General features: G+C 38.2%; 57 protein-coding genes and 4 pseudogenes (2 of these 61 running past the window's edge). 14 read left to right on the top strand and 47 right to left on the bottom strand.

What is annotated here, in order from left to right:
- The 6 genes from ACLIBH_RS00825 to ACLIBH_RS00800 form a co-directional block, all read left to right on the top strand.
- Nucleotides 1-928, top strand: partial view of a glucose-6-phosphate isomerase gene (locus ACLIBH_RS00825; RefSeq protein WP_439314841.1) — the 3' portion only. The gene continues 416 nt to the left of window position 1, outside the view; 928 of the gene's 1,344 nt are visible here — the last part of the coding sequence; its start codon lies off the left edge, out of view; the stop codon is at nt 926-928.
- Nucleotides 929-1,252: 324 nt separating this feature from the next.
- Complete coding sequence (gene mmgD, locus ACLIBH_RS00820; protein WP_439314772.1) at nt 1,253-2,359, top strand: citrate synthase; 1,107 nt, start codon at nt 1,253-1,255, stop codon at nt 2,357-2,359.
- 93 nt (nt 2,360-2,452) lie between these two features.
- Nucleotides 2,453-3,886 carry a bifunctional 2-methylcitrate dehydratase/aconitate hydratase gene (locus ACLIBH_RS00815; RefSeq protein ID WP_439314771.1) on the top strand — a complete coding sequence of 478 codons (1,434 nt, stop codon included), beginning with the start codon at nt 2,453-2,455 and terminating at the stop codon, nt 3,884-3,886.
- 87 nt (nt 3,887-3,973) lie between these two features.
- The gene (gene prpB / locus ACLIBH_RS00810) at nt 3,974-4,891 is read left to right on the top strand and encodes a methylisocitrate lyase (protein ID WP_439314770.1); all 918 of its coding nucleotides are present in this window, start codon (nt 3,974-3,976) and stop codon (nt 4,889-4,891) included.
- A 312-nt stretch (nt 4,892-5,203) separates the two neighbouring features.
- Entirely contained in the window at nt 5,204-5,896 is a 693-nt protein-coding gene (locus tag ACLIBH_RS00805; RefSeq protein WP_439314769.1) for a CoA transferase subunit A, read from the top strand.
- A 49-nt stretch (nt 5,897-5,945) separates the two neighbouring features.
- Nucleotides 5,946-6,614 carry a 3-oxoacid CoA-transferase subunit B gene (locus ACLIBH_RS00800; RefSeq protein WP_439314768.1) on the top strand — a complete coding sequence of 223 codons (669 nt, stop codon included), beginning with the start codon at nt 5,946-5,948 and terminating at the stop codon, nt 6,612-6,614.
- A 310-nt stretch (nt 6,615-6,924) separates the two neighbouring features.
- Here ACLIBH_RS00800 and ACLIBH_RS00795 read toward each other — a convergent pair.
- The 22 genes and pseudogenes from ACLIBH_RS00795 to ACLIBH_RS00690 form a co-directional block, all read right to left on the bottom strand.
- Nucleotides 6,925-7,335 (bottom strand): annotated as a pseudogene (locus ACLIBH_RS00795) (transposase); the annotation flags it as partial.
- A gap of 344 nt (nt 7,336-7,679) precedes the next feature.
- Nucleotides 7,680-8,261, bottom strand: a complete 582-nt coding sequence (locus ACLIBH_RS00790) for a hypothetical protein (RefSeq protein ID WP_439314767.1) — start codon at nt 8,259-8,261, stop codon at nt 7,680-7,682.
- Between the two features lie 978 nt (nt 8,262-9,239).
- Nucleotides 9,240-9,887 carry a deoxyribose-phosphate aldolase gene (gene deoC / locus ACLIBH_RS00785; protein WP_439314840.1) on the bottom strand — a complete coding sequence of 216 codons (648 nt, stop codon included), beginning with the start codon at nt 9,885-9,887 and terminating at the stop codon, nt 9,240-9,242.
- Between the two features lie 199 nt (nt 9,888-10,086).
- Nucleotides 10,087-10,356: a EutN/CcmL family microcompartment protein gene (locus tag ACLIBH_RS00780; RefSeq protein WP_439314766.1), complete on the bottom strand. Its 270-nt coding sequence runs from the start codon at nt 10,354-10,356 to the stop codon at nt 10,087-10,089.
- Complete coding sequence (locus ACLIBH_RS00775; RefSeq protein WP_439311811.1) at nt 10,356-10,628, bottom strand: BMC domain-containing protein; 273 nt, start codon at nt 10,626-10,628, stop codon at nt 10,356-10,358. The genes ACLIBH_RS00780 and ACLIBH_RS00775 overlap by 1 nt, the downstream gene beginning before the upstream one ends.
- A 13-nt stretch (nt 10,629-10,641) precedes the next feature.
- On the bottom strand, nt 10,642-10,920 hold the full coding sequence (locus ACLIBH_RS00770) for a EutN/CcmL family microcompartment protein (RefSeq protein ID WP_439314765.1): 279 nt from the start codon (nt 10,918-10,920) through the stop codon (nt 10,642-10,644).
- A gap of 9 nt (nt 10,921-10,929) precedes the next feature.
- Nucleotides 10,930-11,391: a ribose 5-phosphate isomerase B gene (rpiB, locus tag ACLIBH_RS00765; RefSeq protein WP_439314764.1), complete on the bottom strand. Its 462-nt coding sequence runs from the start codon at nt 11,389-11,391 to the stop codon at nt 10,930-10,932.
- Nucleotides 11,391-12,227, bottom strand: coding sequence for a triose-phosphate isomerase (gene tpiA, locus ACLIBH_RS00760; protein ID WP_439314763.1), 837 nt, complete (start codon nt 12,225-12,227; stop codon nt 11,391-11,393). Before tpiA ends, rpiB begins: the two co-directional genes overlap by 1 nt.
- Nucleotides 12,228-12,237: 10 nt before the next feature.
- The gene (locus tag ACLIBH_RS00755; protein WP_439314839.1) at nt 12,238-12,516 is read right to left on the bottom strand and encodes a BMC domain-containing protein; all 279 of its coding nucleotides are present in this window, start codon (nt 12,514-12,516) and stop codon (nt 12,238-12,240) included.
- 111 nt (nt 12,517-12,627) lie between these two features.
- A complete protein-coding gene (locus ACLIBH_RS00750; RefSeq protein WP_439314762.1) occupies nt 12,628-14,052 on the bottom strand; it encodes an aldehyde dehydrogenase family protein in 1,425 nt (474 codons plus the stop codon).
- Between the two features lie 10 nt (nt 14,053-14,062).
- Complete coding sequence (locus ACLIBH_RS00745; protein WP_439314761.1) at nt 14,063-14,365, bottom strand: EutN/CcmL family microcompartment protein; 303 nt, start codon at nt 14,363-14,365, stop codon at nt 14,063-14,065.
- Between the two features lie 10 nt (nt 14,366-14,375).
- A complete protein-coding gene (locus ACLIBH_RS00740; RefSeq protein WP_439314760.1) occupies nt 14,376-15,083 on the bottom strand; it encodes a hypothetical protein in 708 nt (235 codons plus the stop codon).
- A gap of 1 nt (nt 15,084) precedes the next feature.
- Complete coding sequence (gene pduL, locus ACLIBH_RS00735; protein WP_439314759.1) at nt 15,085-15,741, bottom strand: phosphate propanoyltransferase; 657 nt, start codon at nt 15,739-15,741, stop codon at nt 15,085-15,087.
- A 20-nt stretch (nt 15,742-15,761) separates the two neighbouring features.
- Entirely contained in the window at nt 15,762-16,694 is a 933-nt protein-coding gene (locus ACLIBH_RS00730; RefSeq protein ID WP_439314758.1) for a sugar-binding transcriptional regulator, read from the bottom strand.
- A 244-nt stretch (nt 16,695-16,938) separates the two neighbouring features.
- Nucleotides 16,939-17,862 (bottom strand): ribokinase, encoded by a 924-nt coding sequence (rbsK, locus tag ACLIBH_RS00725; RefSeq protein ID WP_439314757.1) that lies wholly within the window; start codon nt 17,860-17,862, stop codon nt 16,939-16,941.
- A gap of 13 nt (nt 17,863-17,875) precedes the next feature.
- Nucleotides 17,876-18,835: a substrate-binding domain-containing protein gene (locus tag ACLIBH_RS00720; RefSeq protein ID WP_439314756.1), complete on the bottom strand. Its 960-nt coding sequence runs from the start codon at nt 18,833-18,835 to the stop codon at nt 17,876-17,878.
- 20 nt (nt 18,836-18,855) lie between these two features.
- Complete coding sequence (locus ACLIBH_RS00715; RefSeq protein WP_439314755.1) at nt 18,856-19,830, bottom strand: ABC transporter permease; 975 nt, start codon at nt 19,828-19,830, stop codon at nt 18,856-18,858.
- Nucleotides 19,823-21,316 carry a sugar ABC transporter ATP-binding protein gene (locus ACLIBH_RS00710; RefSeq protein ID WP_439314754.1) on the bottom strand — a complete coding sequence of 498 codons (1,494 nt, stop codon included), beginning with the start codon at nt 21,314-21,316 and terminating at the stop codon, nt 19,823-19,825. Before ACLIBH_RS00710 ends, ACLIBH_RS00715 begins: the two co-directional genes overlap by 8 nt.
- A 39-nt stretch (nt 21,317-21,355) precedes the next feature.
- Entirely contained in the window at nt 21,356-21,754 is a 399-nt protein-coding gene (gene rbsD, locus ACLIBH_RS00705) for a D-ribose pyranase (protein ID WP_439314753.1), read from the bottom strand.
- Nucleotides 21,755-21,841: 87 nt separating this feature from the next.
- Nucleotides 21,842-22,873, bottom strand: a complete 1,032-nt coding sequence (locus tag ACLIBH_RS00700) for a LacI family DNA-binding transcriptional regulator (RefSeq protein ID WP_439314752.1) — start codon at nt 22,871-22,873, stop codon at nt 21,842-21,844.
- A gap of 376 nt (nt 22,874-23,249) precedes the next feature.
- A complete protein-coding gene (locus tag ACLIBH_RS00695) occupies nt 23,250-24,836 on the bottom strand; it encodes a BCCT family transporter (protein WP_439314751.1) in 1,587 nt (528 codons plus the stop codon).
- A gap of 241 nt (nt 24,837-25,077) precedes the next feature.
- A complete protein-coding gene (locus tag ACLIBH_RS00690; RefSeq protein ID WP_439314750.1) occupies nt 25,078-26,262 on the bottom strand; it encodes a GNAT family N-acetyltransferase in 1,185 nt (394 codons plus the stop codon).
- 375 nt (nt 26,263-26,637) lie between these two features.
- On the opposite strand from ACLIBH_RS00690, the gene ACLIBH_RS00685 reads away from it, so the two are divergent.
- A complete protein-coding gene (locus ACLIBH_RS00685; protein ID WP_439314749.1) occupies nt 26,638-27,120 on the top strand; it encodes a hypothetical protein in 483 nt (160 codons plus the stop codon).
- A gap of 234 nt (nt 27,121-27,354) precedes the next feature.
- Here the strand turns inward: ACLIBH_RS00685 and ACLIBH_RS00680 are convergent, their stop codons facing one another.
- From ACLIBH_RS00680 to ACLIBH_RS00625, 12 genes are all read right to left on the bottom strand, one after another.
- Entirely contained in the window at nt 27,355-27,570 is a 216-nt protein-coding gene (locus ACLIBH_RS00680) for a KGG domain-containing protein (protein WP_439314748.1), read from the bottom strand.
- 278 nt (nt 27,571-27,848) lie between these two features.
- Nucleotides 27,849-27,995: a hypothetical protein gene (locus ACLIBH_RS00675; protein ID WP_439314747.1), complete on the bottom strand. Its 147-nt coding sequence runs from the start codon at nt 27,993-27,995 to the stop codon at nt 27,849-27,851.
- A 241-nt stretch (nt 27,996-28,236) separates the two neighbouring features.
- The gene (locus ACLIBH_RS00670) at nt 28,237-29,481 is read right to left on the bottom strand and encodes a hypothetical protein (protein WP_439314746.1); all 1,245 of its coding nucleotides are present in this window, start codon (nt 29,479-29,481) and stop codon (nt 28,237-28,239) included.
- A 423-nt stretch (nt 29,482-29,904) separates the two neighbouring features.
- Nucleotides 29,905-30,111: a hypothetical protein gene (locus ACLIBH_RS00665; RefSeq protein ID WP_439314745.1), complete on the bottom strand. Its 207-nt coding sequence runs from the start codon at nt 30,109-30,111 to the stop codon at nt 29,905-29,907.
- A 110-nt stretch (nt 30,112-30,221) separates the two neighbouring features.
- A complete protein-coding gene (locus ACLIBH_RS00660; protein WP_439314744.1) occupies nt 30,222-30,470 on the bottom strand; it encodes a hypothetical protein in 249 nt (82 codons plus the stop codon).
- 197 nt (nt 30,471-30,667) lie between these two features.
- Complete coding sequence (locus tag ACLIBH_RS00655; protein WP_439314743.1) at nt 30,668-30,856, bottom strand: DUF4177 domain-containing protein; 189 nt, start codon at nt 30,854-30,856, stop codon at nt 30,668-30,670.
- A 133-nt stretch (nt 30,857-30,989) separates the two neighbouring features.
- Complete coding sequence (locus tag ACLIBH_RS00650; RefSeq protein WP_439314742.1) at nt 30,990-31,136, bottom strand: hypothetical protein; 147 nt, start codon at nt 31,134-31,136, stop codon at nt 30,990-30,992.
- Nucleotides 31,137-31,363: 227 nt separating this feature from the next.
- Nucleotides 31,364-31,714 (bottom strand): acyl-CoA thioester hydrolase/BAAT C-terminal domain-containing protein, encoded by a 351-nt coding sequence (locus ACLIBH_RS00645; protein ID WP_439314741.1) that lies wholly within the window; start codon nt 31,712-31,714, stop codon nt 31,364-31,366.
- Nucleotides 31,711-32,601 carry an acyl-CoA thioesterase/BAAT N-terminal domain-containing protein gene (locus ACLIBH_RS00640; RefSeq protein ID WP_439314838.1) on the bottom strand — a complete coding sequence of 297 codons (891 nt, stop codon included), beginning with the start codon at nt 32,599-32,601 and terminating at the stop codon, nt 31,711-31,713. Before ACLIBH_RS00640 ends, ACLIBH_RS00645 begins: the two co-directional genes overlap by 4 nt.
- Entirely contained in the window at nt 32,514-32,717 is a 204-nt protein-coding gene (locus tag ACLIBH_RS00635) for a hypothetical protein (RefSeq protein WP_439314740.1), read from the bottom strand. Before ACLIBH_RS00635 ends, ACLIBH_RS00640 begins: the two co-directional genes overlap by 88 nt.
- A 114-nt stretch (nt 32,718-32,831) precedes the next feature.
- Entirely contained in the window at nt 32,832-33,050 is a 219-nt protein-coding gene (locus tag ACLIBH_RS00630) for a TIGR04104 family putative zinc finger protein (protein ID WP_439314739.1), read from the bottom strand.
- Nucleotides 33,051-33,481: 431 nt separating this feature from the next.
- The gene (locus ACLIBH_RS00625) at nt 33,482-34,363 is read right to left on the bottom strand and encodes a LysR family transcriptional regulator (protein WP_439314738.1); all 882 of its coding nucleotides are present in this window, start codon (nt 34,361-34,363) and stop codon (nt 33,482-33,484) included.
- Between the two features lie 113 nt (nt 34,364-34,476).
- Between ACLIBH_RS00625 and ACLIBH_RS00620 the strand changes: the two genes are divergently transcribed.
- Complete coding sequence (locus tag ACLIBH_RS00620) at nt 34,477-35,484, top strand: YeiH family protein (protein WP_439314737.1); 1,008 nt, start codon at nt 34,477-34,479, stop codon at nt 35,482-35,484.
- Between the two features lie 105 nt (nt 35,485-35,589).
- Here ACLIBH_RS00620 and ACLIBH_RS00615 read toward each other — a convergent pair whose 3' ends face one another.
- From ACLIBH_RS00615 to ACLIBH_RS00605, 3 genes are all read right to left on the bottom strand, one after another.
- The gene (locus ACLIBH_RS00615) at nt 35,590-36,549 is read right to left on the bottom strand and encodes a hydroxymethylglutaryl-CoA lyase (protein WP_439314736.1); all 960 of its coding nucleotides are present in this window, start codon (nt 36,547-36,549) and stop codon (nt 35,590-35,592) included.
- On the bottom strand, nt 36,550-37,758 hold the full coding sequence (locus ACLIBH_RS00610; RefSeq protein ID WP_439314735.1) for a CaiB/BaiF CoA transferase family protein: 1,209 nt from the start codon (nt 37,756-37,758) through the stop codon (nt 36,550-36,552).
- A gap of 214 nt (nt 37,759-37,972) precedes the next feature.
- Complete coding sequence (locus tag ACLIBH_RS00605) at nt 37,973-38,737, bottom strand: IclR family transcriptional regulator (protein WP_439314734.1); 765 nt, start codon at nt 38,735-38,737, stop codon at nt 37,973-37,975.
- A gap of 410 nt (nt 38,738-39,147) precedes the next feature.
- On the opposite strand from ACLIBH_RS00605, the gene ACLIBH_RS00600 reads away from it, so the two are divergent.
- The 3 genes from ACLIBH_RS00600 (at nt 39,148) to ACLIBH_RS00590 (ending at nt 42,385) form a co-directional block, all read left to right on the top strand.
- Nucleotides 39,148-40,227 (top strand): tripartite tricarboxylate transporter substrate binding protein, encoded by a 1,080-nt coding sequence (locus ACLIBH_RS00600; protein WP_439314733.1) that lies wholly within the window; start codon nt 39,148-39,150, stop codon nt 40,225-40,227.
- Between the two features lie 170 nt (nt 40,228-40,397).
- Nucleotides 40,398-40,874: a tripartite tricarboxylate transporter TctB family protein gene (locus ACLIBH_RS00595; protein ID WP_439314732.1), complete on the top strand. Its 477-nt coding sequence runs from the start codon at nt 40,398-40,400 to the stop codon at nt 40,872-40,874.
- A gap of 11 nt (nt 40,875-40,885) precedes the next feature.
- The gene (locus tag ACLIBH_RS00590) at nt 40,886-42,385 is read left to right on the top strand and encodes a tripartite tricarboxylate transporter permease (RefSeq protein ID WP_439314731.1); all 1,500 of its coding nucleotides are present in this window, start codon (nt 40,886-40,888) and stop codon (nt 42,383-42,385) included.
- Nucleotides 42,386-42,582: 197 nt separating this feature from the next.
- Here the strand turns inward: ACLIBH_RS00590 and ACLIBH_RS00585 are convergent.
- Together ACLIBH_RS00585 and istB are read right to left on the bottom strand one after the other, a co-directional pair.
- A pseudogene (locus ACLIBH_RS00585) lies at nt 42,583-43,804 on the bottom strand (ISL3 family transposase).
- Nucleotides 43,805-43,946: 142 nt separating this feature from the next.
- A pseudogene (gene istB / locus ACLIBH_RS00580) lies at nt 43,947-44,618 on the bottom strand (IS21-like element helper ATPase IstB); the annotation flags it as partial.
- Nucleotides 44,619-44,742: 124 nt separating this feature from the next.
- Between istB and ACLIBH_RS00575 the strand changes: the two are divergent.
- Nucleotides 44,743-45,969 carry an ISL3 family transposase gene (locus tag ACLIBH_RS00575; protein ID WP_439314730.1) on the top strand — a complete coding sequence of 409 codons (1,227 nt, stop codon included), beginning with the start codon at nt 44,743-44,745 and terminating at the stop codon, nt 45,967-45,969.
- 251 nt (nt 45,970-46,220) lie between these two features.
- Nucleotides 46,221-46,676: pseudogene (locus ACLIBH_RS00570) on the top strand (ATP-binding protein); the annotation flags it as partial.
- Nucleotides 46,677-47,237: 561 nt separating this feature from the next.
- Here ACLIBH_RS00570 and ACLIBH_RS00565 read toward each other — a convergent pair.
- From ACLIBH_RS00565 to ACLIBH_RS00530, 8 genes are all read right to left on the bottom strand, one after another.
- Nucleotides 47,238-48,125, bottom strand: coding sequence for a fumarylacetoacetate hydrolase family protein (locus ACLIBH_RS00565; RefSeq protein ID WP_439314729.1), 888 nt, complete (start codon nt 48,123-48,125; stop codon nt 47,238-47,240).
- A 416-nt stretch (nt 48,126-48,541) separates the two neighbouring features.
- Nucleotides 48,542-49,822, bottom strand: a complete 1,281-nt coding sequence (locus ACLIBH_RS00560; protein ID WP_439314728.1) for a TRAP transporter large permease — start codon at nt 49,820-49,822, stop codon at nt 48,542-48,544.
- A complete protein-coding gene (locus ACLIBH_RS00555; RefSeq protein ID WP_439314727.1) occupies nt 49,819-50,277 on the bottom strand; it encodes a TRAP transporter small permease in 459 nt (152 codons plus the stop codon). The genes ACLIBH_RS00560 and ACLIBH_RS00555 overlap by 4 nt, the downstream gene beginning before the upstream one ends.
- Before the next feature lie 58 nt (nt 50,278-50,335).
- On the bottom strand, nt 50,336-51,409 hold the full coding sequence (dctP, locus tag ACLIBH_RS00550; protein ID WP_439314726.1) for a TRAP transporter substrate-binding protein DctP: 1,074 nt from the start codon (nt 51,407-51,409) through the stop codon (nt 50,336-50,338).
- Between the two features lie 173 nt (nt 51,410-51,582).
- Nucleotides 51,583-52,062: a RidA family protein gene (locus ACLIBH_RS00545; protein ID WP_439314725.1), complete on the bottom strand. Its 480-nt coding sequence runs from the start codon at nt 52,060-52,062 to the stop codon at nt 51,583-51,585.
- 197 nt (nt 52,063-52,259) lie between these two features.
- Complete coding sequence (locus ACLIBH_RS00540) at nt 52,260-52,973, bottom strand: GntR family transcriptional regulator (RefSeq protein ID WP_439314724.1); 714 nt, start codon at nt 52,971-52,973, stop codon at nt 52,260-52,262.
- An 842-nt stretch (nt 52,974-53,815) separates the two neighbouring features.
- The gene (locus tag ACLIBH_RS00535) at nt 53,816-55,564 is read right to left on the bottom strand and encodes a thiamine pyrophosphate-binding protein (protein WP_439314723.1); all 1,749 of its coding nucleotides are present in this window, start codon (nt 55,562-55,564) and stop codon (nt 53,816-53,818) included.
- 39 nt (nt 55,565-55,603) lie between these two features.
- On the bottom strand, nt 55,604-57,028 hold the full coding sequence (locus ACLIBH_RS00530; RefSeq protein ID WP_439314722.1) for an aldehyde dehydrogenase family protein: 1,425 nt from the start codon (nt 57,026-57,028) through the stop codon (nt 55,604-55,606).
- A 222-nt stretch (nt 57,029-57,250) separates the two neighbouring features.
- Between ACLIBH_RS00530 and ACLIBH_RS00525 the strand changes: the two genes are divergently transcribed.
- On the top strand, nt 57,251-57,671 hold the 5' portion of the coding sequence (locus ACLIBH_RS00525; protein ID WP_439314721.1) for a hypothetical protein. 941 nt of this gene lie beyond the right edge of the window; 421 of the gene's 1,362 nt are visible here — the first part of the coding sequence; its start codon is at nt 57,251-57,253; the stop codon falls past the right edge of the window.

Raw genomic sequence — 57,671 nt, 5'->3', positions numbered from 1 at the left:
TAATGTCATCTCTAAAAGCGGTACGACAATAGAGCCAGCAATTGCTTTTCGTATTTTCAAAGAGCTTATTGAAAAGAAATATGGAAAGGAAGAAGCCGCTAAGCGAATCTATGTTACAACAGACAGGGAAAAAGGCGCATTAAAATCAATCGCCAATCAAGAAGGCTATAAAACTTTTATTATTCCAAATGATATTGGTGGTCGTTACTCCGTCTTAAGTGCTGTCGGATGCTTACCTATCGCAGTATCTGGCATTTGTATTGATACGATAATGCGCGGTGCAGAGCGTGCTATGGTGGAATTGGCAGAGCCGACGTTAGAAAACAATCCAGCATATCAATATGCAGCAATTCGTAATCTATTGTATGAGCATGGAAAGCATATTGAGATTTTGGTCAATTATGAGCCACAAATGCACTTTTTTGGGGAATGGTGGAAGCAGCTGTTCGGGGAAAGTGAAGGGAAAGATGGAAAAGGGATTTTCCCTGCTTCTGTAACTAATACAACCGATCTTCACTCGTTAGGGCAATATATCCAAGATGGACAGCGTAATTTATTTCAAACCATTCTTTCTGTGCTAAAACCTAATAGAGAGATTACTATACAACACTCAAGTACGAATGTAGATGGTTTAAATTACGTATCTGGAAAAACAATTCACGAAGTTAATCAAACAGCGCTTGAAGGGACATTGTTAGCACATAAGAAAGGTAACGTGCCAAACATAGTCATTGAGTTGCCACAATTAGATGCCTATACTTTTGGCTATCTCGTATTCTTTTTCAAAAAGGCATGTGCAATTAGCGGATACCTACTTGGTGTAAATCCTTTTGATCAACCAGGTGTTGAATCGTATAAAGAAAACATGCTCGCCTTATTAGGAAAGCCGGAATTCAAAGAAAAAAGAGCACAATTAGAGAAAAGCTAAATACGTACAGCCAATTATTAATAAATAAGCACACAATTTGCATTGCCCCACTTAACAATCCTACGACCTGTTGGACGTGGGGTTTTTTAGCATTCAAACATATAGTTAGTTGAAAATACAAACGATTCAATTCTTTCTAATTAATTGAAAGATTTGGAAATAAGTGATATTATTTTCTATAAGAAACACTTTAAAATAGACCCTGTCAAGCTTCGTTTCCCTATGAAGGAAACACGTATGAAAAACGCTCCATTACTAATAAAAATCGTTTTTCTTATCCTTTGCTTATGGACAAATAAAGGGGAATTAAAGAGGAGGATTTAAATGAAGGCGGAAACAACCTTTGTACCTGGCCTAGAAGGAGTGATTGCCTCAGAGACAGCGATATCACTACTCGATACCGAGCTTGAAAAAATTGTTATAAAAGGACATGACTTAATTGAGTTATCTAAGAATAACGATTATCTAGACATCGTCCACCTTTTATTTGAAGGCTCTATACCAACAGAAAAGGAAAAAAAGCAGCTGGAAGAACGACTAAAGAAAAGTTACGATGTCCCAGCAACCATAAACGACATTTTACAAATGCTTCCGAAAAAAACCCACCCTATGGATGGTCAGCGAACGAGTATTTCTGCATTAGCGGGATTTGATGACCATATTGACGATCGCTCCCAAAAAGCAAACAACGACCGAGCATACGACGTTTTAGCAAAAATCCCCAACATCACCGTAAACAGCTACCGTATTCTTAATAAAAAGAAACCGATACAACCGCGTCACGACCTTTCATACAGCGCTAACTTCTTATATATGATTACCGAAAAGATCCCGACTGAACAAGAAATCCATATTTTTGACCGTTCCCTTTTACTATATAGCGAGCACGAAATGCCCAATTCAACCTTTGCAGCAAGAGTTATTGCTTCAACTCACTCGGATATGTATGGCGCTCTAGCAGGGGCAGTTGCATCCTTAAAGGGAAATCTTCATGGAGGCGCAAATGAAGCTGTAATGTACATGCTCCTTGATGCAAATACTGTTGCGGAATTTGAAGCATTGATAATGAAAAAACTTCATCATAAAGAAAAAATTATGGGTTTTGGTCACCGTGTATATATGAGGAAGATGGATCCACGTGCTTTAATTATGAAAGAATCGCTACGCGAGCTTTGCAAGCAAGATGGGGACTTTAAACTGTTAGAAATGTGCCAAGCTGGAGAAGACATTATGAAGCGAGAGAAAAATCTTTATCCAAACTTAGATTACTATGCTGCTCCAGTTTATTGGAAGCTTGGTATTCCGATTGAATTGTATACTCCAATTTTCTTCAGTGCAAGAACGGTAGGCCTATGCGCACATATTACGGAGCAACACTTGAACAATCGACTTTTTCGTCCACGTGTGAAATATATCGGCGAGCAGTATTAGTAGATCAACTGGGGAGTTGAATTCCGCCCGCCAACTAAAAATTTTACCATGTATTGGTCGAACAAACAATACTATTTAGAGAGGGAGAGACGATTGCACGTAGAAACAAATACGACAGATCAGCTTTTAGAAGAAATAGCAGACTACGTATTAAATAAAGAAATTTCGAGTTCGGAAGCCTATACGACTGCACATTATGTGCTTAAAGATTCCTTAGGCTGCGGAATTTTAGCACTTCGTTACCCAGAATGCACGAAAGTACTAGGACCAATCGTACCAGGGACAACAGTACCAAACGGGGCTCGCGTACCTGGTACGACATATGTACTTGATCCAGTAAAAGCAGCGTTTGACATTGGTACGGTTATACGGTGGCTTGATTATAACGACACCTGGTTGGCTGCTGAATGGGGCCACCCATCCGACAATTTAGGCTGTATTTTGGCAATCGCCGACTATGTGAGTCAGCAACGCTTAGCCCAAGGAAAAGACCCTTTAACTGTTCACTATGTACTGGAAATGATGATCAAAGCACATGAAATCCAAGGAATTCTTGCTCTAGATAATAGCTTCAACCGAGTCGGTTTAGACCACGTACTCCTTGTAAAAATCGCTTCTACAGCTGTAGCAACCAAAATGCTCGGCGGTGGACGTGAAGAAATCATTAACGCGCTTTCCAATGCTTGGATTGATAATGCTAGCTTACGAACGTATCGTCATGCACCAAATACAGGCTCAAGAAAATCGTGGGCTGCAGGAGATGCAACGAGTAGAGCAGTTTTTTTCAGCTTAATGGCCGTCAAAGGGGAAATGGGATATCCAAGTGCACTTACAGCCGCTAACTGGGGCTTTCAAGATGTGCTGTTTAACGGAAAAACTGTAACCCTAGCAAGACCGCTGGATTCGTATGTAATGGAAAATGTGTTGTTTAAAGTATCCTATCCTGCTGAGTTTCACGCACAAACAGCAGCTGAAGCAGCTATTCAATTGCACCCACTCGTAAACGGACGATTAAAAGAAATCGACAAAATCATCATCTCTACACACGAGTCTGCGATACGAATTATCGATAAAACCGGTCCACTAAATAACCCGGCAGACAGAGATCACTGTTTGCAATACATTACTGCGATTGCATTAATGGAAGGGCATATTGTAGCAGAGCATTATGAGCATGAGTTTGCAGCTAATCCATTAATTGACGAGCTGCGAAGCAAAATGGTCGTTACAGAAAACGAGCAATATACAAAGGACTATTTAAATCCGGATAAACGTTCGATTGCTAATGCTGTTCAAGTACAATTTACAGACGGTACAGCAACAGAAATGATCGAAAGCGAATACCCTCTTGGTCATCGATTTAGAAGGGATGAAGCATACCCAAAAATTAATGAGAAATTCACAGAAAATGTATCCGTCCATTACACAGTAAAACAACGTGAAAAGATTGAAGCTGCTTTTGCAGACTACGATAATCTAACTTCAATGAACGTAAATGAATTTATTGATTTATTTGTTCAACGGTAATGTTTCCGACTTTTATTTTACAGGGAATGACTAAACAGAGAAGCTTTTAGTCCAATACCTACAGCCTAGATTAGAGGAGGTTTATCCATGGCTTGGATCGTTGATCAACCATCTTCGCAGGAAATTTTAGCAGATCGTTTTAAGCAGCTTATAAATGAAGAATCAGTCTTACAAATACCCGGCGCTCATGATGCTATGGCAGCCCTTATTGCCAAAAGCACAGGATTTTCAGCACTTTATTTATCTGGAGGAGCTTATACAGCTAGCAAAGGACTCCCTGACTTAGGGATTGTAACATCGACAGAGATAGCCGATCGTGCAAAAGACTTAGTTCGTGCAACCGATTTACCTGTACTCGTTGATATTGATACCGGATTTGGTGGTGTATTGCACGTTGCCCGAACAGCACGAGAAATGGTAGAAGCGAACGTAGCTGCTGTTCAAATTGAAGATCAAAAACTCCCTAAAAAATGCGGCCACCTTAATGGTAAACAACTTGTTCCAAAAGAAGAAATGGCTCAAAAAATTAAAGCAATTAAAGAGGTAGCCCCTTCGCTTGTTGTAATAGCTCGTACCGATGCCCGTGCGGTAGAAGGGATAGACGCAGCCTTCCAACGTATTGAAGCTTATATTGAAGCAGGTGCAGACGGCATCTTTCCTGAAGCCCTTCATACAGAAGATGAATTTCGTCTATTTGCCAATAAAGTTAACGTTCCACTCTTAGCGAATATGACTGAATTCGGTAAAACACCGTTCATTAAAGCAAGCACATTTGAAGCGTTGGGCTATGCGATGGTTATTTATCCTGTTACTTCATTACGGGTCGCCGCAAAAGCATACGAACGGATATTTAACCTAATTATAAAGGAAGGCTCTCAGGAAAATGGCGTTTCGAACATGCAAACAAGGAAAGAACTGTACGCTACGATTGGTTTAGAGGATTTTGAAGCGTTGGACGAAGCAATTGCCAAGACAATATTGCCAGAGGGACCGTCCCATCGTTAATTGTTGTACATTCAGCTGGCTACGATGATTCTCTTAAAAAATATGGAGAGTCATCGTTTTTTCTCGAGCGATTACGCAGTCGTATGTTTTATATAATTTCTCGCTCGTACATTTTCAGCGATAGAAATATGTATTGCTGGAACATGGACACGATTCGTAACGTACGAATACAAAAGTTTGCTTTTTTCATTCATTTATACATATACATCTCGTTATGCTTCTAACAGGAAGTTTACTCTCATGCTATACTCATATATACAATTTAAATGTATTTTTATTTTACTTTGGTTTGTAACTAGGAGGCTACAATTGATGAAACACGTATATTCATCGTTCAAGGAAGCTGTTGCTGATATTAAAGATGGCGCTACAATTATGGTTGGGGGATTTGGTCTTTGTGGAATTCCTGAAAACGCGATACTTGCACTCGTAGAAAAAGGGGTAAAAGATTTAACAATTATTTCCAACAACTGCGGAGTAGACGATTGGGGCCTAGGACTATTACTTAAGAACAAACAAATTAAAAAAATGGTTGGCTCCTACGTTGGCGAGAACAAGGAATTTGAACGTCAAGTACTTGACGGCATTATTGATGTAGAACTCACGCCACAAGGTACACTTGCGGAAAAAATTCGTGCTGGCGGAGCAGGCATTCCTGCTTTTTACACTCCTGCCGGTGTTGGAACCCCAATTGCTGAAGGGAAAGAAATTCGAACGTTTCATGGAAAGGAATATATATTAGAAGAAGCGTTAACCGCGGATTTCAGTATTGTAAGAGCGTGGAAAGCAGATCAGATGGGCAACTTAATTTATAATAAAACAGCACAAAATTTCAATCCAATTATAGCCGCTGCCGGTAAAGTAACAATTGCTGAAGTGGAAGAACTTTATGAAGCAGGTACACTTGATCCGAACATCATTCATACACCTAGTATATACGTTCAACGTATCGTACAAGGAAAACAAGAAAAACGAATCGAAAGAAGAACGGTAACAGCTTCATAAAAATAAATACGACGATTTAGTACGTTTTTTTAAGAAGGGAGCGATAGCTATGACGATGAGTAAAGTAAACGTTCGTGAAAAGATTGCGAAACGGGCAGAAAAAGAAATACATGATGGTTTCTATGTAAATTTAGGTATTGGCATGCCTACGTTAGTAGCTAACTATATATCTAATAACAAACAAGTAGTGCTACAATCCGAAAATGGATTGCTTGGTATAGGGCCATACCCATCAGAATCTGAAATTGACCCAGACCTAATCAATGCAGGAAAAGAAACCGTTACAACGATACCAGGTGCCGCATTTTTTGATAACGCCGAATCGTTCGCCATGATCCGGGGTGGCCATATTGATGTAGCTATTCTTGGCGGAATGGAAGTATCCGAAACAGGCGATCTCGCCAACTGGATGATTCCTGGAAAAATGATTAAAGGCATGGGGGGCGCGATGGATCTCGTGCATGGTGCCAAAAAAGTAATTATCATTATGGATCACACTACGAGAGCTGGTAAACCAAAAATTCTAAAAGCATGCACACTCCCACTTACAGGAAAAGGCGTTGTAAATAAAATTATTACAGAAAGAGCTGTTATGAAAGTAACAAAAAAAGGCCTTCATTTAGAAGAAGTTGCTAAAGGGTATACGGTTGAAGATATAATCGATACGACAGAAGCCTCGGTAATCGTTGATGAAAATGTAAAGCTTGATGCGTATTAAACATCGACAATACTACAGACATGTTCAATTTCTATCTACTGAAATAAATCATATATTTGAGTCAATTTCATAATTGCCATTTTTAAAAAATCACAAAACAACAGAATTCTAAAGCCCACTTAAAAATTTAAAGCTAGATTGGTGTCTGCTGTGTTCCATCCGGATCGACTCCGCTTTCCGCAGGCAACGCCTCAACTAATTTTAAACGTTTTTACCGAAACTTTTAAAGTGGATTTTCGGCTGTTGCTTTACCTGCAGGAGTCTGCGTGGATCCGAATTCCACACAGACGAGTTGGTGTTGCTATGCAACCTCTGTTTCTTGGTTATAGATAGGCAAGTTAACTTCTCTTTCAGCCTTTTCTTTTACCCATTGTTCACGCTCTTCCTTTGATTGACGCCCACGTTTCTTAGGTTCAGATTTGTTTTTTTCTTCTTTGGCGGAGCCTGATCGCGAGCCTCACAATGGGTTGCAGCAATCGCGACAGTATCTCATTGATATAGCCTGCTTTGATTGCTTGAAGAACAAGACTTTCTTGGACTTTCTCTAAAGTACTCGATTCACTCAATTTCGATAAGCGTCGAGAAAAGAAGCCTCAGATGGTATTTCGTCAGATTCTAAAAAAACACAGTTGATTTTAAAAGCTATGTCATGGTTAAGGCGTCTAATTAAATCTTTTATTGTCGGAATTCGTTTAACATAGCGTATAAATACAGATATTATGGGCTTGGAATTATAAAATTCACTCATTTATTTAACACACTGCCACACTGCGAAAAAGCGTATGAAGAAATGGAGTACACTACCATTCTTCATCCGCTTTCTTCCATTCACTATGCTATTATGGGTATCCATAAAATATTGTAGAAGGATAAATTTTCTAACATTACCGCTCATCGAATATACGTGCTTTCCGCGGTCGAATGGTGAGCCTCCGCTTGCTACGCATTGTAGGGTCTCACCTTTCTCTATCTTTCCGCTGGAACTTTCTCTGAAGAAGTCTCGCATATCCATTCGCTCATGTTGGAGAGCCTTCCTCATTTTCTATACATAAATCCGAAAATCCACTATTTTTCAATAACTGAATGTGTAATACTTACATTTACTCCCCCTAAATCGGGACTATTTTGAACGGACACTACATAGGATTCATTTGCTTTTTGCCCCATAAATACTTCCATTTCTATGCCGGCATCCGTCATAGCAGCTGTCATTTGATCAACACCTTCATGTGAATCTCCATCTGCAATATTTTCAAAGTCACCACTTGCAAAATAATCGGAGTATAACTTTACTATATCATCATAATTGCCATCAGATAAAAAATTGACCGATGAACCTCTTTCTGTATCGTTATCAATAGAAGCACTAGATACGATCGTTATATCATCTGGAATAGGTATATCTGAAGGAAACCCTTCTGGAATTTCAGAATTGACCCCAATATTTAAATCGCCATCCTCTCCACTGATTGTCATCGACCCTTCATCTTTATCAATATTTATGGCCGCCTCTTTACCTTCATCATTCGTTATCGTTGCGCCATCTTTTGATATTTCAACGGACTCGCCATCTTCGCCTATTGGAATATTACATCCTGTCAACAAACTAATAAGTACGAAAAGTACACCTATGCTAAAATGCTTCATCGCACATAACTCCTTCTATAAAGATTTATTAAATCATTGTTTATTTTAAAGCATGAAGGTTAAGACGAGGTTAAGTCATAGAAATTTTATGCATATTTGGCGAGCATTTCAGTTGAACGGAAATAGAGAACTTATTAAAAAGCCAATTTTAAAATTGCAAAAGAAAGTGTGAACGCGATAGTACTTCCAATCAGTCTGTTACAAAATTTAAAATAAATTGTACGAAAAGCAGAAAAGGAATATTACATACGATCCTGCTAAAAATCCTCTCACAATTTTCGTCAATCCAAATTTGTAAATAATGGTATAAAAAAAGGTTCTTGTCAAATGACGTTAGTGAATTGATTGAGTCACGTATTTGTGGGTGTTATTTTAAGAAGTTAAAAAACCTCTCTTTGTATTCGTTAATTTAATATTGATTCCTACCGACCGCAGTAGATATACACTACGCTTTCCGTGCCCGCGGAAAGCATCCACCTGCAGTGAAAATCAACGGTGTTATTCATGTGTATATCGTTCGAAGTAAAATTGATCACATATTATCGAGTTAGATTCGTGCATCTGTTCCCCCACAAATATTTTACTCATACTGGTGAATTTCCCTCACATTTCCCTGCCAAAAAGTAATGTGTTTTTCTTAACCAATGTCATATATTGGTAAGTTTAGCTGGAATAAACTTGGTCATGATTCCTTGATGTTTCTTAATTTGAATAGAATCTTCTACAATCGTAATGTTTTTATCTTGTATATTGAGTAAAACTTTTCTATTTTTATACTGAAAAATAGTGTTAGTGAATTTTCTTCACCAACACTATTTATTGTAGAGTCAAAAAAGAGCGGTGTCTCATGATAAATGACTTCATGATGACACTACTCTTTTTTCGTTTAGTTATTCTTAAGACAGCCTTTAATAAGAGCATGAAAGACATCATGCCTGTGCGATCTTTGTATTTATTAGTAGTAAGCTAACAAACCTTTTAATAACCGCTTCCTTTGCCACCTTTGACAATCTCTTTACCAGAGCTTGCGCCAATTCGAGTAGCTCCTGCTGCAATCATACTTCTTGCCGTGTCTAAATCTCTTACACATGCGGAAGCCTTCACGCCAATATCTGGTCCTACAGTTTCTCGCATTAATGCAATATCTTCTGGCGTTGCACAACCTGGTCCAAATCCTGTTGATGTTTTTACGAAGTCAGCACCAGCCATTTTAGAAAGCATACAAGCCTTCTTCTTTTCTTCATCGGTTAAAAAGCCGGTTTCAATAATAACTTTAACTACGGCCTGGCCACCAGCAGCTAGAACGACACCTTCAATGTCTTTTTTAACCGTATCGTGGTCGCCTGATTTCAAGGCACCGATGTTAATAACCATATCAATTTCTGTAGCCCCAGATGCAATTGCATCTCGCGTTTCTGCAATTTTTGTAAAGGTGCTTGTTGCACCTAGTGGAAAGCCGATTACAGTTGTTATTCCAACGTTTGTTCCAGCAAGTTGTTTCGCTGCTGTTGGAACCCAGCCAGGGTTTACACAAACTGTCGCAAATTGAAACTCCGCTGCTTCCTCACATAATGTAATAATTTGTTCTTTTGTAGCTTCAGGTTTTAATAATGTATGGTCAATCATCCGGGCGATTTGCGCACCAGTGATTAGTTGATTTTGATAAACGGCTGGCTTACTTTGCGCCGCTTTGTTTTCGTTATTTTCCTTTGTACTGCTCGTATTTGATATTTTACTCATTACCTGTGCAGTAATTTGTTCAACCAATTTGTCCATTTCCACACTCACCTGAACTCACCTCCGATGTATTTTCTGATTTTTAACGTTATTGTTCCTCAATTTTATCTACAATTCCTACAATAATAGCATCGACAGCGCCTTCTGGATCATTCAGTATTTTTCTCGCTGATCCGCCTTCTTCAAGGATAAGTACATAATCGCCAATTCCTGCTTGTGCACGATCAACAGCAATAAAAGAATCTCCAACTGTCTGTCCGTTATGATCGACCGGCTCGACAACCATCAATTTTAATCGGTAGTGGCTTTCTGTTTTAGCAGTAGCAACTACATTGCCGATTACTTTAGCAAGCTTCATTATAGCTTAGGTAGCATTTTTTCAACTTCTTGATGTGGGCGTGGAATAACATGTACGGACAAGAATTCGCCTACACGACCAGCTGCCTCTGCTCCTGCTTCCGTAGCAGCTTTAACAGCTCCTACATCTCCACGTACCATTACTGTTACAAGGCCACCACCGACTTGAACTTTTCCTACTAATTCTACGTTTGCTGCTTTCATCATTGCATCCGCTGCTTCAACTGCACCTACTAATCCTTTTGTTTCAATCATTCCTAATGCATTATTCATTCTTATTTCCTCCTTAGTCTTGTATATTATACGTATCAATAATTCCCATAATTCCTGCGTCAGACGGTACTAGCGGTTTATACTTCTTTAGTGGCAAGCTCGATTCTCCGCTTTTTGCTAAGTATACGAGATCGTCTTTTCCCGCTTGCCCCATTGTATCGATCGCTATTTGTAATTTCCCTTTCGGTGTAAGGTCATCTTTTAAAGGCTGTACGACCAATAATTTCAAGCCGTTTAATCCTTCATCTTTCTGTGTACACACGACGTTGCCAACGACTTTGCCGATATACATAACAAAGACCTACTTTCCGCGGCCAATAAAACGACTTTCAATCTCCATGATCTTTGTTACTCTGCGATCATGACGTCCTCCTGAAAAATCAGTTTCAAGCCACTTTTTTACCATTTGAACAGCTAATCCAGGCCCTAAAGTTTGTCCGCCGATGGAAAGGACATTCGCATTGTTATGATCTCTACTGTTAATGATCGAACTAATATCCCAGCAAACCGCACAGCGAACACCTGGTACTTTGTTAGCTGTCATCGCACTGCCTATCCCAACGCCGTCGATAATGATTCCAACGTAATCTTCGTTTGTCGCGACACTTTCAGCTACTAAAAATGCAATATCAGGATAATCAACGGATTCACCATCATAGCACCCGAAATCAACAAGCTCATATCCTATTGCAGTTAATTCTTTCTTTATTTTTTCCTTTAGTTCAAATCCTCCATGATCACTGCCAATAGCGATCTTCTTCATTATCTATCCATCCCCTTACAACACGCTTGAACAATTTGGGTAAAATCGTCAGCGACTAAACTAGCGCCTCCAACAAGAAAGCCATCAATATCCTTCATATTTGCTAAAGCACTCGCATTAGTCGGCTTCACTGAGCCACCGTATAAAATCGGAAGGGCATTTGCTAACGAGCCATATTTAGTATAAATACTTTTTCGAATCGCTTCATGAACTGCTTGTGCGTCCTCTGGTGAAGCAGAACGTCCACTGCCTATCGCCCATACTGGCTCATATGCAATTATGACGCTTGATACATCTTGCAGTCCTTCTAATGCATGAAGTAATTGCTGATTAACGACTTCATTAGTAAGTTGTTGTTCTCGTTGTTCAATTGTTTCCCCGACACATATAATAGGATTTAGACCTTTTTCCAATGCACGCTTTATTTTTTCATGAATCATAGCGTCGGTCTCTCCAGCAGCACGACGTTCGGAATGTCCAACAAGTACATACTCACAACCAATGTCTTGAAGCATTTCCGATGAAATTTCTCCGGTATGTGCTCCTTCATGTGCTGTGTGTAAGTTTTGCGCACCGATTCCAATCGATTTCTTGTTCGCATTTAATAATGCTTTTAATGGATAAAGCAAAGTATATGGTGGGCAAATAACAACATCGCTCGGGCTCTGTTCAGTCTCTAACTGGTTAATGAAAGCAACTGCTTTTTCAAGCGTCATATTCATTTTCCAGTTTGCGATTACGAGTTGACGCCTGTTTGTATGATCAAATGCCTTTGTCTTTAAAGCATCTTTTACTGCTTGTCGGACAATATCTTTTACATGTTGCTCCAATGACATTTCCATCTACCTACTTAGAAGCCGGTAAAATTGATTCTACTTCACTATTTGGACGTGGGATGACATGGACAGAGATAAGCTCACCTACACGTTGGCAAGCTTCAGCGCCAGCTTCTGTTGCCGCTTTTACTGCACCAACATCGCCACGTACCATTACGGTTACGATGCCTCCACCTACTAATTCTTTTCCTACTAATTCAACGTTTGCTGCTTTCACCATTGCGTCTGATGCTTCGATTGCACCTACTAATCCTTTTGTTTCAATCATTCCTAATGCTTCTCTTGTCATTGTATTTCCTCCTTTAGTTTGGCTTGCTGCTTTTGTTTTTGAATTCTTTTGCTTAGGAGCTGTCTTTTGCGCTTTTTCTTCCTTTTGTTTCTCGCTCACCTATGTCACTCCTTATATAATTCTTAATCCATCAACGAGTACACAACGGCGTTGCCTAGTAAACGTTTTAGCTGAAGTTAATCCTTCGCCCGTTGGACCTGCAATCGTTAATGTTGTAAATCCTTCACTGTCAACGCCTAATCCAGCAACGGATGGGCCATTTGCAACAAAAATGGTTGCTTCAATCTTTTGAGCCATTTTTGTTACATTTGCGATGTTTTGAGAATGCATCATCGCCGTATGACGATTTCCCTTTTCAGCCTTATATGCCAATTCAATTGCTTTGTCCACGCAAGGAACTTTAACAATCGGTAAGATTGGCATTAGCATTTCCGTTTGAACTAACGGATGATCAAAAGTTGTTTCTGTAATGATCAGCTTAACGGAAGGTTCGGCTGGCAACCCTGCTGCTGCAAGTAAAACAGAAGCATCTTTACCGACAAAATCTTTGTTCGGATAAAAGCGGCCATTTTTTTCTGTTAAAACAACCTTCAATAACTTGTCCAATTGATAGGATTTCAGTTCAACAGCATGGTTTTTAACCATTTCTGTTTTAAGCTTCATCGCTACCTCTTCGACGACAAGTACTTCCTTTTCTGCTGTACACAAAATATTGTTATCAAAGCTAGCACCAAACACGATATCCTTTGCCGCTTTAGCAATATCTGCCGTTTCATCCACAACAGCAGGTGGATTTCCTGGGCCTGCAGCGATGACCTTTTTCCCTGTACGCATTGCAGCACGAACAACTGCGCCGCCGCCTGTAACGACCAAGGCATTAATTTCTGCATGATTCATTACTTCCTGACTCGTATCTATTGTAGGATCTGCAACAGATGTCAAGACGTTTTCTGGCCCTCCTGCTTGTACAATCGCTTCATTTAATAACTGCATTGCTCGCAAGGAAACTCGCTTTGCACTTGGATGTGGATTGTATACTACCACATTGCCGGCTGCTACAAGTGAGATACTGTTATTAATAATTGTTGCGCCTGGGTTTGTCGTTGGAGTAATCGCTCCAAATATGCCAATTGGTGCATATTCAACAAGTGTAAGACCTTTATCGCCGGTATATGTTGTACTATTTAAATCCTCAATACCAGGTGTTTTTTCTGCTGCTAGCACATTTTTAGCTATTTTGTCACGTACTCGTCCTAAGCCCGTTTCTTCAACAGCAAGCTTAGCTAGTGCCTCTGCATGTTCTAAGCTCGTTTCTCTCATTCGTTCAATCATCTTTTTTCGTGTTTCTAAAGATATCGACTTCAGCTTCTTATTCGCTTCTTTTGCGGCTTGGACTGCTTCATCTACTGTTGCAAACACGCCTTTGCCAAATGAAACTGCTTGATCATGCTGAGTTGCTTTGTTTTCACTTGGCTGCTCAATCTTTTGGATTACTTTTTCAACCAATGCTTGAATATCTTTTTCGCTTATATTCATTTGCTCTCACCTACTTTCCTTTATTTGCCTGGAACGTCATCTTTCCTGCAATTTCAATATGATCAATCACACCTACAATCGCAGAATCGACTGGTGTATCCTTCGTAATATTTGTTTGACGTGCTGAGCTTCCACCAACAACCATTACAACTTCACCTACACCTGAACCGACCGTATCAATACTGACAAGAGGCTTTCCGTCGGGCTTCAATGTTTCCATATCTAGGGGCTGGACGACGAGCATTTTCTTTCCGGTAAGCTGTTCCACTTTCGATGTTGCAACAACACTTCCTACTACTTCGCCAACAATCATTGTTCATCTCTCATTTCTTCGTTTCCTTTTTGATTGCCATCCCTAATTCTCTCGCCGCGTCCTTTGCCATAGGGGTGACAATACTTTGAGCTGGAATCGTTACTTCCTTTTCCCCGTCTCTCACCAATTCTTCAATATGTTTAGCTAGGACTAGTGGCCTGCGGTTCTTTTCTTTTGCTAACACACTGCTTATTTTAGCTGCTACTTTATTTTGCGAACAAAAAGTAACACCATCTCCCATTAACTGTTTCATATAGTTTTGAACTTTTTTTTCAATAGATGGTTTAGGAAAGAAAAGGGAGCTTCTTTTTCGAATGATTTGATCTTGTCCGAGTATAACTGGCTTGCCTTCTAATAGCATGTGCAACGTAAGCCAGATCGGTTTCGTATCATCAATTAATAAGGAAAGCTTCGCTAGAAAACCATGACTAATCGTTGGAACATATAAAAGATCAAATTCATTAACTAACAGCTTCCGTTCATTTTCCGCAACTCGCGCTACATTTATTACCGGAACATTCTCATCCGGTTGAAAGTCTTCATTAGTAACTGCAAGCGTCAGATTATATGTAGCAGCTAATTGATTCAAATGTTGCATATCATAGATGCTAGATTCCTCTGGGAGTAATACTAATATTTGCTCTGCACGATTGCTTCTGTCTTGCTGCAAAAATTCATGAATCGTTTGTTTTACGATTGACACTACATAATCTCTCAATTTACTCAGCTCCTGCATTCATTAAAAAGCCGACTTGGCCATTTTTAACGTTGGCGGCATTTGCTTCGTCAAAATCGATATGCATCTCGAGCTTAAAATTTGGCGAAACCCGAATTAACGTCTGGTGAAGTGTTACACTTCGTTCTCCTGGTAGATAAACATCTACATAATCGCCATCATTTACTCCAAAATACGTTGCTTCATCCGTATGCATATGAATATGTCTCGCGGCACAAATAAGTCCTTTTTTTACTTTCAATTGTCCTTTAGGTCCTTGAAGTGTAAATGCCGGTGTTCCTTCGATATCACCCGAATTACGAATCGGCGGTTTAATACCGAGCACGAACCCATCGTTTAGCGACACTTCTACTTGCGTATCTCCTCTGGCTGGCCCTAGAATGCGTACGTTTTGCAGCTTCCCTTTAGGGCCAATCACGGTTACTGTTTCGTTACAAGCAAACTGGCCTGGCTGTGAAAGTGGTTTAAGCTTTGTCAACTCGTAGCCTTTACCAAACAATCGTTCAACTGCTGCTTTTGAAAGATGTACGTGCCGATTAGAAACACCGATAGGAATCTCTTTTTGCTGTGATTGCTCTTGTTGCATTAATACTTCTGAAACTGTCTCTTTTACGATGTTAACAAGTTGATTATGATCCATTGCACCCTCCCTTTCTTATCCTAGCTGTTTTTAACGAGTGCTTCTGCAGTATATTGATCTGTAATAAACACATTTGCAAAACGACCATGCAATGCACCAGTTATACTGTCCAGTTTTCTCGACCCGCCAGCGATTAAAATGGACGCTTCCTTTTTCGCCAGTAAATCAAGATTAATACCGATCGTTCGAGCATTTAAATCTGCACTGCATAATTCTCCTTGAAGATTAAAGAAGCGAGAACAAATATCTCCTACCGCCTGTTTCTCCTCTAGAACTTCCAAGTCATTCGTATTAAAGTATCCTGCTTTAATTAATGTGGAGTCCTCATGCTTATCTCCAACTGTAAATAAAGCAATGTTCGACTTTTGGCCAAGCTCGAGAACATTGGAAATATGTCGATCGGCAACGATGATTTCCTTCATATCTTCTCTTTCTACAATGGCAGGAAGAGGCAAAAAGTATGGAGACGTATTATATGCAGCTCCAAAGTAATTCAAAATTTCAGCAGCGTACGTATTAGATTGAGAATGAGAAATACCACCGTTTAACTGAACAACATCTACATGATGTACATGTTTTTTTGCCATATTTTTTGCTACTTCGTATAATGTGGTTCCCCACGATAATCCGATAATATCTCCATCCGTCACTGTTTTGTAAAGATAATCTGCCGCTTTCGGACCGAGATATTTTTTAATTACATTTTCATCGTTTGTGGGAACGTTTACAACAATACATTCCTTCAACCCAAACCGATGTTTCAATTGCTCGGCATATTTTTGTTCATCTTCGATCGTATCTATAATGCGAATTTGAACAATTCCCTTATCTTTTGCTTCTTGTAAAAGTCTAGAAACCGATGGACGAGATACGCCAAGCTGGGCAGCTATTTCCTTTTGGCTATATCCCAATTGGTAGTACATTTTCGCCGCTTTAATAACACGTTCCATCATTTCCCACCTAACTAATGCAATCCCTATCTAACATGTAATGCACGCTGTATACAGATAAACCTGTATCGTGAACGTTTGTTCAAATGTACTTGAACGTTTGTATTCATTTTACCGCTTTACCTGACATTAATCAATGGTTTGTTTCATAAAAGTTAGTAAAGTTACAAAATAAAAATAGGCTCCTATGTAGTATTCAAAGCAAAATATACTTTTATACTACATAGGAGCAACTCATTGTTACATTTTATTTATGGGCAGAAAGAAATTGTTCCAAATCCTCTTTATAAGGCATTGCTGGTGCGGTACCAATCTTTGTAACTGAAAGTGCCCCAACCGCATTTGCTCGAATGACCGCTTCGTCTAACGGAAAGCCGTCTGCAATAAAGGTAGCAAAAGCCCCGTTAAAAGCATCGCCAGCACCCGTTGTGTCAACAGCCTCGACCTGGAATGCTTGAACAAACCGGCCTTCGTCTGTCCCATCGTGAATAAAGCACCCTTTTTTTCCAAGCGTAATGATAACGGTTTGTACTCCTTTTTCCTGCAAAATTGCTGCAGCCTCTCTTGCTGAAGCTTCATCGTTTACTTCCACACCGGTAAGTAGGGTTGCCTCTGTTTCGTTTGGTGTAATATAAGTGACTTTGGATAATAGCTCAGCTGTTACTTCTTGATATGGAGCTGGATTTAAAATAATCGTTTTACCCAATTGTTGTGCTTGCTCTACCGTAGCTTCTACTGCTTCCATAGATGTTTCAAGCTGGAGTAGCACAACATCTGCCTTTTCAAAATCAGCTTTCGCTTTTTCCACATCCGATTTTGTAATTTTTCCACAAGCCCCCGGCGCTACAACAATCATATTTTCACTAGAATCATCCACCGCTATTAACGCTGTACCGGTTACTTCTTCTGGATGTCGGGAAATATGTGTCGTTTCAATGCCTTCGTTTTCAAAGTTTTTAATTGCTTCGTCCCCAAATATGTCTTTTCCAACTTTTGTTAGCATCGTTACATTGGATCCAAGTCTTGCAGCGGCTACAGCTTGATTGCCACCTTTACCACCAGGGCCCATACGAAACGGGCCACCAAGTACGGTTTCTCCAGCACTTGGAATGTGAGGAGTTCGGCTCATTAAATCAACTACATAGCTTCCGACAACAGTTATATTTGCCAAAACAACCACCTGCTTATCGAGTTTTTACTTCGTCTACATTCTCTTCCGTTACGAGCGTATTTTCTAGTGTAATCATTTCTTCTACTTCTTCACCGTCTAACGTTTTGATTGCAGCATTTATTGCTTCACGACCTAAGAAAAATGGTGGCTCTGCAATTGTTGCATCTAAACGACCTTCACGAATTGCTTCCATCGCTGGATCAATTGCGTCTGTACCAATAATTTTAATGTCATCCAAACGACCTGCTGACTCGATAGCAGACAACGCACCAAGTACCATTTCATCATTCGCAGCGTATACCGCATCTATTTCGTCATTTGCCTGTAAAATATCTTCCATTACAGATAATGCCTCACCACGATCGAAGTTAGCCGATTGACTTGCAATAATTTCAATACCTTCGACCCCTGACATATGATCGTTAAAACCTTTACTACGATCCTGACCTACGTTCGTTCCAAGAATACCTTGGATTTCAACAACTTTACCTTCGCCACCTAATGCTTCTTCCAAATAAGATGCAGCAATTCCACCAGACTTCAATGCATCAAAGCCAACATGTGCAACAATTTCACCATCAGAAGCTTGACGGTCAACCGTAATTACCGGTACATTCTGATCATTCGCAAGTAGTGCTGCTTGTCCTGCTGCATCACTATCTACTGGGTTAAGAATGAGCAGGTCAATACCTTGTTGTAACAAATTTTCTACATCAGACATTTGTTTACCTGGATCACCTTGAGAATCCGTAACAACTAAGTTTATTCCATTTTCTTCTGCTGTTGCTTCTGCTCCATCTTTTAAGTCAACAAAAAACGGGTTGTTCAACGTATTTACTGCTAAACCAATTTTAATATCGCCAGAAGCGTCGTTCGTGTCGCCTGAAGAATCTTTTTCCGTGTCATCATTTCCACCACAAGCTGCTAATGCTAAAAGTAAAACAAGTGCTAACGTACTAAGTATCTTTTTCATGATTTCGTCCTCCTAATAATTTACTTTTTTAGATTGGCTAACTTACTATCAATTAATACCGCAGCTAAAATTACTAACCCTTTTGCAATGTCTTGATAGAATGGAGATACATTCGTCAAATTCAAAATGTTGTCCAGTACTCCCATAATCAATGCACCAATTAATGTCCCGGTTACACCACCCCTTCCACCAGAAAGACGTGTACCTCCAATTATGACTGCAGCAATTGCATCCAGCTCCATCCCTGCACCAGCGTTCGGCTGTGCAGACATAAGCCGAGATGTATATATTAAAGCGGAAATAGAAGCAAAGAGCCCAGCTAATGAATAAACTGCAATTTTCACTTTATCAACAGAGATCCCTGCGAGTCGTGATGCTTCTTCATTTCCACCAATTGCAAAAATGTACCTTCCAAACGTCGTATGCTTCAGTACCCAGTACATAATGATAAAAATAACGAGCATAAGCACAATTGGGAACGGGATACCGAAAATATCACCTGCTCCTATAAACCGAAAGCTTGAGTTACTGACAACAATTGGATTCCCTTGCGTAAAAACAAGGGTCATCCCCCGTGCAATTACCATAACAGCTAAAGTAGCAATAAATGCTGGAACTTTTCCTTTTGATATAATGAAGCCATTAAATGCTCCTAAAACAATCCCTACAAGTAAACAGGCAATAATAGCGATCGGCAATGCTACTCCTGCTGTAATTACACCTGCTAAAACAGCTCCAGAAAATGCCATAACGGAACCGACGGATAAATCAATCCCAGCTGTTAAAATAACAAGTGTCATCCCAACAGACATAATCGCAATAATTGATACTTGCCTGAACACATTAAATAAGTTACTCGTCGTTAAAAATGCGTCCGACAAAAAACTTGCAACGATAAGTAATAAAGCAAAAATCAATAACACACGGTACTTATCAAGGAGCAGTACAATCTGTATCCACTTTTGTTTTTTTTCTGTACCTTTTGTATTATCCACTTGCTTCACCTCCTGTAGCATATTTAAAAATCTTTTCTTGTGTTGCTTCTTCTGCCTGAAGCTCCCCGCTTAGCTTCCCTTCGTGCAAAACAATTGTACGATGGGCCATGCCGAGCAGCTCTGGCATTTCTGATGAAATTAATATTATCGAAATACCTTCATCTGTTAAATCTTTAATAATTTTATAGATTTCCGTTTTTGCTCCAATATCAATTCCTCGAGTTGGCTCGTTTAAAATAAGCAGTTTAGGGTTCATCTGCAACCACTTGCCAAGCACAACCTTTTGTTGGTTTCCACCACTCAAAGTACCTACTTCTACGGATGGATGATGGACTTTTACTTGTAACGCTTTCACCCATTTCTGAACAACTGCATCCATCTTCCCTTTGTTTAAAATCCCTGCTTTTGCAATCTTTCTGTAAAAAGGAAGCAATAAATTTTCGTATACGGATAAATCCAAAATAAGCCCTTCTCCCTTGCGATCATCCGTTACTAATGAAATTCCTGCATCAATTGCTTGTTTTGGCGTCGTAATCGTCTGCCCAAATAAGTTTACAGAGCCACTTTGAATTTTCATTAGACCGAATAATGCTTTGGAGAGCTCCGTTTTCCCAGATCCTAGTAGTCCAGCTATGCCAAGCACTTCTCCTTTACGAACCGAGAACGTTATATCCGTTAAACAGTTTTTTACGGTTAGGTTTTTCACTTCCATAATTACATCTTCACTCGATTTGCTTCGCTCAGGAAATAAATCGGTAATATCACGCCCTACCATCATGGAAACCATTTTATCTTTCGTTACATTTTCGACTTTTTCCGTACCGATATACTCCCCATCCCGAAGCACAACGATTCGATCAGCAACCTGCACAACCTCATCCAGACGATGAGTAATAAAAATGATTCCTAAGCCGCTTTCACGTAATGTATCCATTAATTGCAACAACGTTTGTGTTTCCTTATCGTTTAGCGTTGCAGTCGGCTCATCCATAATTAAAACTTCTGAATCGAAGGATAATGCCTTAGCAATTTCAATCAGCTGCTGTTCTGCCACGGAACAATCTGCTATTGGTGTTTCTGGTGCCAAGTGCGTAATACCAACCTTTGAAAGGACTTTTTTCGTTTCCTCTCGCATTTGTTTCCAATTAATAATACCGTTCATTTTCATCTTTTCTCTACCAAGAAAAATATTCTCAGCAATTGATAAGTCCGTTATCAAGTTAAATTCTTGGTGAATAATACTAATTTTCAACTCTTGAGAGTGCTTCGGATTAAGGATCGTAACCTTATTTCCGTTTAAGTAAATGTCCCCAGCTGTCGGGCTATAAACGCCCGCAATAATTTTCATTAGCGTAGATTTCCCAGCACCATTTTCTCCAAGTAAGGCAACGATTTCTCCTTTGTCAACAGATAAGTTGATCCCTTTTAATACTTTAATTCCCGAAAATGATTTTTGAATATTATTTAAGGCTAATAAGCTCGTCAATGCGCGTCTCCTCCTTCCTATACAATCCTACTTGGCTTTTTAATAAACTACGCCACCAACTAAAATGACATTTGCATACGGGGTAAACTCACCTGATCGAACAAACCCTCGTACCGTTTTCGTACGCTTTTTAAACTCTATATGTGGCATATACTCTACTTCCACATCTTTAAACCGTTTTATTATTTCTCTTTCCATTTTAGGACTTGCTGTTTTAATTTCTTCTGCCATAATAATTTTCTCAACAGATAGTTCGTCAATCACTGTGTCTAACAATTCCAAAAAGGGAATCATCCCTTCTTTTAACGCAAGATCGATGCGTGTGTTTACTTCTTCTGGTAATGGTAAACCTGCATCGGTTACAACAATTTCGTCCGTATGCCCTGTTTCTGCTATTAGTTTGTTTAATCCTGGATGCAATATACCTGCTTTTTTCATGGTGCCCCTCCTAAATGTAAACGTTTAGATTTTGACAAGTTCTTAAGCTACTAATCTGGCTTAAAAACGCTTAGTTATTCATTAATCTTAATTAAATTGCCGTTTGCATGATCCCCTAATATTTAAGTAAGGTGTTAAAATAAATTGCCGCTTTTGCAATAACCGTTGTTCATTCTCCATCATTCGTTCGTAAAGCAGCTGGAATGAAACTTCTCCTAAATGCCTCATCGGACGTGAAACGGTCGTAATTTGCGGATTCGTAAATGTAGCGATTTCGATGTCATCAAAGCTTATAAATGAAACGTCTTTGCCGAGCTTCCAATTTACATCTTTCATTGCTTTAATCGCCCCAATACTCATCAAGTTATTACTTGAAAAAATAGCTGTCGGGGGGGTATCCAATTGTGCAAATCGTTTCGTAAGCTCAAAGCCGCTATTTTCCCGGAAGTCTCCATCAGCAATCCATTCTGGACGAACTTCCAGTCCATGCTCCTCCATCGCCTGCATATATCCTTTATACCTTTCAAGTCCCGGTGTTGTATTTTGTGGTCCTCTAATTATCGCAATTTTTTCATGGCCTTCCGTTATCAAATGATGCACCGCTTCGTATGCACCTTCCCGGTTACCGATAATTACCGTATCAACGTCAAATTGCTTTATTACTCGATCCACTGCTACAACCGGTATATTTGCATCAAAAAGCGGTTTCAATTGTTCTCCACTCTCATCAGCAGTTGTAACAACTACCCCATCAACGCCTCTTTCTAAAATATGCTGGACAATCTTCCGTTCAACAACTTTAGAATCATTTGAATTGCTTAATGTAGTAAAGTAATCTTTTGCAATCGCTTTCCTTTCAATGCCAGCAACAACCTCTGAAAAGAATGGGTTGCAAATGTCCGGAATAATTACTGCAATGGTTTTCGTCTCTTTGCGAACCATGCTTCGGGCAACAGCATTACGAACATAATTAAGCTCCTTAATCGCTCGTAATATTTTCTCCTCTGTTACCTTGCGAACACCGCCTTGGGCATTGATTACTCGAGAAACAGTGGCAACAGATACACCAGCACTTTTAGCTACATCTTCAATTGTTGGCTTTGTTCGATTTACCTTCATGCTCCGTCACCACTCTTTAATTGTAAACGTTTAGATTCTGTAAAAGAAAAAAAGGATTGCTTTAAGAGTATATCACTTTAAAAAGTAATATAGCACTATTGTTTTTGTAATGCAACCCTTTTTTGTGTGAAAATCGCGCTAACTACTTTGAGACATCTGAAATGTGTTGTAGAAAGAGAATTCTTCTAGCATTTCCGCTCATGGAATATATGCGCTTTCTGCGAGACGAAGGATGAGCGTCCGCTTGCTACGCGAAACCTCTGAAAAAGTCCCCAAACATTTGATTATTAACCAGAAGCCGTTGATTTCCACCCGAGGTTAACGCGTTCTGCTGGCATGCCTCAGCCCAAATATGGAATTTTGTAAATGGATTTAATTAAGTCCCTTCCTTTTTTGAATTGGGATTCACTGATTCAGCACCGCGCACATTATGAATCCACGCCTTATCTTCGTCCATCATTTTTTTAGCTGCATACATAGTCAAAAATTGAATAACAATGATTGGCAATCCGAGTATCCCTGAGAGCACTTCTAACGGTTCAAGACCACCGATTCTTAGGAGAAGAAGTGCAAGAGCTGTAATTACACCTGCTACAATAATTCGTAGAAGTCGAGACGGCTCCCGTTTGCTCATGTTTTCTGTACCTGTGTAAGATGCAATTGTATAGGTTGTCGAATCCAACGTTGTCGTCAAGAAAATCATCGCAATAATAACAAAAACAACGATTGGCACTGTTTGAAGTGGTAACGACTGAAGAATTGCAGGGATCGCTGACATTTTATCTCCGTCCACGATCGTTTCCATATTCAATTGCCCAGTTAAATATCGATGGACTCCCAACCCACCTAAAACTCCTGTTGCAGCCCACGAAATAAGTGTTGGAGCGAGAAAGTAAGTTAGAATCATCTCTTTAATCGTACGTCCTTTAGATACTTTTGCTGCAAAAACACTGTGCAACATTGCCCATGTCGCACTATAAGCAAACCAAAAAACAAGATGGCGCTCAATATGTGTACTGCCATTCAAATCGAGCGAGTTTGTATAAAATGCCAAGCTCGTATAGTTTTCCAACAAAAAACCAATCGTATCTGTAAAATAATCCAAAATAAAGATACCTGGTCCAAGAATCATAATAAAGATTGCAAAACCGCCTGCCAAATACATATTTAGCGTACTAAGCCTTTTTATTCCTTTTTCTATACCGAGATAGGCGCTGACGGAGAATAAAGCGACCCAAACAATCGTCACAATTAGGGTCAAGCTAAAGGAAACATCGATTCCAATCATTGCTGCAATATTATACGTTACAATAGGTGCGCCTAATCCTAATGTAACCCCAGCACCTGCCAAAATACTAATAAGAAACGTAACGTCTAACACTTTACCTCCGAGCCCATCTGTAAAACGATCCCCAAAAATGACCCTGCACGCTTCAGAAATCCGCATAAGCGGTTTCTTACGCACATGGATAACGTATCCGATAGCCGGTGCAGCCATTACAAAAATGGCGAACACTTGCATGCTCCACATGAACATACTATACGCATTTCCCCACATAAGTGCCTGTAGCGAATAAGGTTCAACTCCATTTGGCGGAGACTCAGCAACCGCAGCCCATTGAAGCATCCCTGTTCTCATGACAGTCGATCCAAGCCCCATTGAAACTAAAATGGAAGCATATTCAAACAGATTAAAACGCGGTTTGTCAATCGGATCACCTAATACAACATTTCCATATTTTGAAAATGAAAAGTACAAACCAGTTCCAACTAAAATGATTGTATACCAAATATACCCCCACTTGAAATGCTCGACAATCCAATTAAAAACGCCGTTTAAAAATTGCAACGAAACGCCTTCCTTTATTGAGAATGGAATGCTAATCGCAACAATAATTAATAAAGCTGGTATAAATATACGATAATCAATCAATTTTTTTGATTTATTGCTTGATTGTGCCATATGTCTAAAACACCTCTATCCAATTTTTAGCTCTTATCTACTCCTTTTACTTTTTTTCGACAAAATAAACCCAAAAACTTCTCCACTATTAAAAAGCTGAACCCAATTGGACTCAGCTTCTTAATTAAGTAGTTAAAAAATATTCGCTCTTTACAGCTATAGTAGGCGCACTACCAAGCGTGCAATAGGAACAGTTATAGCTTATTATGTTTTCACTTACTAGAATTCTTTTTCATCTTTTTTAAAAGAAATCTGCAAAATGGGATTGAACATCGGGTATCGCCACTTCAAGGATATCGATCTGCTCTTTATTTCCTTTTAAAAGCCCTACCTCTAGCAACTCTGCTGGGCGTTTATAATTTAACAACAGCGCTGAGAGCACTTCGACATTACAGTGTATTCCCTCTGTAGTTGCTTTACTTTGAATGACATCCATTGATACGTGTCCGTCATTCCACCTTAATTCGTACGTCCGACTGTTTTCGGACAAAAAGCGATCATGGACGGTAAGGCAAACTATTTTCCCTTCTAGTTCAGGATTATTTTCAAAAGGGTATTGTTTTAAAAACGAATATACATCAACGATTCTAGCCATGAAATAAGGCGATATTTTTTGAGTGAACGTTGGTTCATCTACGAGCAAAGGTAAATTGTCATTTTCCGGAACAGTCAGCGTTACTTCATCTGCCATTGAGTCATGATTAGCAATAAACTCGCATAAGAGCTTTCTGCTGTTTAAACCAGTGTGAACGATTTCTTTAACCGTAAATATGTTGTTTTTAACTCGAAAGATTATATAACCCTTTGGATTCCCTTCTGAATCAAAAGCAACTGCCGTATGATACCGATCGTCCGTAAGCACCCGTTGCTCCCACCATTTTTCATCACGAACGAGCATCCCATTATATTCCTTTGCGTATTGCGTATACAACGTGTGTAGTAAAGCAATGTTTTCTTTTGCATCAATACTTCGTATGTATCCTTCGCCGTTCCATTTTCTTTTCAGATTTACGATTGGAACCGTATAGTGTTTTTCAGAAAAGGTTATGTCCCAACCGTACTTACGATAAAAGGAAACAGAGAATGGATGCAGATAAGAGATCATTTGTCCATTTTCTTTCATATGTGTTAATGCTTTTTGCAAGAGCTCCTTCGCGATCCCTTGTCGACGATATTCTGGCCATGTAGCAACCGAGCTTATTCCACCCATTTCAAATGCTTTCCCATTTACATAAACGGATAGAGGGATTAAATGAAGCTTTCCTGCCAGCTTTCCTTCGACCATCCAGCCCCATATCGTATGTCGCTCAGCCTCGGCTTCTTTTTTCTGAAGCTCCTCTTTCGTTAGCTCTTTTTGAAACGCAAATTGTGATAATGAAAATATTTCTTTGAAATGAGATTGATTTAATTGTTTGATTTCTCCCAATTGTATTTAAGCCTCCTCAAAATCATTGGACATGCATTTTGTTTGTATTGTACATGAATTCAGAAAAAAAGCACAGCCGTGTATTATGCAAAACTCGTATATGCATTGAACAACGAAGGGCAACACTACGTTCACCTTGCATTCTCTACTGAATATGGAGAAAACGACCAACTCGCACCCTATACGACCTCTTAAAAGTAGAGCGCTTCAATTATTCGTTGACCGTTGTATGGAAAGGGATAAAACAGGATTTTAATAACCGTATTATATACCGTGAAAAATAGTGAAATTCGTTTATTCGTTATTGTCTTTTCCATACGTACGAATTGAGGAAACGATCATATAGTATAGAGAGATTTCTTAGGAGGTGAAAAAATGTTTAACCCGAACCACACGCAGCCATATGTACACCCAGATGACGAAAGACAATTTAATATTCCTGGCTATTTAGGAGAACAAATGTGGGGATATATTGGTAACCAAATATTCGGTTCACCAAGACCTCCTTTCGGTCCGCCACCACCATCTGGACCTGGGCCAGGCTTTCCAGGAGGACCACTTCCAGGTCAGGGACCAAATGGGCCAAATGAAGGGGGTATGAATCAACCACCATCTGCTCCACCGCCAAATTTCACTCCGACGCAACAACAGCAAGGATTCCAAACGTATGCTGTTGATCCAGGAGCGATTCGCGGTTGTTTATATCGTTACACGTATATATGGTTAAAGAGAGATGCTTTCTGGTTTTACCCTATTTATGTAGGAAGAAACTCAATTTCCGGTTACCGGTGGGTTGGCTACAGATGGGTGTATTATGGCATTGACTTAAACCATATTGAATCGTTTCAATGCTTTTAAATCAATGTCAGCTTCAATAAAACTGAACATCTATTATGATGATGAAATTTAAATACATGCCTATTCTAATAGATTACGCGTCCAAAACTAGAACATCGGCAACAAAGGATAAAAGACAGAAGAGACCAGCATTGATGTGCAACAATAAAAGATCTTTCCCATCCAAAGATGAAATGCACAATGCTACGGTCTCTTCTTTATATTAAAACAATTTATTAATTGTTGTATTTGTTATTATTTATTGTTATTTCTTTGACGGTTTCGTTTGTTGCCGCCTTTTTGGCCTATTTCTTCATAAAACTCTTGGTCGTGGTTGCGTGCGGTTTTCTCGCCGCCTTTTTGACCTATTTCCTCATAAAATTCTTGGTCGTGGTTACGTGCGGTTTGTTTTCCACCTTTTTGACCTGCTTCCTCACGAGACATTTTGTTGAAATTTTTATTATTAGCCATACTAACATCTCCTTTAAAAGTTTTGGTTTAAGGTTTGTTGTTTATGCGCGTTCCACTACCGGCGTTAAAAAGAATACCTTTTACGGTTTACTTTTAATGTTACCTTTCATTTTTCATTGTTATCGTTTTTGAGAAATAGATTTGTACGACTAGTTTTCATCACGTCCCCTTTTTAACGATTGCGGTGCTTCATCTGCACCTAGTCCTTGTATACCTTTTTTAAATTCAATTAAACATATTAAAACAACTTTTTTACAACTTTTTTGTTTTTTCTCCGGTTAAATGGTGTCGCTATCCTTTTTATATTTATCATTTATTTTTTCAAACACTTTTTCTATCGCTTTGTCTTTTTCTATTCGAGCTTTTTCTTCATACTCCATCTTCTTCCGGTCTTCATCAGGCAAATTAAACAAGTCCTTTTTCATTCGTAACACTCCTCGCTCATTATGTTTAGGCGTTGTTTTTTCATTTGTCGTTCTTTCCGTTGCTTTACACTACAGGAGACGCTTTCTACGGGCATAGCTTGTGTCTCCTCATCCGCACAAAATGCTCGAAGTAGAGTGTCCACACGTATGTCTTTCCCTTAGAAGTCACAACCTTACGCTTCAAGCTACTTGTTTTTTGATAACTGAATTTTTTCCAATTGTCATCGCTTTGCATGTCCTTTTAACTTATATTATTTTCGATTGTTTTCCTTTTCACCCAAATAAAGCCGTCACCTTTCGTTATAATCGCAACATCAGCCGGCATACTTACCGATTCTACTACACGCGAAACACGCCGCTTAAACGATGTCAGCTGAATAAGCGTCTCTGTCATTTGCGCCAGTTCAGTTGGTGGCAAGGCACGAATAATGTTTAATAGCGGCTGAATAAAGTTTTTCTTTTTATATTCATCTACTGCTACCTGAATTGAGTCATAAACCTTATTGCCAAGCTCTTTTAATTCCGTTACCTGATCTGTAGATAGATGTATCCCTAGATGGTGCTCCATTTGCTTATTATATTGAAAAAGTACTTCATGAATGATATTAAAAATAGCATCTTCTGTATTCGGCTCAATACTCGTTACTACCGTATCAATCATTTCTCTTTGGCCGAATGCAGAAATAAACGCCGTTCCATCATAATTATTAGATGTGTAACTAATAATCCTTTCCTCTTGCTTTTTATATTTCAGCCTTCCAAATACAAAGCCTTCTAGTCGATAATCTAGCAAGTGAGGAAAAATTTCCTGTTCTCCATATCCGGCAAGAACAAATCCAGTACTTCCTTTGCTAAAGTAGTCTTTTATAACGACTTCATATGCAAGCCGATTCAAGTTTTCCTCCAAGATACTAGGGATCTCAAAACTAATTAATTCTTTACGTATTTCTTCAACGATATGCTCGAACGTATTTTTAAAAGCATGATAATCTATGTCGAAAAGAATGGCATTTCTTTGTTTATAGTCCGATAAATTTACCTCCACACAATCTCTTAAACAAGTTATAACTTGATCCATCGTATGCTTTTCTGATTCGACATCGTAACACTCATCTTCTACTTGCTTAACAATTCGCTTTAATACGTCTGAAAACGTTCGATAAACAATTATTTCTTCTATATTTGAATTATTAAAACGCCTTTCATTCGTCAAAAAATCAATAAAGTGGTTAAAATAGTCCGTAATAGTAGATAATTTTTCTTCTCTTAAATAAGAGCGATACGACTTTATAATAACGTCCCATGGAACCTCCATAAAGGAAGCGGATCCATATACCATCACCCCAATAGGATGTTCCATTGTTAATGGGTACAGTTTTGTCGCCGAATTATATACCTTTTGGACACCTTCACTTCCACTCGTAATTGCACTATCGGCAGCCATGGACAGACCGTATTTGTTCATTACTACAACTTCCGCAGTCATATTTATCCACCTCGATTCAAGTACTATTACTAACTATTTCACTAAAGAAATAAAATGAAACGAGAACGGGTCGAACAAGCTGCAAATAATCGGTTCACTTAAGGAAATAGGAAGCGGCGTTGATTTGGATGAAAGGAGTGTAGTATGTGGTTTATAATGACCAAACTGTCTATGCGTGTACGAGGGAATCTACGCGGATCTAGCTTTATCACACGGACCGACTATGAAAAAGGTACCTTCTTTCTTCTGCATACACCATTTTCCAATCACTCTACTTAAATAAACGATTGATTGAAAAATATTAGTTTTCTATACTTAAAAAGAAAATAAAGAATAATACTTAAAAACAAATCCAACTTTCATCAATTTATTGGTCAACAAATCACTTTTCTATAAAGAGCTAATGCCGTGATCATAACTTTACTACCAAAATGCGATCGTTAGTAAAACTAACAGAAGATCTTGAAAGAGCGAAAAGATTATAACTAATGTTGATAAAGAACCTGCAGACAGTAAGATTATCAGTTTACACCAGTTTATCTTTTTTGAAGACTTTACAGACTCTCTGGAAACCGCTATCCACATTACAGCAGAGGCTATTGCTACGATCGCAATAACACCATTAGACATATTAAAAACCTCTTTTATTTATATTTTGCGAAACTTTAACACATATTGTTGTGTGATAGGATCCGACTCTGGCTCAGCCTTCCCATAGAAATACGCCCTATGTCGGTAATTTAATTTCTACTATTTTTAACAAATAGCTTAGGTGAAAAGTAAGCAATTGTGGCTGCAAAAAAAGCTGAAAGAAAAGGGGAAAGAGAAGGATTTCCTTTAATAACATCACTGCTCGATAAACTTCCACTTTGCCTCCAAACAGTTGTCATATCTGGCGTGAAAAAAAGTGTCATCAAATATCCAGATATAACTTGAAATGCTGCAAATAAAGCTAAAAAACTAATTGAAAATACAATAAAATTTTTCACTGATATCTCCCTCCGTTTATTTACTAATTGCCAGCTCTCGTACGACTTTTAAGTTGATTAGAAAAAAATATAAGAAAGGATAAAGCCTCCGTACGGTTTAGATTTACGAGAATATAGCACGAATCTAGGGCGATTATTATTCTAGCAAAGCGCCCGTTTATGTAAGTCTTGACACCACTATTAAAAATAGAAATCTTTTAATCTTTCTTACGTTTAAATATCAACTCATAGAAGGATGGCATACCGTAACTTTTTATTCCTGGTGCAAATATTTGTACCAACTCCCATCCCTCTTTTTCGTGTTCATAAACAACTGAATGATAATCCTTCTCTGGACTGCGTTTAAAGGCGGATAAGTCAACTTTCACAAATTTATGCTCATACACTAAAATAACCTCCTAAATTTTTCTTTGTTCATTTCGATTCACCCTTGCATGATTCCTTCCCTTGTTCCGTTAAATGACCAATTTTTATTTTTGATTTGCGCCCAATTGTTGTTCAGTAATGGTTATGTAAAACTTATGCAGTATGATTTTTCGCTTCTTCTTTAGTGCATACAATTAATGCGATTATATTAAATATGATTGTTAACACACCAAGCATTGGAGCAATCCATATTAACGTACCAATAGTATCCATAATTGCTGAAAAACCTTCAATTTGCACTCTATTATTAATCTCGAATAGCTGCAAACATAATGATGCTATACAAGCACTAAAACTAAAAATTATGTAGCTCAAACTTTTTTGGTAGTCACTCTCATAGCTAATAAGGGAGCAACCAAAGCAATAACACCAAGTAACAAACTTCCTAAATTTAGCATTAATATCTTCCTCATTTCAAAATATCTAACTGGCATCCTTAACAATCTGGTCCTTTAACGGCACAATGATTATTCAACAATTGCGCCCGTTTGCTTAATTGAGGATTGAATTAATATCCTAAATTTTTTTTTTAATGTCCTGTTTAAAAATTGTACTGTTTGATCCCACGAATGGCTTGCTGCCTTTGTATTATCTTTCTTTGTACCTCCAAAAATCATTCTCATATGAAATTGAGTGTTTCCTGTAATCTGAGGAAGGTTGGGTAGGTTACCGGGAAATGGTGCAAAATGCCCTGCATTCTTATAATAAATGAACTTGTTCTGGCTTTTATATTCATGATTTTGTAGACGTCCGGCCATTTGCTTCGTGAAATATACAGCAGGTTGGACATGGTCATCCTCACCTGCAATAAACATCATTGGTGCCTTAATTTCTTCAACAGGTATGCTGTTTCCTCTGGCTTTTGTTTGTTTTGTAGATTTCGGTTCATCACTTCCAAACTGGAGAAAGGCTTTCCGAGAACCCAGTGCTTAAAAAAAGAAATTGTATCTCGTGTAGTGCGCTTGACTTTAAAATAGGGAAGGGGTTCACCTTTATAGGTCCAAGCTGGTTTATCTACCGGCTGCATATTGACAATTCCGGGAAAAACAACCGCACTTGGTGCGACAGCAATCACGGAATTGATGTTAGGAAAATGACTTGCGTATAGTAAAGCGAGTTCAGATCCTCGTGAAAATCCAATAATGCCACAGCGATTATGATCAACTTGTGATAAGTCCTTTAAATATTTAAACGCATGATCTACATACTCAAGCGGGATGTTAATAATCCCTTTCGGTAATCCTTCTTGGCCGAAATAGGCAAGGGCAAATACAACATATCCCTCACTTGCAAGCAAGGAAGCGGCAGATTCATGCACCACTGCATCTGATCCACCTACAATCACAACAGCAGGTAATAAGTCCGCATTCTCGGGAAAAAATAATGATCCAACCAATGTATCATCATTCAATACTTTTTTAACGACGTTATTTTGATAAAAAGTACGAGTCACTTTTTCTGAAGCTATTAATTTATCATGATCATAAACTTCAATATGAACCTCAAGTGGCTCCGAACTGTGTTTGATAAACATACGACCCTTCTTGGACTGCATTGACCAGAATAATCCGCAAACATCTACACCTTTATAGTCACCTTCTATCGGTGAATGTTGATTCAAATCAATAAAGCCATTTGCATCGGATATATATGTTGCTTGTGAAGTAAATGTCGTTTGACGGTCGTCTTTAGCAGTTGCTTTGATAACAATTGGATGTAACGGTTCATTTGTATCGATTTGAAAAAAAAGAGTTCATCTGTTTTCGATTCTATTGGAGCAATGTTTATCTTTAAACGATCATGATTTAATGTCATCTTCATATTTCCCTTCCCAGCATGTGTTAATAAGGATCAATGCGTTTATTCCACAAAATGGCCCATGAAACAACAACGAGGCGCACGAGACTTATTCCGTTTTTGCGCCCGATTCTTATATTAAAGCATTGGTTCATCTTTATCGCTTAATTTGATACGAAAAAATAAAAAAGGAACAAATATAAGACTTAAATATCCCAATGTAAAGAACCTTTGCGTTTTAGCTGAAATGTATTGTCTATGACCACAATTAGGACAGTCTTTTCCGCTTTTTGAAAAACACAACGACAAAATTTCTTTGGAATTCCACTTATAATTACAATTAGTGCAGTGTGGCATAAAATCACCTTCTATTTCTCATTGAATTTAATTGTAATTCGAGGCGCCGACTCCAGCGAGAACAGCGCGAGCTGAAAGCCCCACAGGTAGCGAAGCGAACGAGGAGATTGAAGCCGTGCCCGCGGAAAGCGTGCGCCGGAACGGAAAGCAACAGTTTGACCCGTTTGTTGAATATTCCATAATTTTATACACACCTTATCATATAAAACATATAACTTCTACCTACCTGCAAAAGTTTCGCACTCATAGCGAGAAATCCTTCAAGTATTTATGCTACTATTTTACGCTTCGTAAATTCCATTTAAAGTAAATTAGATATTAAAAAAACTAGTTATAAGTAACTTCCATGCTTTCACACATAAAAATAAGTACATCTGCTTATTGGTGAACTGTCTTATTATTTACAATACGTTTGTTTGAGTGTAATTCTGTTAGTACGGATGCGTTCTTAAAAGATTTACAAATAATTCTAACGCTTTTGTTTGGAACGGTGATTTTCGAATAAAGGAAAATGTCCTTTCCATTGGTAAACCTTCCAAGTACACTTCTTTTATGCCCCCATCCTTCAACTCTTTTTTTATTGTCCATTTTGACATTACACTTAAACCCATTCCAGACTCAACCGCTTCCTTTATAAGCTGTGTACTACTAAATTCCAGTTGTTTTTTAGGCATTATATCGAACAGACGAAAGACCTTCTCCGTCACCTCTCTCGTTCCTGATCCGGTTTCTCTAGTAATCCAAGTCTCTTTTGCCAACGCGCCATTTCCCACTTGTTCTACCTTACTAGTTAAAGGATGATGGGCGGCAGCCGCAATTATGAATTCATCTTCCGTGAAAGGTTCTATAAACAAATCTTTTTCTACGATTGCTCCTTCTACAATTCCTACATCGATTTTATGATTCGCTACTAACTGAGCAATTTTAGCTGTATTACCAATAGTTACCCTGGGTATAATATTTGGGTAATGTGCTTGCATTTGAGCAAGCAACTTGGGCAGTACATATTCACCAAATGTATAACTAGCACCTATTGACAAAGGGCCATGTGCTTTATTTTGCAAATCGTCAACAAGCGTTTGCATTTTTGTATAGAGTCCGATAATTTCCTTCCCATGGTGATATACAATTTCGCCAGCTTTATTTAATCGGACAAACTTATTCGTACGCTCGAGCAAGCGAGTGCCGATATGATTTTCGAACGCTCTAATATATTGGCTCACAGCCGGCTGCGTCATATGCAATTCTTCAGCTGCTCTAGAAAAACTTTGCTTTTCCGCTACAGTTATAAAAACTTGTAAATGATTATCCATTCTCGAACCCCCCATTGTATATAATTTATACTTAAACACTTATAGATAGTATAACAATAAATTATTTCACTTATAGTTAAAACCATATTATGTTTATTTTAGGAGGTGACGGGATGTCTTTTCAGCTTAAAAATCAAACAACGATGTGGATTGCCGGTGTGGCTTTCACATTTTTAATCGCATTGCTCGGTTTTTTATTAGCTCAATTACCCGGATTTAATCATATCGGACAATTAGCAAGTGCAATTATTATCGCGGTAACATACAGGCAGTTTTTTGGATATCCGGAAGCAATTCGAGCTGGAATTACGTTTTCTTCAAAAAAGTTACTACGGTTAGCCATCATCTTATACGGTTTAAAGCTAAATATTGATGTCGTATTGCATGATGGCTTAGGTCTACTCGCTCGGGGGGGTGTCATTATTGGTGTGGCAATATTATTAACGGTCTGGTTAGCAAAAATTTTTAAAGCAGATTCTATGATCTCTCTTTTATTAGGTGTTGGAACAGGTGTGTGTGGAGCGGCAGCAATTGCAGCTGTGGCACCAATAGTAAAGGCAAAAGAAGAAGACACGGCTATTGGCGTTGGGATTATCGCTTTAATGGGAACGGTCTTTTCTATTATTTATACCGTTCTTATCCCCATCTTGCCCATTAGCGCACTAGATTATGGAATGTGGTCTGGAATTAGTTTGCATGAGCTTGCACATGTAGCGATTGCTGCCGAACCTTCAGGGCAGGATGCATTGGCACTAGCTTTATTAGCTAAATTAGGGCGTGTCTTTTTACTCGTGCCGCTTTGCTTTATTTTTATATTCTTAATGAAAAGAAAAGCTTCCTCCACGGATCAAGGTGGGGCAAAAGTTGAATTCCCTTGGTTTTTGATTGGTTTCATTTTATTAAGCGTACTTGGAAGTTACGTATTCGGCCACTCCATACCAGTGCCAGAGGGGATTATGCAATTCGTATCTGCACTTACAGCTTGGTTATTGACTGCTGCTATGGTTGGACTTGGCTTAAATGTGAGCTTGCGTGATTTACGGGCGCGTGCATTAAAGCCATTGGCAGCTATGACGATTACGTCCATCTGTATATCAATCTTGGCATATATCATAATATAAAAAAGATGAACAGATGTAACGGTAGCAACGAAAGACACTTACCCAATGCAATAGAACATTAAAAGCCGGGATGTCACGTTAAGCATTGTGAGCATCCCGACTTTATTATTGTTCTACTTTTTTCTGTTTCGTTATTTTTTCTTCATGTAAAGTTGATGTCGGGCCAGCTACAAGCAAATAGCTGTCCCCTTTTATTTGTAACATTTCACTAATCTCGCGAGAAGCATCGAGTAAATTACGTTCATTAATTCCCGTTTTGATATTCATTTCCTCAAGCATATGGACGACGTCTTCCGTCGCAACATTTCCTGAAGCGCCCGGTGCGTAAGGACAACCGCCAAGCCCCGATATTGCACTATCATAACGAGTTACACCTCGTTGTAAAGCTGCCAACGTATTGGCAAGCGCCATTCCCCTCGTATTATGGAAATGCATCGAATACACCATTTCTGGAAATTCCTTTTGTAAAATTGCTAGTGATTCGTACACTTGTTTTGGATGTGCCATTCCTGTTGTATCTGCTAGTGATATTTCTTTCACTCCCATTGCATCATAGCGAGAGATAATCTCAATTAGTCGTTCTACAGGTACTTTCCCTTCAAACGGACAACCAAATGCAACCGAAATAGACCCCATTACCGTAACATTCTTTTTTGCAGCAAAGTCAAAAATTGGTGTCAGCTTCTGTTGGGCATCTTTTGAAGTAGCGTTTGCATTCGATAAGCTGTGAGAATCGGTTGCAGAGAGCATTGTTTTTAATTTCATTACGCCCGCATCCACCGCTCTTTCTGCCCCTTTTAAATTAGGTACGAGTGCACGAATATCGATTCCTCCTAGCGATTCAATAACGGTACTGACGACTTTATCAGCGTCCTTCATTTGAGGGATCGCACGCGGATGAACAAAAGATGCTATTTCCAATGATGAAATACCTGTTTGTGCTAGCCTGCGAATAATCTTAATCTTCTCGTCCGTCGGAATCCACGTTGAAATTGCCTGAAATCCGTCTCGAGGTGCAACTTCACATACTGTAACCTTTTTAGGTAACGGTAACTTTTCTGTCATTTAGATCACTCCTTGCTCTTTTAAGGCTGCTATCTCGTCACTTGATAAGCCGAGCGCGTCTCCTAAAACTTCATCGTTATGCTCGCCAAGCTCTGGTGCTCGATGCCGAATAGACCCTGGTGTATCCGAAAACTTCGGCACAATGCCTGGTACTTTTACCCTCCCGAGACGCGGGTGCTCTACTTCAACAATGTTTTCTCTTGCTTTATATTGCGGATCATTAAATATATCTTCTATTGTATAAATTGGACTAACTGGAACACCTTCAGCATCCAGCTTTTCTGTTAATTCCTTTTGCGGGAATTGCTTAATCCAGCTTGAAACAATCTTCTGAACTTCTATATCATTTTCCAGTCGTACCGCATTTGTGTAATACCGGTCATCATCCAGCATATCCTCTCGATCCATTGCCTTGGCCAGTCGATTAAATGTCGAATCTGTACTGCACACTAGTACAACAAATCTCCCATCTTTCGTTTCATATGTGCCAGCCGGACTGGAATGGCCAGATAGTCCGGGACTTCTTTCGCGTACTTTTTTATTTTGATCGTATTCAGCGATTAAAAATTCTAGCATTCGGAAAATAGATTCATATAATCCCATTTCAACGACCTGTCCTTCATTTTCCTCTGCACGATCACGATGGTACAATGCAGCAACCCCTGCAAAAGCTACATATATTCCTGTAATATAATCAAGTAATGAATAAGAAGGACTTACTGGTGGACGATCAGGAAAACCTTGAATTGCTGTATGACCACTGAAAGCTGTTCCAGGAGTTCCGAATCCTGCCTTTTCTCGATAAGGACCTGTTTGTCCATATCCTGATACACGTATCATTACCAAATCTGAGTTTTCTTTTTTTAATTCCTCATAGCCGAGTCCCCATTTTTCTAATGTTCCCGGTCGAAAATTTTCGATTAAAATATCCGATTGCGCAATTAATTGTTTGAATATCCTTTTTCCTTCTTCTTTTCGAATATCTAATGTTACCGATTTTTTATTCCTTGCAAGTCCTGGCCAGCGTAATGCTTCTCCATCCTTCCAAGGCCCTACCGTTCGTAATGTATCCCCTTTATTCGGAAGCTCCAGTTTAATCACTTCTGCGCCAAAGTCAGCGAGCAGCGTTGCACCAAATGGAGCCGCAATCATCGTTGAAATATCAAGTATTTTTATGCCACTTAAGGGACCAATATTCTTTGTTGTCATTTCCAAACTACCTCCATTACAATTCTAATAGATCGATCTAATTTACCTTTACGGTTAAATTTAAAACAGTGTGGTATCTTCCCAACTGCCTGTTATAATGTTAGCGAATAGACGACGTTCCGAATCTGTTTCTTTATTTCACATACCGGTGGAATTGGACTATTTCACCTAGATTGTAGCCTAGTTACTTAATTGAGCGAGTTATCCTACGCGCTTATAATTCAAAGCCTAAACTTGTCGATATCTCGATTGCCGCTGCAACAAGAATTGTTTTTAAATCCGCGACCTTCCGAGGATTAAAGCGGTTTGCTGGACCTGAAATAGATAATGCCGCAACAACCTCGCCATTTATATTGAAGATGGGAGCTGCAGCTGCCGATGTACCAGCTTCCCTTTCCTCTATACTATCTGCGTATTTGTCTAAAACGATTTGGTTTAGTTCCTGCATCAGTGCATGCTTCGTTTTTACCATTGTTTGCTTATCCATCATCTCATGAATAAACTTTTTCGCCTGATACGCTAATAAAACCTTTCCACTTGCACCTACTGTCAAAGGCAAACCTTGCCCAATTTGAATCATATGCTTTACAGAATAAGGACTTTCATACTGTTGCACACATACTCTAGCTTCGCCTTCAAGTACATATAGATTAATTGTTTCCTTCAATTGATCTCTCAACCGAACCATTATTTCTTTTGACATTTCTATAAGCTGCATTGATCTTCCAGCAGCATGACCTAAGAAGTAGAGTTGCCTTCCTAAACGATATTTGTTGGAAGATGTATTTCTCTCAATAAAGAAGTTCATTTCTAAAGTCGCCAACAATCGAGTTGTAGTTGACTTTGCTAACCCTGTTTTTTGTGCAATTTCCGTTAATGTTAGTTCATTATTCTCTCTGTCAAAACAATGTAAAAGATCGATTGCTCGTTGTACTGAACGATTCACTTGCACATTTATTTCTTCTCCCACTATATTCATCCTCCGTTCGACCAAAAGTGGAATTGAGTTTTACAGTATAGAACTTATGTATATAGTTTAAAACAATCGAATACCTATTTCAATCTTTATGTAATTCGTTAGAAACTTTCATTGTACGAGTCGATCGCTTAAGAGTTGCTTAATTAACCTACAACATTGATGCAAAACGGTTGAAAAATTAAGGAATAACTTTATTATTTAATTTTTCTAAAATAATGATGACATTATAAATTTTCTGTGATAAAATACGTTTATTAATAGTTCCACCTACATTTCATCAGTTCCATACAATGGAACTTTTTTGAAATATAGGTAACCGCTTACAATCATTTGACGGAGGTGGCAACTAAAATATAAATAAAGTTTCATTCAACAGACGTAACACACTATTATAATGGGGGGAAGAACAAATGAAAAATAAAGTATCAAAATTACTTTTACCTATCCTAGCAGGATTAATTTTAGTACTAGCAGCTTGTAATTCAGAATCTTCTAGTAATGAGGGTTCCGATTCAGATTCGAGCTCCGATTCAAACGATGAACAAGCAACAGCGTACCCTGAACAAGACATTGATGGAATTATTATGTGGGGGGAAGGTGGAGCAACAGATATTATTGCACGGACGCTTGCACCACTTGTTGAAGATGAAATTGGCACTTCTTTAGTAATGCAAAATAAGGCAGGAGCGGCAGGAGCGATCGCAACCCAATACGTGTATGATCAGCCAGCTGACGGCTATACATTATTATTCGGTGCAGAAAACCCTAACTTATATCAAGTATTAGACATATCCGAACGTAGTTACCAAGAGGACTTTGTTCCAGTAACGGTTATTGCAAATAGCTTTGCTGGCATTATCGTAAAAGAAGATTCTCCAATAAAAACAATCGAGGATTTGGTTGAGCAAGCAAATGCAAATCCGAACGACATGATTTTTGGAACAACAGGTGAAGGCGGCTTGCCAAGTGTTGTTCTTGCAATGTTACAAAACGAGTTAGGAACAGAGTTTAAAACGGTACCATACGATGGAGAAGGGCCAGTCGCTACCGCTCTTTTAGGTGGAGAAGTCGATGTGACTGCTGTAACGGTCTCAGCAGCTCAAGAGTATGTTAATTCCGGTGACTTTCGTATGTTAGCTGTTGTAAACAATGAATCTATTTCGTCTCTTCCTGACGTGCCACCAATTACAGAGGCATACCCAGAAATTGGCAAGTACTTGCCATGGGGACCATTCCAAGCGATATTCGCCCATAAAGATACACCAGAAGATATTGTAAAGCAGCTATCTGACTCTGTTCATACAGCTGTAGAATCAGACGATTTTAAAGAAACATTAGCAAATCTAGGTATGGAATATTTGAACATTAACGGACAAGAAGCAATTGATTTTGTAAACAAAAACCGCTCTACATCTGCATGGATGTTATTTGAAGCAGGAGAAACAGAAGTCTCCCCTGAAGAATTTGATATTCCAAAAGTAGAGGAATAAGCTTTATACTTATTTTAAGAATATAATAGATCCATTGATGGGCTACTGAGAAACAGCTTTGTTTCATATCTTTTCTCGTAGCCCTTCTTCCTTTAACGTATTCGCCTTATAGCAGACAGCAGACGGTAACTCATTGAACTTACATAGATCCTTTAAAAAGGAGAATTTACATGCATACATTAAAACAAATTGCCCCTGGGTTAATTATGATTTTCGTTAGTTTACTATTTTTAAGCCAAGCAATTACAATGGAAAAGGCTTCTATATTTGACCCTGCAGGGGGGAGCTTTCTACCTGCTCTAATCGCATTAATTATGATTGTTGCTGGCCTAACAGTTGTTTTTCAAGAAATTAGAAAAGTTAAATTCACCTCCAACCTAAATGCATCCGAAAATGACAAAGAGGATACGGAAGATAAACTTACATTTAAGGAATATAAATTAATTCTTATCTATTTCCTACTCATCCTTATTTATGTAGGTGTACTATCCATCGTTACCTTTTTTCCTGCTACCTTACTTTTCTTACTTCTAAGCATGGTTTATTTACGAAATGTATCTTTAAAAGTTAATATTTTAGTATCTATAGGCAGTGTAGTTATTATCTATTTATTATTCTCTCAAGTATTTCAGATCATCTTTCCGTAAGGAGGTTCATCATGGAAATCGTACAACAATTTCTCATACCCTTTTTAAATCTTAAGTTATTGCTTTTTGTTGCAGCTGGAACCTTCGCTGGAATTATTATCGGTGCAATACCTGGACTCTCCGTTACGATGGGAGTCGCATTACTTCTATCTTTAACCTATTCATGGGAGCTATATGATGCTTTAGCATTAATGCTCGGTGTATATTTTGGAGGCGTCTTTGGAGGGTCAAGAGCAGCCATTCTTATTAATATGCCAGGTGCGACCTCTTCCGTTGCAACTACCTTTGACGGATACCCGATGGCACAAAAGGGAGAAGCAAAGCTTGCTTTAACGTTAACGACAATTTTTTCATTTGTTGGCGGGATCGTTGGAATTATTGTTTTAGCATCTGCCGCTCCATTTGTCGCTAAAATTGCCATCAACTTCGGACAGCGCGATTATTTGCTACTCGCATTGCTCGGTCTTTTGCTCGTAGGCAGTCTCAGTAAAGGCTCCATGTCTAAAGGGATATTTGCTGCGGGTGCAGGCGTCATTATTGGTCTTGTTGGCATGGATCCAATCGGCGGCGGGAGTCGTTTTACATTTGGTTCATTGCAATTAATGAATGGCGTTAATTTTGTCGTTGCAATTCTCGGACTATTCGGTATGGCAGAAATTCTATATCAAATGAAAAGCTTAACAACGGAAGGAAAAGCTACGATTTTAAAGAAAACCGCCTTCCCTACGTTAAAGTTTTTATTCAAATTTCTTCCACTAACGTTACGTGTATCCATCATGGGTGTCTTAATTGGAGCTTTACCGGGTGCAGGTGGAGAAATTGCCGCTTTACTAGGCTATGATCACGCAAAACAAACGGTTAAAAAGCCAAACAGACCCTTTGGCGAGGGAGCACACGAAGGGGCGATTGCGCCTGAAGCTGCAAATAACGCCGCAATTGGCGGTGCGCTCATTCCATTGCTAACGCTCGGGATTCCAGGTGATGCAGTTACCGCAATCTTTATCGGTGCCTTGTTCATCCATGGATTACAGCCTGGTCCATTATTGATGGAACAAAGTGGCGATCTATTCTGGATGATCGTCGGTTCGGCAACGTTAGCGAATATCTTCTTACTCTTATTCGGTTTAGCTGTTGTATCCATCTTTATCCGAATTATTACCGTACCGAATCAAATTTTGTTACCTATTATTGCAGTCATTACAGTTATCGGTTCGTATGCGTTAAATAATAGTATGACTGATGTATATTGGATGCTTGGGTTTGGATTATTTGGGTTCTTTATGAAGGTACACAAATTCCCTGTTGCACCTTTAGTTTTAGGGATGATATTAGGCCCGCTCGTTGATACGTCCTTCCGAAGAGCCTATATGGGGTCAGACGGTGGAATCGACTTTTTATTCGGATTTGTAAACACACCGATAACGTTCGTATTGACGATCGTATTTATTTTCACAATCGCATCCCAAACAAACGTATTTAAAAAGTGGAAAACAGCATTCAAAAAGTCGTAACGCACTTGTCCAGTTATGCGTCTCGTAGAAATGCACGCGAAGCTAGTTAGTAAAATTAGGGCAGTCAATGTTATTTAACTAGATATCGAGATTTTTAAAGAAAGCCGTTCAATTATTCGGCTCTTTGTCAAATAGTGTTGGTGGCTGAATTAAGGTCGCTAAAATATTAATGATTCGGGATCTGTTTATCTTGCCGCTTAAGCGGCAGGATAAACAGATTCTTTTTGTTGGTTTACAATTGCTCTTAACTTGAAATGAAGCATAATTCTATTTTTAAAGTTATTAAAGTTTTGGTAGCCATATGCAACTCGATTTAATACTTTTATTTTATTATTAATGCCTTCAATTCGACCATTACTGTATTGGTGTGAAAGACTGTTCTCTATAAAAGGCAAGTGTTTTTGTAGTGTTTTTACGCTTGTTCTCATATAGCGTGAGATTGTACTTAGGTTAACCGTCGAATAATATGTCTTCAAGTGTCTTGAAATCTTTTTCTTTGATGCTTTCCAATATTGATTGATAAAGATTGTAGTTCGCTTTTAGATAGGTATCGTAACTTAATAATTCTTCTACTATATTAACTTCGAGACGTTGTCCGAACAGCCTGTAGTACTTGTAATCGGTATAAGATAAATCCTTTTTGTATTTCAATAATAGTCTCCAATATCTTTTTAAACGCCGGTATTTTTTCATATCTTCCCCATTTGATGTTCGTAGGGAATTCATGACACGTACGCGTGTCATATTCATTGCACGACTAATTAATTGAACTAGGTGAAAACGGTCAATAATAATTTTCGCTTGTGGAAATACTTCTTGGATGACATTCACATATCCCGCATTCATATCTATGGTGACAGTTTCTACTTCTTTTAAATCGCGTCTTTGGTAGTTGGCAATAAAATGGCTTTTAATTGTATAGCTATCACGGCGCTCCAAAATATCAAGGATGTCTCCAGTCTCTCCATTAACATATTCAAAGGCCATTTGGCCCTTTGCATATTTAAATTCATCAAACGATAAATGTTTTGGTAATGCATGATAGTAAGGCTTATGTTTTTTAGTTTCTTTCGTTATGATACGTTGCACTGTTGCGGTTGAAGCGGAACAGTCTTTGGCGATGTCGGTTAGGGATTGTGCATCGGTTGATTTTATAAGTACTTTCGCTCTTGTATGATTTGAAATAAAGCAGTGTTCTTCGACAATTGATGTACGTGCAATAAACGAAGTATTACAAGCTTTACAGAAAAATCGCTGTTTCTTTAAGTTTAAATACGTTGGATATATACCGGACATTGGTAGGGTGATACTTGATGTTTTCGTGCCATTTTTATAAATGGTATAATTTTCATTCTTAACCCCACAACATGCACAGTGTGTTGGTGTGTAGGTAAGTTTAGCTGGAATAAACTTGATCATGATTCCTTGATGTTTCTTAATTTGAATAGAATCTTCTACAATCGTAATGTTTTTATCTTGTATATCGAGTAAAACTTTTATATTCTTAGAATAAGACAAGTGATTTTGTAACCGTCAAGTTAATTCGAACACTTTTCGCTCATTAATTTTGAACAGTTTTCTCACTAAATATCGAGCTACGATGTTTTAGTCTATAACTGTCACCTCCTAATTGAATAACCTCAGCTCGATGAATAATCCTATCGAGAATAGCTGCTGTAATCGCTGGATCACCCAATAATTCACCCCATTCACCTGGTCCTTTGTTTGACGTTAATATAATTGAAGATTGATTATGTAACTCATTAATTAAGTGAAAGAATAGGCTGGCTTCTCGTTGATCCATTGCCATAAACATAAGATCATCTATGATGATCAAATTTGAATCTCTTAATCTTTTTAATCGAATTTGTGATTTTCGTGTTATTTCTTCCGTTTTTAATACATGAATGAGTTCTCCCATTGATATAAATGTCACCTTGTATCCTTCGTGTATCACCTTGATTCCTAAGCCTATAGATAAATGAGTTTTACCTACACCAGTTGGTCCTAAAAGAATAAGGTTATAGAGTTGATCCAGCCATGCTAGATCAACTAACTGATTGAATTGCTTTTTCCTCATTTAATACAAACTCATTCAGAGTTTTATAGTTTGGAAATGTAGCCCATTTCATCCTTCTCTCTATTAACTTCTCTCCTCGTCTTCTTAGTTCGTATGACATAATCTCTAAAAAAATTGGGTATATGATAAGTCCTGATTTTCTGCTTTCTTTAAGGCTCTAAAATATATGTTGGGGTAACGAGAAAATTCAGGCATGAAAAAACACGCAGGCTCCTGACTTTGTTAGACTTTGTTAGACTTTGTTTAGACCAATAAACAAACCTACAAAAGGAGCTGCGTGCATATGTATTCTAACATTTCTCTACCCGGATTTAAAGGGATCATCATTAAGGAAGCCGTTGAGGTTAAGGGGAACTATCATCTTCATGTTGAGATGGAGCGCAGGGCGCATCACTGCCCGGCTGAAGAGTGTGGGCAGATGACAGAGAAAGTCCATGATTACAGGGTTCAGAAGATCCAGCACATGAAGATCTTCGCACGCCCGGCAACGGTATACTATCGGAAACGGCGTTATGTATGTGATTGTGGCAAACGCTTCTTCGAAGAGAACGAGCTTGTGGATCGGTATCAGCGCCAGTCTCGGGAGTTCAAACAGACCATGGCGATTGAGTTGATCCACGGGAAAAGCTTCAAAGATGTGGCCTTGCGCCTGGGAACCTCGCCGACGACCGTCATGCGTCGGTTTGATGAAGTGGAGCACACTCATCTGAAAGAGACGAAGGAATTGCCGCGTATCATCGCAATTGATGAATACAAAGGCGATGCAGGCGGTGAACGCTTCCAGACAATTATCGCTGACCCGGTAAACCGCAGACCGCTCGAAATTCTTCCGGATCGAAAGAAAGAGACCGTAAAGGAATACCTAAAAAAGTATGGCGGCAAGGTAGAAGTCGTCGTGATGGACATGAGCCATTCTTTTAAGGCAGCTGTGGATCAGGCGCTGAACCGCCCGATTGTCGTGGCAGACCGTTTTCATTTCGTCCGTTACATTTACTGGGCACTTGAGCGCGTAAGACGGCACGTACAGAAGGATTTCAGCGATTATGACCGGAAGAAGTGCAAACGCATGAAGCATGTCTTCTATAAACGAAACGGGAAACTTACAGAGAAACAGCAGTGGTATCTGGACCGGTATCTTGGCATGTCGGATTACATGCGCAAGGCGTATGAACTGAAAGAGGCATTCTGTGTCTGGTTTGACAGGGCAAAGGAGACGGGTGAGCACGATTTAGCTGCCACGCGTGAAGGGCTTCATGCCTTCTACAGTCTTGTCGGCCAATCAGGTGTAACGGAGTTCGCAAAGGTTACTGAGACTTTCCGCAACTGGCAGAAGGAAATCATGAACAGCTTCGCATTCGGCCTGCATAACGGCTACATCGAAGGCATTAATAATCAGACGAAGGTGATCAAGCGCAATGCATTCGGTTTCAGGCGCTTTGACCGGTTCCGTCTGCGCATTCTGTTGCATCATCAATACAAACAGATTAATGGTCGGCTTACATAGTTAAGGGGCAGGCGATTTTCTCGCCCACCCCAACATTTGACCTAGAACCTTCTTTAATAATTCGGGTAAGTACTCTGCCGTTTCTGATAAACGTAAACTTTTTATAATCTCTTCCAATTGTTTATAGGTACTCACGAAGGATCGCCTCCTTCCATAATCGCCATGTATGCTGATATATCACGGATGGGCGGTTTAATATCCAATAGATAAGATGATTCACCATGTAAGGGTTGAATATCTTTTGATTCCTTATAGGTTCAAGTGGTGTGGGAAAGACACATTTAGCTACTTCTATTGGTATAGCGGCAGCTAAGAAGAGAACAAGCACGTATTTCATTAAGTGTAACGATTTGATACTAAACTTAAAGAAAGCACAACTTGAAAATAGATTGGAAACAAGATTGAAGCATTATTCAAAGTATAAATTACTCATCATCGATGAGATAGGGTATTTACCAATTGATGAAGCTGATGCCAAACTATTTTTTCAATTAATCGATATGCGATATGAGAGAAAAAGCACTATATTTACAACAAACTCTAACTTTAAATCATGGAGTGAAATATTTCAAGATCCTAAAATAGCTAACGCTATTTTAGATAGAGTATTACATCATGCGTCAGTAATAAATATAGTAGGTGAATCTTATCGTTTAAAAAACCACATTCAAAAGGATGACAAGTCTGAGTCCAGTAATCGATTTTAACCAGCAAGATTATTTTCAACTCTTTGAACTAAACTGTACATTCTTAGACAATCGAAAGTGTACATACTTATCTTGACATTTATAAGTGTTTTTTATAAAGGCTTTGGCAATCATGTACGCCTTCAGGAAAATTAAGAATGTGACAAAAGTGGTACCAGTTAATAGAGTAACGAAAATAATATTCGTTGTTCCATTCAATACCTGATTGACCTACCTTTAGTTCGATCGATAACCAACCATTTTCGTCGACTTCAGTAAGATCGACAACGCTATTCTTGATACTCCTCCAATTTACGAGCAATCTTGGTTGCACCTCCAGCCATGGGATCAATTAAGTATCGCATTTCCTCTTGTTGTGAGTGAGTTGTCAGTGGCGCTTTTAATTTATGTATGACCATACATAAATTAAATACCAATACCTACATTATTAGTTTTCCATAAATAAATAGGCTACCTGACATCCGTAAAATACGGTGCCTTGGCAGCCCATTAAAGTGTTAGATATGTACCTCATATCGCTAGGTCAAGTCTAACCAATACTATGTATTTTAGAGTCTTTTTTCATTTTTCTGCTTTAAAAATGTTTGTAATACTGCCGAGACCCTCAATTGAAATAGTAACTTCATCACCGTCTTTGAGCCAAGATCTATTGTCTTCTAGATCACCCATAATAACACCCTCAGGAGTACCTGTAATAATAATGTCTCCTGGCTCCAAAGTAATGTATTTTGATATATAGCTGATGATCTCTTTACAACTAAAAATCATATCTGCAGTATTCGAATCTTGCCTCATTTCTCCATTTAATGTACAAGTAATTCTTAAATTATCCGGATCATTTACATACTTCTTAGGTACCAGATAAGGACCTACCGGTAAATATCCATCACTCGTTTTTCCGAGCATCCATTGTGAAGAACGAAGCTGTAAATCACGGGCTGAGACATCATTAGCTGTAAAATAACCAAATACATGATCAAATGCTTCATCTTCAGTTATATCTTTGGTTTGCTTTCCAATAACTATTCCTAGCTCAGCCTCGTAATCAAGTTCATGTGTATATTTAGAAATCGTTATTTCTTCTTTGTGTCCGGCAAGAGAATTATTAAATTTATTAAATAAAATTGGATGTTCCGGTATAGGCATATTAGACTCAATTGCATGCTTCCTATAATTTAGTCCCACACATATAATCTTTCCAGGTTCATTCACACACGGAGCATATTCAATAGCAGCTTCATCTACAAAAACCATTTTGTCATTATTTCTATTAATTTCATCAACTATTCTAGTAAGATTCTCTTCACTAGAAGAAATTATTTCATGCATTGTATTTGGAATATCATTAATCTCAATCTTACTTAAGGTTTTGGCTAAATCAATAATACCATCATTAACTTTTAATCCTAATTTTAAAGCACCGTTTATTCTATAGTTTAATAGTTTCAAAAAAAATTCCCCTCCGCTTTACTATGTTTAGATTTTCTTTATAATTTGGATTATTAACATATATAATCGTAAAAGAAAGATCAATTAACTCTCAGTTATATCTTAAGGGATATTCCCAACATCGATTATTTTATATACAGAATTTAAAAGATTTTCATGTTTAAACTGATAAACATTATGCTATGCATATTATACTGATAAGACCTTATCATTTTTTCTATGGATGACAAAAAAAGGTTCAGTCCTTCAAGTAAAACATCATTAGCTATGCTTCTAAGCATAAGACTTATCGGATTAAATGAGATTAATTAATTAGTTTCCGTGAATAAATAGAATAGGAGTTTACATCACGTTAAATTTGATTCCCCTCCTCCCGTCTTGTAACTTCACATATTAACTTACTTCCTTCCTAAAAATTATCTCATTAGTAAATTCGGTAAAAATAAAACTAATTCAGGAAATAGTACAAGTATTATAAGTGCAATAATCATAGCTAGTAAAAATGGAACTAGTCCCTTTGATGCTTCTACTAATCCAACTTTTGCTATCCCAGCGGATATAAATACATTTAGTCCTACTGGAGGAGTAGCCATTCCAATTGCTAGTGCAATAACCGTAATTAATCCTAAGTGAATCATGTCGATCCCAGCTACTTGTGCAATTGGAATTAGGACAGGCGTAATAATAATTAGTGCAGCACTTGTATCCAAGAAAGTTCCTGCGATTAAAAATATAACAACTATTATTAATAAAACAATCGTTGGATTTGTAGATATATTTCCTAGGAATGCAGCTAGGTCTTGAGGTAACCTCTGACTTGTTATTACCCAAGCAAATACGTTTGCATTTGCCACTAGGAACATAATCATTGAAGATGTTAATGCAGAATCATAGAGAATTTTGGGCAAATCTGTTATTTTTAGCTTCCTATAATAAAAGAATCCTAATAATAGCCCATATACTACTGCTATAACTGCTGATTCAGTCGGTGTAACAATCCCTAGCATTATTCCTCCCAAGATTATTACAGGCATTAATAAGGCAGGAAAGGAACTTATAAATGATTTAATAATATTTACGAATGAAGTCTTTTCCTCAGTAGGATAACCTCGTTTTTTTGCAATAATATATGCGGCAATCATTAATGAAATTCCTATTAATATTCCTGGAATAACCCCACCCAAAAACAACTGACCTACCGAAGCACCCGAAACAATACTAAACAAGATCATAACTATACTTGGTGGGATAATTATACCTATTGCTCCTGCTGTTGCTTGGATCCCAGTAGCATAACTTTTGCTAAAACCGCGTCTTATCATTTCAGGAATAGTTATCTTTCCCATAGCAGCTGTATCCGCTGCTGCCGAACCTGAAATTCCTGCAAAGAACATGGAACCTACCACAGTTATTAGTCCCAATCCCCCCTTTATATGTCCAACCAATGCATAAGCAAATTCAATTAACTTCTCTGAAATACCTCCGCGTTCCATTATTGAACCAGCCAGAATAAAGAAAGGAATTGCAATTAACGTAAATGAATCAGTCCCGGTAAACATTCTTTGGGGTATAACTATTAAAGGTACATTATGAACAATTAATAGTGTAACTGTAGAGGCTATCCCCAGTGCAAATGCTATTGGTACATGTATGACAAAAAGGATTAGTAAAATGAGAATCATTATTAAGGATATCAAACCTTCTCCTCTCCATTCCGTTTAAACATGTTTTCTAAAACAAACAACAAAGAAAATATTGAACCAATTGGAATCGCTGCGTAGAATATGCCAATTGGTAAGCTTAAACTAGGAGATTTTTGAGCCCAGTTGCCAACACTTAATTTAATTCCAAAATATATTAACACTAATAAAAATATAATCACAATGAAACTTACAATGTGTTCTAATACTTTTTTTGATACACCAGTTAAACGTTCTGCTAATATATCTACCCCTATATGAATATGTCCCCGAACACCAACACTTGCAGCTAAAAAAGTTAAGTAAATAAAGAGGTATCGAGTAACCTCTTCTGACCATCCCAGAGGATTGTGAAATATGTATCTAGATAGTATTTGAAAAGCAACTACTATAGTCATAATCGCTAGGAATGTTACTATAACTACTTTCAAAGTTTTTTCAATAAAGTCCAAATTTCTCACTTCCTTTAGTTATATTTATCAGAAGGAGGTTAATCTCAATAAATGTAACTTATCTCATATCAATTATTTCTTGTACAATACGTTTACCTTCTTCTGCATCACCACCACCAATATCATCATAGAACTGTGGATAAACTTCTTTTTGCATTATTTCAAAAAAATCTTCCAAGAAATTATTACTTGGTTCATTTACTTCCATGCCCTGTTTTTCTAAATCTTTTATAACTTTGACATTTTCCGTCTCATAGTAATTATTTTTAAATTCTTCCGCTTTCTTAGTACCATCTATAAATACTTTTTGAACCTCTTCGGGAAAAGTCTGCCATAAATCTTCGTTAATAAAGATATGTCTTGGAAAGAAAGAGTGACCTGTTAAAGTTAAATAATCTTGAACCTCAGCAAATTTAAAATCATTTATTAATATTGCCGGGTTTTCCTGAGCATCAATAATACCTTGTTCCAAAGAAGAGTAAAGATCACCGATTGGAATTGGAGTAGGTGATACTCCTGGTATCGCTTCATAAGTTGCACGAATTAAAGGACTCTCTTGAACACGCATTTTAATTCCCGACAGATCTGCAATATCATAAATTGGATGTTTATTATTTGTAATATTTCTAAATCCGCCATCAGTAACCGCTAGTAATCTGAGATTTTTCTCCAAGGTTTTTTCTGCAAGGTATTCTCTTACAATATCACTGTCTGCCACACTATGAACATGATCGAGATCAGTGTATAAACCTGGTAAATCATAAAATAAGGCTTCTGGAACAAAGTTTCCCAATGGAGAATTTGTCACCAACGTCATATCTACAGTTCCTAATGTAACTCCTTCAATTAAATCACGTTCATTTCCTAATTGACTTGCTCCATAGTTTTCAATTTTATATAACCCATTCGTTTGTTCTTCAACATATTCACTTAGTAAATCCACAGTTTGATGCAATATATCACCTGCTGCACCACCATGGCCTAATTTTATTGTAACTACATCCCCATCATTACTTGTCTCCGCTGTACCCGTTGTACTGTCTTCACCTGTTGTTTCTGAGTCGTTACCGCCACATCCGGAAACTATTAATCCCAAAATAATTATTGAAACTATATGTATAAACTTCCTCATAGTTTACCCTCCATTTCGTTTTAGTTAAATATAGTGAAATTTGTCTAATTTAGGCAAGCCTACCTTACAGCTTGCCTAATATATTAACTTCTTATCCTTCTATATACACTTTAAAAATAACACCTTATATCAACTTGTACATTTCATGTTCAAATAATGTCAATAGGTATACATTAATTCTGTAACGCAATAATCATTTCAACTTCAATAGGTGTATTTAAAGGCATTGATGTAACTCCTGTAGCTGTTCTAGCGTGAATTCCCTTTTCGCCAAAAACTTCTTTAAGGAAATCGGATGCTCCATTTAAAACTATATGTTGATCAGTAAAGCCCGTAGCACATGCAACAAAACCATTTACCTTTAATATACGATCAATTTTATCCAAAGTCCCAATCTCTTCTTTTAGAGCTGCAAGAGAATTTATAATACATAACCTTGCCAATTCTTGTCCTTGTTCAATGGTTACAGTATCTCCTAATTTTCCTGTGTAAGGTAAATCTCCAAAAGTACTGTTGACAAATGGCATAGACCCACTGATATATGCTCGATTTTCATGAACAAGTGCACCAACAAATGCAAACTCTCCTGGAAGTTTCCAAGGTTTGGGAAGCTTATATCCCAGTTCTTCCATCCTTTTTTCTACTTTACCCATTTTAATCACTCCACAATTTTTTATAACTTAAATATTTAATTACTTTGCATGTTACCAATTTAAACCAACATATTATTTCTTAAAATACTTTTATTGTATTTATTACCGTTTTCTTAATTATATATTTAACCCCCCTTTCAATTAATGTGATATTTTCATAAACGTCTTCCCTCCCTATAATAATAAATAATTACAAATTATTGTTTCTTTTCAGTTAATTTATCATGTGAAATGTTTTCTAAGAGTTTTGCAACTTCATCACATGTCCTACTCAAATGTTCTTTGACAATCTTTTCTGCCATAGGACTATCCTTTTCTTTCACGGCTTTTATAATATCCCGATGATCTTTATTTCCTTTCTGTATTTTTTCCTTCGTATTACCACTTGATACATATAACCTTAAATAACGATCAACATTATTTCTAAGCTGTAAAATCATATTTTCTAATGTCTTATTTCGACTTATTTGATTAAGTCTTTTATGAAACTCTCGATTATAAAGCATAAAGTCGCTAGCGGATGCGTTGTCCATTTTATCAACAAGCCTGTCCAGTTCTTTAAAATCGCAATCCTGGATGTTCTCTATGACATATCTAACTGATAACGCTTCCAATTCACGCCTGATTTCACACAACTGATGGACCTCCTTAGGAGACAATTTTGTCGCCACAGCCTTTTTATGAGGTTCTAAGACCACTAATCCCTCATTTTCTAATTGCAAAAGTGCAGTTCTAATTGGCATTCTACTTACTCCAAGTTTCTCTGCTAAAATTGTGGTTTCTAATGGTTTTCCATCACTATAATATCCATTTAATATCGCTTGTCTCAAAATATTTGTAACCCATTCTTGAGTCGTTTGAATTCTATCATTCTTTTCATCTATTAACTTTGTAAATTCATTGTTATTCACCTATCAATACCACCTTTACTAACCTCTAATTCACACTTAAATAACTGGATAATGGATATTGGATATTGGATATTGGATCCACTTAATTAATTTATATAACAATCTAACAGATAAAAAGACCTATGTCAATAAGAATTCAGAAAATTATTAAATAAATGAATAAAATGGATATTTAATCTATCTCAATAAACTTATACTCTACATTAGTAATTACATATCCAATATAAGTAAATCAAGTTGTTCTAGGTAGCACTTTCATCCAATATTTCCAGTACACTTTTTCAGGGCACCGCGCGCTAACTTTGAATTAAAAAAATTTCAACTAAAAGTAATAATGAAATGATTCAGTTCGTTAAGAAACTAAAGTAAGAAGATAAAAGATAAGTTGGAATAAAATGATCAAAAAGGAATTTTTAATCCTGTTCTTTTTAACTGAACGCTCTTATGTGTGTCTCACTAAATTACTATTCACTGAACTTTTTAATAGAACTAATCTTCTGTTTTTCCCTCTTGAGAAGATGACCGTAAATATCTCTGTCGCATGGTCCCTAGAGACTAAAAAATTAAAATGGAATCCCCTAGCACAACTTCCACGAGCACGGCTGCAATCTCCTTGTTGCTTACAGGTCTACTTTCAATTAAATTCCCCCGTTATTCCTGCTAAAGTTAGATTTCTTCAACTACAATACCCACATACGTAGTTACTCAGGCAAAGAAAAGACGTTTCGATTTAAACCATTAAAATTCCGATTCAAAAACCACGCTCCTTTTTCTAGGAACGTGGTTTTGATTATCGTTTCCGATTTCTGCTAATTGTCATCATTAAGTTGAAACGTTTTTGTTTACTCTACGCTTACATGATGAACGGTTTTTCCTGGTGAGTAAATGTCCATTATGTTCCAGTGTCCATCTGTTGGTACAGGATTGTTAACCATTGGAACATCAAGCACAACCGGCTTGTTCATTTGAATTGCTTTTTCAAGTACTGGCTTAAATTCATCTGCGGCGTTAATCTTAATTCCTTCTACACCGTATGCTTTCGCAATTGCAGCAAAGTCAGGTGACTTTTCAAAAACAGTTCCATATGTTGTATCAAAATGTGCTTTTTCAAGTCCTGCAATTGTACCAAAGGATGAGTTGTTCATAATAATCCAAATGACAGGGATATTTTCTTCTGCAGCCGTCGCGAGTAGTGCTGGGTTTTGACCGAAGCCACCGTCGCCTACGAGTGAAATAACTACATTTCCATCTGCTGCAAGTTTAGCCCCAAGTGCTGCTGGTGCACCGAAGCCCATCGTTGCAAATCCACCTGGCGTCAAAATACTACCTGCTTTATATATCGGGAATTGCTGCCCTACTCCATTTTTATTCCAACCGACATCTGTAGTAATATATGCATCTTTAGGGATTACAGCTTCTACATCTGCTAAAATCCGTTGTGGCATGAGTGGGAAGCTATTATCCTGACGTATTTTTTCATTGCTTGCTTTAAATTCCTTTTTGTAAGTTGCTATTTCCTGTTTAATTTCATTATTTACTTTTCCTTCCGGATAAAGCTCCTTAGCAACACGATTTAATACGGTTAGTGCTTGTTTTAAATCTGCCACAACTCCGATTTCGACGGGATAATTACGTCCAATTTCCTCTGCACTTATATCAATTTGAATTAGTTTTGTTTTTGGAATGTCAAACGTATATTCAGGCTCCCAGGAACTGCTGTCTGCTTCGGCAAACTGTGTACCTAGTGCAAATATCGTATCTGCTGTTCGGGTTTTCTCATTAATGAATTTCGTCCCCCAAAACCCTGTCATTCCAAGCGTTAGATCGTTATCGTCTGCCATAACACCTTTCCCCATTAATGAATGGGCAACCGGAATATCAAAATGTTCTACAAACGTTCGTAATTCCTCCGCAGCATCTGCTAAAATAACACCGCCACCTGCATAAACTACTGGTTTTTCAGCGTTCACTAGCTTTTCGATGATTTCCTTTGCTGTCACATCATCAATTGATGGCTTTGTAAGTGTACGCGTATGGTGCATAGCTCGGTCAAATAATGATGCTTCGATTTCTTTTGAAAATATATCCATCGGAACATCTACCAATACAGGACCTGGTCTACCTGATTCAGCAAGCTGAAATGCTTTTTCCATTATTTCAGGAAGTAAATCTGGGCGGTCTACCCGCCATGCACGTTTCACGAACGGGCGGTAAATTTCATATTGGGAAGCGTCTGCATGTAAATTCACCTCTTGGTGTGGGTGTTTCCCGTAATAATGACTTGGAATATCTCCAGCAATTACAACCATCGGTATGGAGTCTAATGCTGCATTCGCAACTCCTGTAGCTGCATTCGTAAGACCCGGACCTAAATGACTTAGAACAACCGCCGCTTTTTTAGTCACACGTGCATAGCCATCCGCCATGTGGGCTGCAATTTGTTCATGCCGTACGTTAATAAACGTTATCGAGCTATTTTCTAACTGGGACAGAAAGGCAATATTTGTATGGCCACAAAGTCCGAATATATGCTGAACGTCGCGATCTTCCAGGTATTCAACCAACAATTTTGACACTGATTCTTTTGACATTTCCTTACCTCCTGAAAGTATAATTTACGAATAAACCAATTAATCCATGCGAAGGACAACCATTTTAGTCTCCGTCATCTCCTGAATTGCATAACGCGGCCCTTCTCTACCGATCCCGCTATTTTTCACTCCGCCATACGGCCAATGATCGAGACGGAAATTAGATGTGCCGTTAATAACTACGCCTCCTACTTCCATTTCATTTGCCACTTGATATGCAAGGTCGATTTTATTTGTAAAGATTCCAACTTGTAACCCAAATGGCGAGTTATCGGCTTCCGTTATTGCTTCTTCTAGCGTCACATAAGGAATAATACTAACGATTGGACCAAATACTTCTTCACAAACTACTTTTGCGTGCTTTGGCGGGTTTTTAAGCACAGTAGGTACGACAGAAGCCCCATGTTGTTCACCACCATGCAAAATCTCTGCTCCCGCTCTAACCGCTTCATCGATCCAGTTCATAATACGATTCGCTGCGTTTTCATCAACCAATGTTCCTACATCTGTGTTCAAATCGAGTGGATCCCCGCATTTAAGCTGTGATACCTCGCTCACGAGCTTCTCGGTAAATGTATCGATAATTTTTTCATGAACATAAATCCGTTGCACGGATATGCAACTTTGTCCTGTATTACTGAAACCAGTTTTTGCACACATCGCTGCAGCTTTATCTACATTGGCATCTTCGTGTACGATTGTTGCCGCATTACCACCTAATTCATATAGTTGTTTTTTAATTCCAGCAATTTGTGCTATGTTACGACTTGCAACAATTCCCCCGGTAAACGAAATAAGGTTCACACGGTCGTCACGCACGATCTGCTGACCAACCTCTACACCGCCAAGCACCATGTGGATTGCCTTTTTTGGAAGTCCAACTTCAAGAAGCAACTCCAATAAAGCGGTTGCAATTAACGTCGTCTGTGGCGCTGGCTTTAATATCGTTACATTTCCTCCGCCAAATGCTGGTCCCACTTTGTGACAAACGAGATTTAATGGGGCGTTAAAAGGCGTTACTGCAGCAACTACACCGACAGGAACACGATATGTATTTGCAATTGCATTTACCCCTCGTTCGGAAACATCGCCAGGCAAGGTTTCGCCATGAAGACGTTTCGCTTCTTCAGCAGAAAGCTCCAACGTTTCAACCGAGCGATCCACCTCTCCTAACGTATCTTTTAAAGGTTTTCCTAGCTCACTGGACAACAATTGAGCAAATTCCTCTTTTCTTTCCTCTAATCGTTTTGCTGCTCTTTTTAATATGTTAGCACGCTCGTGCGTCGGAATTGCTTTAATCTCTTTTTTAGCAGCATGGGCAGATGCGAGCGCGTATTCCACGTCTTCTTTGCTGGTTGCGTATTGTTCTCCTATTTTCTCCTTTGAAAAGGGATTGATAACAGTAGCTTTTTCACGTTCTGCATGTACCCATTCTCCATTTATAAAAGAACTTGCTCTTTTCATTTTTATCACCCTTATCTAAAAGTCGTTGGATCGATCTACTTTTTGAGCTGCAAGGTGTAATGTTTCTATCCTCTTATGGTATAATGCTTTATTAGATCGATCTAAAACTTATATATAATATTACTATAAATTCGGTTAATTGACAATACAAAATATATTTAACCGCTTTAAAAATAACGTTACGAGCTTTAATTATGTAACCGATGCTTCAGGGGGAATAGCATGATTCGCATTTTTTTATATCCAATCGTTATCATACTGTACATTTTAGCAAACATATTTACCATACCTTCTCTGCCTTATATGGTTGGCATATTCGCAAATATTGCTATCGTTGTCTCGTTATTTTATGCGAACGGTTTGTACTTTTATTCTGGGGTTTTCTTTTACATAAGCGGACTCATTTTGTTTTTCTATCACGGCCTTACTTGGCAAGATTTCTTATTACAATTTGATACAATGCTTGGTATTTTAGCATTATTTCTTTTGTTGCCTTTTCTTAATTCTTTAATTCTAGTCGGTCGTTATGATCAGCATTTGCGCTCGCTATTGCAATATAAAGTAGATCATGCTGGTGATTTGTATCAGCGGGGAGCAATTGTCACTCATATTTTAGGGCTCTTCCTCAATATCGCAACCATTC

This window comes from Virgibacillus sp. W0430 (genome assembly GCF_051846935.1).
GTDB lineage: Bacteria > Bacillota > Bacilli > Bacillales > Amphibacillaceae > JBPYCR01.
Note: the sequence above shows the minus strand (reverse complement) of the source record. Positions and strands in the feature narration are given on the sequence as shown.

Coding starts and splice junctions, on each gene's coding strand:
- ACLIBH_RS00750 (WP_439314762.1), bottom strand. CDS start 14,052: ATGAATATAAGCGAAAAAGATATTCAAGCATTGGTTGAAAAAGTAATC.
- ACLIBH_RS00685 (WP_439314749.1), top strand. CDS start 26,638: ATGTTTAACCCGAACCACACGCAGCCATATGTACACCCAGATGACGAA.
- ACLIBH_RS00680 (WP_439314748.1), bottom strand. CDS start 27,570: ATGGCTAATAATAAAAATTTCAACAAAATGTCTCGTGAGGAAGCAGGT.
- deoC (WP_439314840.1), bottom strand. CDS start 9,887: ATGATTGACCATACATTATTAAAACCTGAAGCTACAAAAGAACAAATT.
- rbsD (WP_439314753.1), bottom strand. CDS start 21,754: ATGAAAAAAGCAGGTATATTGCATCCAGGATTAAACAAACTAATAGCA.
- ACLIBH_RS00745 (WP_439314761.1), bottom strand. CDS start 14,365: ATGATTGTTGGCGAAGTAGTAGGAAGTGTTGTTGCAACATCGAAAGTG.
- ACLIBH_RS00755 (WP_439314839.1), bottom strand. CDS start 12,516: ATGACAAGAGAAGCATTAGGAATGATTGAAACAAAAGGATTAGTAGGT.
- ACLIBH_RS00645 (WP_439314741.1), bottom strand. CDS start 31,714: ATGATGTTTATTGCAGGTGAGGATGACCATGTCCAACCTGCTGTATAT.
- rpiB (WP_439314764.1), bottom strand. CDS start 11,391: ATGAAGAAGATCGCTATTGGCAGTGATCATGGAGGATTTGAACTAAAG.
- ACLIBH_RS00625 (WP_439314738.1), bottom strand. CDS start 34,363: ATGGATAATCATTTACAAGTTTTTATAACTGTAGCGGAAAAGCAAAGT.
- ACLIBH_RS00605 (WP_439314734.1), bottom strand. CDS start 38,737: ATGAATATAGTGGGAGAAGAAATAAATGTGCAAGTGAATCGTTCAGTA.
- dctP (WP_439314726.1), bottom strand. CDS start 51,409: ATGAGGAAGTTTATACATATAGTTTCAATAATTATTTTGGGATTAATA.
- ACLIBH_RS00800 (WP_439314768.1), top strand. CDS start 5,946: ATGACGATGAGTAAAGTAAACGTTCGTGAAAAGATTGCGAAACGGGCA.
- ACLIBH_RS00730 (WP_439314758.1), bottom strand. CDS start 16,694: ATGATGGAACGTGTTATTAAAGCGGCGAAAATGTACTACCAATTGGGA.
- mmgD (WP_439314772.1), top strand. CDS start 1,253: ATGAAGGCGGAAACAACCTTTGTACCTGGCCTAGAAGGAGTGATTGCC.
- ACLIBH_RS00790 (WP_439314767.1), bottom strand. CDS start 8,261: ATGAAGCATTTTAGCATAGGTGTACTTTTCGTACTTATTAGTTTGTTG.
- ACLIBH_RS00600 (WP_439314733.1), top strand. CDS start 39,148: ATGAAAAATAAAGTATCAAAATTACTTTTACCTATCCTAGCAGGATTA.
- ACLIBH_RS00775 (WP_439311811.1), bottom strand. CDS start 10,628: ATGAATAATGCATTAGGAATGATTGAAACAAAAGGATTAGTAGGTGCA.
- ACLIBH_RS00590 (WP_439314731.1), top strand. CDS start 40,886: ATGGAAATCGTACAACAATTTCTCATACCCTTTTTAAATCTTAAGTTA.
- ACLIBH_RS00635 (WP_439314740.1), bottom strand. CDS start 32,717: ATGAAGATGACATTAAATCATGATCGTTTAAAGATAAACATTGCTCCA.
- ACLIBH_RS00675 (WP_439314747.1), bottom strand. CDS start 27,995: ATGAAAAAGGACTTGTTTAATTTGCCTGATGAAGACCGGAAGAAGATG.
- ACLIBH_RS00805 (WP_439314769.1), top strand. CDS start 5,204: ATGAAACACGTATATTCATCGTTCAAGGAAGCTGTTGCTGATATTAAA.
- ACLIBH_RS00610 (WP_439314735.1), bottom strand. CDS start 37,758: ATGACAACAAAGAATATTGGTCCCTTAAGTGGCATAAAAATACTTGAT.
- ACLIBH_RS00630 (WP_439314739.1), bottom strand. CDS start 33,050: ATGCCACACTGCACTAATTGTAATTATAAGTGGAATTCCAAAGAAATT.
- ACLIBH_RS00665 (WP_439314745.1), bottom strand. CDS start 30,111: ATGTCTAATGGTGTTATTGCGATCGTAGCAATAGCCTCTGCTGTAATG.
- ACLIBH_RS00535 (WP_439314723.1), bottom strand. CDS start 55,564: ATGTCAAAAGAATCAGTGTCAAAATTGTTGGTTGAATACCTGGAAGAT.
- ACLIBH_RS00530 (WP_439314722.1), bottom strand. CDS start 57,028: ATGAAAAGAGCAAGTTCTTTTATAAATGGAGAATGGGTACATGCAGAA.
- ACLIBH_RS00700 (WP_439314752.1), bottom strand. CDS start 22,873: ATGAAGGTAAATCGAACAAAGCCAACAATTGAAGATGTAGCTAAAAGT.
- pduL (WP_439314759.1), bottom strand. CDS start 15,741: ATGGATCATAATCAACTTGTTAACATCGTAAAAGAGACAGTTTCAGAA.
- ACLIBH_RS00620 (WP_439314737.1), top strand. CDS start 34,477: ATGTCTTTTCAGCTTAAAAATCAAACAACGATGTGGATTGCCGGTGTG.
- ACLIBH_RS00780 (WP_439314766.1), bottom strand. CDS start 10,356: ATGAAGCTTGCTAAAGTAATCGGCAATGTAGTTGCTACTGCTAAAACA.
- ACLIBH_RS00615 (WP_439314736.1), bottom strand. CDS start 36,549: ATGACAGAAAAGTTACCGTTACCTAAAAAGGTTACAGTATGTGAAGTT.
- ACLIBH_RS00670 (WP_439314746.1), bottom strand. CDS start 29,481: ATGACTGCGGAAGTTGTAGTAATGAACAAATACGGTCTGTCCATGGCT.
- tpiA (WP_439314763.1), bottom strand. CDS start 12,227: ATGTCATTGGAGCAACATGTAAAAGATATTGTCCGACAAGCAGTAAAA.
- prpB (WP_439314770.1), top strand. CDS start 3,974: ATGGCTTGGATCGTTGATCAACCATCTTCGCAGGAAATTTTAGCAGAT.
- ACLIBH_RS00695 (WP_439314751.1), bottom strand. CDS start 24,836: ATGGCACAATCAAGCAATAAATCAAAAAAATTGATTGATTATCGTATA.
- ACLIBH_RS00720 (WP_439314756.1), bottom strand. CDS start 18,835: ATGAAAAAGATACTTAGTACGTTAGCACTTGTTTTACTTTTAGCATTA.
- ACLIBH_RS00595 (WP_439314732.1), top strand. CDS start 40,398: ATGCATACATTAAAACAAATTGCCCCTGGGTTAATTATGATTTTCGTT.
- ACLIBH_RS00770 (WP_439314765.1), bottom strand. CDS start 10,920: ATGTATATCGGCAAAGTCGTTGGCAACGTCGTGTGTACACAGAAAGAT.
- ACLIBH_RS00545 (WP_439314725.1), bottom strand. CDS start 52,062: ATGGGTAAAGTAGAAAAAAGGATGGAAGAACTGGGATATAAGCTTCCC.